Source organism: Providencia sp. PROV116 (genome assembly GCF_028482485.1).
GTDB lineage: Bacteria > Pseudomonadota > Gammaproteobacteria > Enterobacterales > Enterobacteriaceae > Providencia > Providencia rettgeri.
Genome location: NZ_JAMPQO010000015.1, coordinates 57,672 through 115,342 on the forward strand (window position 1 = coordinate 57,672; position 57,671 = coordinate 115,342).

The 57,671-nt window shown below is 40.4% G+C and carries 49 protein-coding genes and 1 tRNA gene (1 of these 50 only partly in view); 26 read left to right on the forward strand and 24 right to left on the reverse strand.

Annotated elements, in window-relative coordinates:
* The 5 genes from dppA to glyQ all read right to left on the reverse strand — a co-directional run.
* Positions 1–15, reverse strand: partial view of a dipeptide ABC transporter periplasmic-binding protein DppA gene (gene dppA / locus PSE72_RS11250; RefSeq protein ID WP_109912888.1) — the 5' portion only. 1,593 nt of this gene lie to the left of the window's left edge; the window shows 15 of its 1,608 coding nt (coding positions 1–15); it begins with the start codon at positions 13–15; the stop codon falls past the left edge of the window.
* Positions 16–636: 621 nt separating this feature from the next.
* Positions 637–2,160 carry a ShlB/FhaC/HecB family hemolysin secretion/activation protein gene (locus tag PSE72_RS11255; protein WP_217007865.1) on the reverse strand — a complete coding sequence of 508 codons (1,524 nt, stop codon included), beginning with the start codon at positions 2,158–2,160 and terminating at the stop codon, positions 637–639.
* Between the two features lie 292 nt (positions 2,161–2,452).
* A tRNA-Pro gene (locus tag PSE72_RS11260) sits at positions 2,453–2,529 on the reverse strand.
* A gap of 220 nt (positions 2,530–2,749) precedes the next feature.
* A complete protein-coding gene (gene glyS, locus PSE72_RS11265) occupies positions 2,750–4,819 on the reverse strand; it encodes a glycine--tRNA ligase subunit beta (protein ID WP_198641917.1) in 2,070 nt (689 codons plus the stop codon).
* Positions 4,820–4,828: 9 nt separating this feature from the next.
* Complete coding sequence (gene glyQ / locus PSE72_RS11270) at positions 4,829–5,737, reverse strand: glycine--tRNA ligase subunit alpha (RefSeq protein WP_004262647.1); 909 nt, start codon at positions 5,735–5,737, stop codon at positions 4,829–4,831.
* 202 nt (positions 5,738–5,939) lie between these two features.
* On the opposite strand from glyQ, the gene PSE72_RS11275 reads away from it, so the two are divergent.
* Positions 5,940–6,503 carry a DNA-3-methyladenine glycosylase I gene (locus tag PSE72_RS11275; RefSeq protein ID WP_115166401.1) on the forward strand — a complete coding sequence of 188 codons (564 nt, stop codon included), beginning with the start codon at positions 5,940–5,942 and terminating at the stop codon, positions 6,501–6,503.
* Positions 6,504–6,708: 205 nt separating this feature from the next.
* Positions 6,709–7,965 carry a valine--pyruvate transaminase gene (locus PSE72_RS11280; RefSeq protein ID WP_115166400.1) on the forward strand — a complete coding sequence of 419 codons (1,257 nt, stop codon included), beginning with the start codon at positions 6,709–6,711 and terminating at the stop codon, positions 7,963–7,965.
* A 318-nt stretch (positions 7,966–8,283) separates the two neighbouring features.
* On the opposite strand, the gene PSE72_RS11285 is transcribed toward PSE72_RS11280, so the two are convergent.
* Positions 8,284–9,942, reverse strand: coding sequence for a putative transporter (locus PSE72_RS11285; protein ID WP_115166399.1), 1,659 nt, complete (start codon positions 9,940–9,942; stop codon positions 8,284–8,286).
* A 390-nt stretch (positions 9,943–10,332) separates the two neighbouring features.
* Here PSE72_RS11285 and PSE72_RS11290 point away from each other — a divergent pair, with 390 nt between their 5' ends.
* Positions 10,333–10,641, forward strand: coding sequence for a YceK/YidQ family lipoprotein (locus PSE72_RS11290; protein WP_115166398.1), 309 nt, complete (start codon positions 10,333–10,335; stop codon positions 10,639–10,641).
* Between the two features lie 307 nt (positions 10,642–10,948).
* Here PSE72_RS11290 and PSE72_RS11295 read toward each other — a convergent pair whose 3' ends face one another.
* The gene (locus PSE72_RS11295; RefSeq protein ID WP_115166397.1) at positions 10,949–12,277 is read right to left on the reverse strand and encodes a DUF3748 domain-containing protein; all 1,329 of its coding nucleotides are present in this window, start codon (positions 12,275–12,277) and stop codon (positions 10,949–10,951) included.
* Between the two features lie 122 nt (positions 12,278–12,399).
* Between PSE72_RS11295 and PSE72_RS11300 the strand changes: the two genes are divergently transcribed.
* Positions 12,400–13,014 (forward strand): trimeric intracellular cation channel family protein, encoded by a 615-nt coding sequence (locus tag PSE72_RS11300; protein WP_004266070.1) that lies wholly within the window; start codon positions 12,400–12,402, stop codon positions 13,012–13,014.
* Between the two features lie 17 nt (positions 13,015–13,031).
* Here the strand turns inward: PSE72_RS11300 and ligB are convergent, their stop codons facing one another.
* Positions 13,032–14,756 carry an NAD-dependent DNA ligase LigB gene (gene ligB / locus PSE72_RS11305; RefSeq protein WP_272690965.1) on the reverse strand — a complete coding sequence of 575 codons (1,725 nt, stop codon included), beginning with the start codon at positions 14,754–14,756 and terminating at the stop codon, positions 13,032–13,034.
* Positions 14,757–15,092: 336 nt separating this feature from the next.
* Between ligB and gmk the strand changes: the two genes are divergently transcribed.
* The 5 genes from gmk to recG are packed head-to-tail and all read left to right on the forward strand — an operon-like array spanning position 15,093 to position 21,018.
* On the forward strand, positions 15,093–15,716 hold the full coding sequence (gene gmk / locus PSE72_RS11310) for a guanylate kinase (protein WP_004266082.1): 624 nt from the start codon (positions 15,093–15,095) through the stop codon (positions 15,714–15,716).
* Positions 15,717–15,772: 56 nt separating this feature from the next.
* Complete coding sequence (rpoZ, locus tag PSE72_RS11315; RefSeq protein ID WP_004262665.1) at positions 15,773–16,048, forward strand: DNA-directed RNA polymerase subunit omega; 276 nt, start codon at positions 15,773–15,775, stop codon at positions 16,046–16,048.
* A gap of 19 nt (positions 16,049–16,067) precedes the next feature.
* Positions 16,068–18,185 (forward strand): bifunctional GTP diphosphokinase/guanosine-3',5'-bis pyrophosphate 3'-pyrophosphohydrolase, encoded by a 2,118-nt coding sequence (spoT, locus tag PSE72_RS11320; protein ID WP_115166395.1) that lies wholly within the window; start codon positions 16,068–16,070, stop codon positions 18,183–18,185.
* A gap of 22 nt (positions 18,186–18,207) precedes the next feature.
* Positions 18,208–18,921, forward strand: coding sequence for a tRNA (guanosine(18)-2'-O)-methyltransferase TrmH (gene trmH / locus PSE72_RS11325; RefSeq protein ID WP_115166394.1), 714 nt, complete (start codon positions 18,208–18,210; stop codon positions 18,919–18,921).
* A gap of 15 nt (positions 18,922–18,936) precedes the next feature.
* On the forward strand, positions 18,937–21,018 hold the full coding sequence (gene recG / locus PSE72_RS11330; protein ID WP_115166393.1) for an ATP-dependent DNA helicase RecG: 2,082 nt from the start codon (positions 18,937–18,939) through the stop codon (positions 21,016–21,018).
* Positions 21,019–21,115: 97 nt separating this feature from the next.
* On the opposite strand, the gene gltS is transcribed toward recG, so the two are convergent.
* Entirely contained in the window at positions 21,116–22,330 is a 1,215-nt protein-coding gene (gltS, locus tag PSE72_RS11335) for a sodium/glutamate symporter (protein ID WP_004266088.1), read from the reverse strand.
* Positions 22,331–22,565: 235 nt separating this feature from the next.
* Between gltS and PSE72_RS11340 the strand changes: the two genes are divergently transcribed.
* Together PSE72_RS11340 and PSE72_RS11345 are read left to right on the forward strand one after the other, a co-directional pair.
* The gene (locus PSE72_RS11340; protein WP_115168237.1) at positions 22,566–23,954 is read left to right on the forward strand and encodes a uracil-xanthine permease family protein; all 1,389 of its coding nucleotides are present in this window, start codon (positions 22,566–22,568) and stop codon (positions 23,952–23,954) included.
* A 126-nt stretch (positions 23,955–24,080) separates the two neighbouring features.
* Positions 24,081–25,835 (forward strand): AsmA family protein, encoded by a 1,755-nt coding sequence (locus PSE72_RS11345; RefSeq protein ID WP_198641920.1) that lies wholly within the window; start codon positions 24,081–24,083, stop codon positions 25,833–25,835.
* 79 nt (positions 25,836–25,914) lie between these two features.
* On the opposite strand, the gene fabY is transcribed toward PSE72_RS11345, so the two are convergent.
* The 3 genes from fabY to yihX all read right to left on the reverse strand — a co-directional run bounded on the left by fabY (position 25,915) and on the right by yihX (position 27,966).
* Positions 25,915–26,829 (reverse strand): fatty acid biosynthesis protein FabY, encoded by a 915-nt coding sequence (gene fabY, locus PSE72_RS11350; RefSeq protein WP_004266091.1) that lies wholly within the window; start codon positions 26,827–26,829, stop codon positions 25,915–25,917.
* Positions 26,830–26,852: 23 nt separating this feature from the next.
* Entirely contained in the window at positions 26,853–27,290 is a 438-nt protein-coding gene (gene dtd / locus PSE72_RS11355; protein WP_004266092.1) for a D-aminoacyl-tRNA deacylase, read from the reverse strand.
* Between the two features lie 61 nt (positions 27,291–27,351).
* Complete coding sequence (yihX, locus tag PSE72_RS11360; RefSeq protein ID WP_115166392.1) at positions 27,352–27,966, reverse strand: glucose-1-phosphatase; 615 nt, start codon at positions 27,964–27,966, stop codon at positions 27,352–27,354.
* Between the two features lie 350 nt (positions 27,967–28,316).
* Between yihX and PSE72_RS11365 the strand changes: the two genes are divergently transcribed.
* A complete protein-coding gene (locus tag PSE72_RS11365; RefSeq protein WP_115166391.1) occupies positions 28,317–28,919 on the forward strand; it encodes a hypothetical protein in 603 nt (200 codons plus the stop codon).
* Between the two features lie 76 nt (positions 28,920–28,995).
* Here the strand turns inward: PSE72_RS11365 and typA are convergent, their stop codons facing one another.
* Complete coding sequence (gene typA / locus PSE72_RS11370; RefSeq protein WP_004262702.1) at positions 28,996–30,819, reverse strand: ribosome-dependent GTPase TypA; 1,824 nt, start codon at positions 30,817–30,819, stop codon at positions 28,996–28,998.
* A gap of 433 nt (positions 30,820–31,252) precedes the next feature.
* Between typA and PSE72_RS11375 the strand changes: the two genes are divergently transcribed.
* From PSE72_RS11375 to PSE72_RS11435, 13 genes are all read left to right on the forward strand, one after another.
* Positions 31,253–32,107 carry a PadR family transcriptional regulator gene (locus PSE72_RS11375; protein ID WP_238562985.1) on the forward strand — a complete coding sequence of 285 codons (855 nt, stop codon included), beginning with the start codon at positions 31,253–31,255 and terminating at the stop codon, positions 32,105–32,107.
* A gap of 359 nt (positions 32,108–32,466) precedes the next feature.
* On the forward strand, positions 32,467–33,876 hold the full coding sequence (gene glnA / locus PSE72_RS11380; RefSeq protein ID WP_004266097.1) for a glutamate--ammonia ligase: 1,410 nt from the start codon (positions 32,467–32,469) through the stop codon (positions 33,874–33,876).
* Positions 33,877–34,032: 156 nt separating this feature from the next.
* Positions 34,033–35,082: a nitrogen regulation protein NR(II) gene (glnL, locus tag PSE72_RS11385; protein ID WP_115166389.1), complete on the forward strand. Its 1,050-nt coding sequence runs from the start codon at positions 34,033–34,035 to the stop codon at positions 35,080–35,082.
* A 9-nt stretch (positions 35,083–35,091) separates the two neighbouring features.
* Positions 35,092–36,564, forward strand: coding sequence for a nitrogen regulation protein NR(I) (gene glnG, locus PSE72_RS11390; protein ID WP_217007863.1), 1,473 nt, complete (start codon positions 35,092–35,094; stop codon positions 36,562–36,564).
* Positions 36,565–37,466: 902 nt separating this feature from the next.
* Positions 37,467–37,991 carry a fimbrial protein gene (locus PSE72_RS11395; RefSeq protein ID WP_094960816.1) on the forward strand — a complete coding sequence of 175 codons (525 nt, stop codon included), beginning with the start codon at positions 37,467–37,469 and terminating at the stop codon, positions 37,989–37,991.
* A 59-nt stretch (positions 37,992–38,050) separates the two neighbouring features.
* Complete coding sequence (locus PSE72_RS11400) at positions 38,051–38,719, forward strand: fimbrial biogenesis chaperone (RefSeq protein WP_115166388.1); 669 nt, start codon at positions 38,051–38,053, stop codon at positions 38,717–38,719.
* A gap of 26 nt (positions 38,720–38,745) precedes the next feature.
* Positions 38,746–41,256, forward strand: coding sequence for a fimbria/pilus outer membrane usher protein (locus PSE72_RS11405; protein ID WP_217007862.1), 2,511 nt, complete (start codon positions 38,746–38,748; stop codon positions 41,254–41,256).
* 64 nt (positions 41,257–41,320) lie between these two features.
* Positions 41,321–41,836 (forward strand): fimbrial protein, encoded by a 516-nt coding sequence (locus PSE72_RS11410; protein ID WP_115166387.1) that lies wholly within the window; start codon positions 41,321–41,323, stop codon positions 41,834–41,836.
* 13 nt (positions 41,837–41,849) lie between these two features.
* Positions 41,850–42,347, forward strand: a complete 498-nt coding sequence (locus tag PSE72_RS11415; protein WP_254178895.1) for a fimbrial protein — start codon at positions 41,850–41,852, stop codon at positions 42,345–42,347.
* Positions 42,348–42,399: 52 nt separating this feature from the next.
* Positions 42,400–42,696: a helix-turn-helix domain-containing protein gene (locus tag PSE72_RS11420; RefSeq protein ID WP_115166386.1), complete on the forward strand. Its 297-nt coding sequence runs from the start codon at positions 42,400–42,402 to the stop codon at positions 42,694–42,696.
* Entirely contained in the window at positions 42,693–43,679 is a 987-nt protein-coding gene (locus PSE72_RS11425; RefSeq protein WP_217007861.1) for a fimbrial protein, read from the forward strand. The genes PSE72_RS11420 and PSE72_RS11425 overlap by 4 nt, the downstream gene beginning before the upstream one ends.
* A 190-nt stretch (positions 43,680–43,869) precedes the next feature.
* On the forward strand, positions 43,870–44,091 hold the full coding sequence (locus PSE72_RS11430; protein ID WP_004266109.1) for a helix-turn-helix domain-containing protein: 222 nt from the start codon (positions 43,870–43,872) through the stop codon (positions 44,089–44,091).
* Positions 44,092–44,189: 98 nt separating this feature from the next.
* Complete coding sequence (locus PSE72_RS11435) at positions 44,190–44,477, forward strand: helix-turn-helix domain-containing protein (protein ID WP_115166385.1); 288 nt, start codon at positions 44,190–44,192, stop codon at positions 44,475–44,477.
* A gap of 75 nt (positions 44,478–44,552) precedes the next feature.
* On the opposite strand, the gene PSE72_RS11440 is transcribed toward PSE72_RS11435, so the two are convergent.
* The gene (locus tag PSE72_RS11440; RefSeq protein WP_217007860.1) at positions 44,553–45,437 is read right to left on the reverse strand and encodes a LysR family transcriptional regulator; all 885 of its coding nucleotides are present in this window, start codon (positions 45,435–45,437) and stop codon (positions 44,553–44,555) included.
* 183 nt (positions 45,438–45,620) lie between these two features.
* On the opposite strand from PSE72_RS11440, the gene ampC reads away from it, so the two are divergent.
* The gene (gene ampC, locus PSE72_RS11445; RefSeq protein WP_232801047.1) at positions 45,621–46,763 is read left to right on the forward strand and encodes a class C beta-lactamase; all 1,143 of its coding nucleotides are present in this window, start codon (positions 45,621–45,623) and stop codon (positions 46,761–46,763) included.
* Positions 46,764–46,908: 145 nt separating this feature from the next.
* On the opposite strand, the gene hemN is transcribed toward ampC, so the two are convergent.
* From hemN to pstC, 10 genes are all read right to left on the reverse strand, one after another.
* Positions 46,909–48,282, reverse strand: coding sequence for an oxygen-independent coproporphyrinogen III oxidase (hemN, locus tag PSE72_RS11450; protein WP_115166384.1), 1,374 nt, complete (start codon positions 48,280–48,282; stop codon positions 46,909–46,911).
* Between the two features lie 333 nt (positions 48,283–48,615).
* The gene (gene yihI, locus PSE72_RS11455; protein WP_115166383.1) at positions 48,616–49,131 is read right to left on the reverse strand and encodes a Der GTPase-activating protein YihI; all 516 of its coding nucleotides are present in this window, start codon (positions 49,129–49,131) and stop codon (positions 48,616–48,618) included.
* 560 nt (positions 49,132–49,691) lie between these two features.
* Positions 49,692–51,026, reverse strand: a complete 1,335-nt coding sequence (locus PSE72_RS11460; protein ID WP_115166382.1) for an NCS2 family permease — start codon at positions 51,024–51,026, stop codon at positions 49,692–49,694.
* Positions 51,027–51,212: 186 nt separating this feature from the next.
* Positions 51,213–51,965, reverse strand: coding sequence for an amino acid ABC transporter permease (locus PSE72_RS11465; protein ID WP_004266115.1), 753 nt, complete (start codon positions 51,963–51,965; stop codon positions 51,213–51,215).
* Between the two features lies 1 nt (position 51,966).
* Positions 51,967–52,719, reverse strand: a complete 753-nt coding sequence (locus tag PSE72_RS11470; protein ID WP_115166381.1) for an amino acid ABC transporter permease — start codon at positions 52,717–52,719, stop codon at positions 51,967–51,969.
* Positions 52,720–52,829: 110 nt separating this feature from the next.
* Positions 52,830–53,669, reverse strand: coding sequence for an ABC transporter substrate-binding protein (locus tag PSE72_RS11475; protein WP_004266117.1), 840 nt, complete (start codon positions 53,667–53,669; stop codon positions 52,830–52,832).
* Between the two features lie 520 nt (positions 53,670–54,189).
* A complete protein-coding gene (gene phoU / locus PSE72_RS11480; RefSeq protein WP_036958602.1) occupies positions 54,190–54,903 on the reverse strand; it encodes a phosphate signaling complex protein PhoU in 714 nt (237 codons plus the stop codon).
* 13 nt (positions 54,904–54,916) lie between these two features.
* Entirely contained in the window at positions 54,917–55,693 is a 777-nt protein-coding gene (pstB, locus tag PSE72_RS11485; RefSeq protein ID WP_004262838.1) for a phosphate ABC transporter ATP-binding protein PstB, read from the reverse strand.
* Positions 55,694–55,731: 38 nt separating this feature from the next.
* Positions 55,732–56,613: a phosphate ABC transporter permease PstA gene (pstA, locus tag PSE72_RS11490; RefSeq protein ID WP_115166380.1), complete on the reverse strand. Its 882-nt coding sequence runs from the start codon at positions 56,611–56,613 to the stop codon at positions 55,732–55,734.
* 1 nt (position 56,614) lies between these two features.
* Positions 56,615–57,571 carry a phosphate ABC transporter permease PstC gene (gene pstC, locus PSE72_RS11495; RefSeq protein WP_004262847.1) on the reverse strand — a complete coding sequence of 319 codons (957 nt, stop codon included), beginning with the start codon at positions 57,569–57,571 and terminating at the stop codon, positions 56,615–56,617.
* Between the last annotated feature and the right edge of the window lie 100 nt (positions 57,572–57,671).

The following is a 57,671-nucleotide window of genomic DNA, read 5'->3' on the forward strand; positions in this document are numbered from 1 at the left end:
TTTAATAGAGCGCATCTGTATGCTCCTATGGTGTTCATGTTGTTTTGCTTGATGTCTAAATCCGTCATTAAAAGCGACAGATGTAGTATCTGTATTTTTTGTTATTCATTGTGCAATTAATCAACTGTCACTCGCTTCGTCAATAGCCACATTTACGACCCACCTTCAATTCCTGTAACATATTAGAAACAATTAACACTGCAATTTAGCTTAAAATTTCACAGTAGAGGACAAGATGCAGGCGTTATAACCATATAATTAGTAATGAATAGAGTTTTATATCGAGGTTATTTATTTTTATATTTGTGATTAAGTGCTGAATTACTGAACGAATATAGTGCTTTTATTGGTGTGATACGAAATAAAACACTAAAGAGAATCGATGTGGGAATTATTTTAGTATGTAACTATTTAGTTTGTTTTTTATGCAAATAAAAAACATTCAACTGCCTACGCTAAACATAATTTTAACTATTTGATAACTTAAAGAATAAAATAATACTCGCCGTATTATTTCAGCCTATTTATTGGCGTACAGAAAATGCTCTAATACATACGATAAAAACTACAATTAGCTAATTTGTATAAAAAACACCACTTAGATGACGCGAAAAACAATACAATCTACTGATTTTATTAATAATAATATGCAACATGAAGGCCCGAACTGACATCATGCATAACAGGTTGGTTTCCTTGCCAAAAAGGCATTTCCGCAAATAAGTGATATGACAAACGCCCTAATTGGCCTTTTGCTCCTATCCTTCCACCTAGTAATACGTTTTCCTTCCAAAATGTTGCTTTATCATTTGCCGTTGCTCCTATACCCAATGAAGTATATAGAGCCACTTGCTGCCAAGGAGTATTCCATAACAGTTCATTTTCCAACCTTAAGCTATTATCCCCCATATCAGTATATTGCGGTCCGCCAGTAAAACCGCTAATACCACCAGCTCCAACTAATGATTCTTGGTCTAGTAACACATCTAACTTGTCACGGCTCAGCTGCACCTCAAATTGGCCTTGATATTGAAAAGGAAGCACTTCTCTATACGTTGAAAGTGATATTTTCAAAATTTGAGGCTTACGCAATCCCGTTATTTGCTGTGCATTAGCACCAAACCAGTCAGTTCCTTGCTTATATTTTAATTTTAGTAAGGTATTGCCTTGTAAAAAATTAGTTTGATGAGAAAATTCACCAATAATGTAATTAGCATAGCGCTGTTGTGTTTGTAAGTATAAATCAGACAAAAAAGTGTCACTTTTTTGGGTTTGAGACCCTATACTTATTGAAGTAACCGAATGTTCAGTTCGCTTTAATAAGTATTCTGCATTTAGTAAGAGGAACCAGTGGTACTGTTGTAGTGGTAAAGCCATATCATAGCCGGTAAGAACGGATTTATTTTCCTGATACCCACCAGATACAGAAAAAAGCCAATAATGATATGGAAGGGAATAGAACAATGCTGCTGATGTTATTTCAGTGTCTTCCGAACCGCTTAGCTGACGACTGACTTCCGAATATAAAAAATCACTGCGTAGCAAAGGATTAGCGGCCATAAAAGTATGGCTAACTGTATTACCTACCTGCCGAGCAATTGAGCGTGACTCAAAAGATAGAATCCGTTGAAATTCACGTCGGTGTTGACCAATCACCAATATTTGCGTGCCGTTTTCATTGGTTTCATCTGGAATTAATTTAATTTGAAAGGGAAGCAAAGAAGTGTTTTGTAAATTGTATAAGCCTTGCTCAAGATGCCAAAAGTTAAGCGCTTCCCCTAGCTTAAAAGGAAATACATGTGGCAGTAAGTTGTCTTCTCTCGGTTCATTTTGATAAACCACCGAAGAAACGGTTCCTACTATTATTTTTGCTTGCAGGATACCAAACAGAAAAGTTTGCTCTGGATAATATAAATAAGAGGTCAGGTAGCCAGCTTTAATAAGCTCAGCCCTAATATAGTCTGCATAGTCGAGCAAACCTTGCTCACTAATACACTTACCTTCTAGCTTTTTTCGCCATCCATCAATATGCCTAGATGAAATTTCAGTTAGCTGCTGAGCATCGATTAAATAAACTTGGTTAATTATGATACATGTAGGTAATGTTTGAGTAATGGCAGTAACAGGCGTTATAGCATGGCTATAAGCTTTATTGGGCATGAACGCCCAAAAAAAGAAATAAAGGTATATTGATAAAACGTTGTTGGCTTTCATTAACGAGTCCTTGTAATGAAAAAGCTTTTTTACTGGAAACAACATAAAAATGAATAACAATATGAATGAATAATATGGTTATCTGCGAACAATAAATAACTCATCAGCTCAACTAAGAACGGGTTATATATCAACAGAAATAGGCGATGGAGAGCAAGGCAAGTTAGTCTGAAATTATAGATAGAAAAAGGAAGATAAAAACGAAAAAACCCACCTCAATGAGGTGGGTCTTAGAATTTGGTCGGCGAGAGAGGATTCGAACCTCCGACCCACTGGTCCCAAACCAGTTGCGCTACCAAGCTGCGCTACTCGCCGAAAACGGTGTGAATAATACTGCCAAGAACGAAGATCGTCAACCCATTTCTCGCCAATTCTGTTCGTTTGCTGATAAAACCACCAAAACGGTAAGGTTTATAAGCCAATCACCTTATTTTAAGTAAAAAATAAGCACTAGAGTATTTTAGTGCTTATTTATCAAACAGGTTAGCATTTATAAAAATAGCGTTAACAATAAGCTAAAAACCTAATTTAAAGCCTATTGCAGCAAAGAAATATCTGCTACTTTCAAGAACAACTCACGTAACTGGCTTAATAGCGTCAAGCGGTTAATACGCACCGCTTGGTCTTCATCCATTACCATAACATTTGCAAAGAATTCATCCACGATATCGCGTAAAGAAGCTAATTCAACTAAAGCCTCTTGATAATTTCTTTCTGCAAACATTGGTGCAAGCTTATCTTGTAGCACCACAACATGAGTCGCTAACTTGACTTCTTCAGGCGTTTTTAAAACAGATGCTAAAACGTTGTCAGCCAGTTTTTCTTCTGATTTACTCAGAATATTGGAAACACGTTTATTTGCCGCTGCAAGTGCCTGTGCTTCTTCTAATGAACGGAAGTGAGTAACTGCTTTCACTCGTGCATCAAAGTCAGCAGGTTGTGTTGGATGACGAGCTAATACCGCTTGAATGGTATCAATGCTATAGCCTAATTCTTGATACCAAGAACGGAAACGACCAAGCATAAACTCTACAACGTCATTAACTACATTTTCATTGGTTAATTTATCGCCATATAAACGAGCCGCTTCTTCTGTCATTTCAACGAGATCAAGCTGGTAGCCTTTTTCAACGATAATGCGTAGGACGCCTAGTGCAGCACGGCGCAGAGCGAATGGATCTTTATCACCTTTAGGATGTTGGCCGATACCAAAAATACCAGCAAGCGTATCCATTTTTTCAGCCAATGCTAATGCAGCTGACACATCTGTCGATGGAAGTGCATCTCCTGAAAAACGTGGCTGATACTGCTCTTTTAAAGCTAATGCAACGTCTTCTGACTCACCGTCATGGCGTGCGTAGTGCATTCCCATAACGCCTTGAGTGTCTGTGAACTCAAACACCATGTTAGTCATTAAGTCACATTTGGCTAATAAGCCAGCTCGTGTTGCATGGTTGACATCTGCACCAATTTTACTCGCAATCCAGCCTGCTAACGCTTCTAAACGATCTGTTTTATCACGCAGCGTACCTAATTGTTTTTGGAACAATACAGTTTCTAAACGTGGTAAGTTATCTTCCAAACGTTGTTTACGGTCAGTTTTAAAGAAAAATTCGGCATCAGCCAAACGCGGACGTACAACTTTTTCGTTACCTGAAATGATTTGCTGAGGATCAGAAGACTCAATATTTGCCACAAAGATAAAGTTAGGCATTAACTTGCCAGCCTTATCATAAACTGGGAAATATTTTTGGTCCCCTTTCATGGTGTAAACTAGCGCTTCGGAAGGAACATCTAAGAATTTCTCTTCAAATTTAGCCATTAAAACGACCGGCCATTCAACCAATGAAGTCACCTCTTCAAGTAAGCTATCCGTTAAGTCAGCTTGGCCACCAAGAGCCTGAGCCGCTTTTTCCGCATCCGCTTTAATAACCGCTTTACGTTCTGCGTAATCCGCCATGACTTTACCGCGTTCACGTAAAATGGCTGGATATTGTTCAGCGTTATCAATAGTAAATTCAGCTTCACCCATAAAGCGGTGGCCACGAATTGTGCGCCCGCTCTTAATACCTAAAATTTCACCCTCGATAACATCACTACCTAACAGTAATGTGACTGTATGAACAGGGCGAACGAATTGAGTGTCTTTATCTGCCCAGCGCATTAATTTAGGGATTGGTAATTTTGCTAGCGCACGGCTAGTCATATCAACCAATAATTCGCTGACAGCCTGCCCTTTCATTTGGGCACGGTATAGTAACCATTCACCTTTATCTGTGGTCAAACGCTCAGCTTGGTCAACGGTAATACCACAACCACGAGCCCAGCCTTCAGCAGCTTTAGTTGGTTGGCCATCCGGACCAAATGCCTGAGAGATAGCAGGACCGCGTTTTTCAACTTCACGGTCTGGCTGTGAAGCCGCTAAATCAGCTACTTTAAGTGCTAAACGACGAGGGGCAGCAAACCACGTTACTGCACCATGGGCAATATCTGCACCATCAAGTTCAGCCGTAAAATTTGCAGCAAATGATTCAGCTAATGAACGAAGAGCCTTCGGCGGTAACTCTTCGGTGCCGATTTCCACAAGGAAAGTCTGTTGAGTCATGACAGCCTCTTAGTTCTTATGACACATAGGGAATCCAAGCGCTTCACGAGAAGCATAATACGCTTCTGCAACCCCTTTAGTTAGGGTACGAATACGTAAAATATAGCGTTGGCGTTCAGTAACAGAAATGGCTTTACGTGCATCTAGTAGGTTGAAAGTGTGAGCCGCTTTCAAGATACGTTCGTATGCAGGTAGTGGAAGTGGTGTTTCCAAAGCCAGCAAGTGTTGAGCTTCTTTTTCATACTCTTCAAAACATTTGAAAAGAAAATCAACATTTGCGTATTCGAAGTTATAGGTTGACTGCTCTACTTCGTTTTGATGATAAATATCACCATAAGTGGTTTTACCCAATGGGCCATCACACCAGACAAGGTCATACACGCTGTCTACGCCTTGAATATACATCGCTAAGCGTTCTAGGCCGTATGTAATTTCACCTGTTACGGGTTTACATTCAAGACCACCGACCTGCTGGAAGTAAGTAAACTGAGTCACTTCCATCCCGTTAAGCCACACTTCCCAGCCTAATCCCCAAGCACCCAATGTTGGGTTTTCCCAGTTATCTTCAACAAAACGAATGTCGTGAACTGTTGGGTCAACACCTAATTCTTTTAAAGAACCCAGGTATAATTCTTGGATGTTGTCTGGTGATGGTTTGATGATCACCTGAAACTGATAATAATGTTGTAGACGGTTTGGGTTCTCGCCATAGCGACCATCAGTTGGTCGGCGAGATGGTTGAACATAAGCCGCAGCAATAGGCTCAGGGCCTAATGCACGCAAACACGTCATTGGGTGAGAGGTTCCTGCGCCGACTTCCATGTCCAATGGTTGAACAATGGTACAGCCTTGACGCGCCCAGTAGTCCTGTAATGTCAGGATAAGACCTTGGAAGGTTTTGGTATCAAACTTTTGCATGTTAGATCCGCACGCGATACGTAAAATTTAATGAAAGTACGCCAGTATACCCTTTGACCGCAAGATATACAGCATTGAATATGTCTGTATTTATTCTAAAAATAAAAAAAAATACTTTCCCCCCTTTCAAGCTGGTTATTTATACAGTATAAATAGTTTGTTTTTTGAAACAAGGTTATCGAGACTGTAAAAAGGATGAAAAATGGATACTCCCCTGACACGCTGCCATTGGGTCAATCAAGATCCTGAATATATCGCTTATCACGACCATGAATGGGGCAAACCCACTTATGACAACTTAACACTCTTTGAAATGATCTGCCTTGAAGGCCAACAAGCCGGGCTATCTTGGTACACTATTTTAAAAAAGCGCCAAGGATATCGTGATTTATTTCATCATTTCGATCCTGAAAAAATTGCATTAATGGATGAAGACGATATTGAGCAACTTATGCAAGATACTCGCATCATCCGTAACCGGTTAAAAATCAATGCGATTATTGCGAATGCAAAAGCCTACTTAAGCATGAAAGAAAATGGTGAAGATTTTTCCATTTTTATTTGGCAATTTGTAAATGGTCAACCCATTGTCAATGGTTGGGAAAAACCATCGCAAGTTCCCGCGGAAACTGAAATTTCTAAGCTTCTTTCCAAGGCGCTCAAAAAACGTGGGTTTAAATTTGTCGGTTCGATCACTTGTTATGCATTTATGCAGGCAACTGGCATGATAAATGACCATTTAGTGAATTGTTGCCAATTTAAATAAATTAGTTTTTATCGATGTAACTCATCGAGTAAAAAGAAAAATAAACCACCAAAGCATTAACATTGCAGTGTTTTAGCCTGTTAAATATAATTTTATTGATATTTTACCCCAAAAAAAGATAGAAATGGGTGGTTGAACTCTGAGATGCAGCGGAGTATGTTTTAAATTCCATTAACAATCTAATAAATATATGTGAATAAATGCGATGATATTTTCTAAATTTGGTAATAAATTTGCTCAAAACTCAGGTATTTCATTATTAATGAAAGACTTGAATGAAGGCATAAGAACCCCTGGCTCCATTATGTTAGGTGGAGGAAATCCTGCTCATATCCCTGAAATGGATAAGTATTTTCAAGATCTATTAGCTGAGATGTGTGCTAATGGCCAATTGACGGACACTTTATGTAATTATGATGGTCCTCAAGGTAAAGATGCCATGTTGAAAGCGCTTGCAGCAACGCTAAAAGCAAAACTAGGTTGGAATATTAGCGCGAAAAATATTGCCCTATCTAACGGCAGTCAAAGTGCTTTTTTCTATCTATTTAACTTGCTAGCCGGTCGCTTTGAAGATGGTATCACCCGTAAAGTGCTATTTCCTCTTGCCCCTGAATATGTCGGTTATGCAGACTCAGGTCTTGATGATGGCTTATTCGTTGCTAATAAGCCACAAATTGAATTTTTACCTAATGGTCAATTTAAATACCGAGTAGACTTCAACACATTAGAGGTTACTGATGATATTGGTGTGATTTGTGTGTCTCGCCCAACAAACCCGACCGGTAATGTCATTACTGATGAAGAAGTTGAGCATTTAGACCAACTAGCTAAACAACATAATATCCCACTATTAATAGATAATGCTTATGGTGTTCCTTTCCCTGGCATTATCTTCAGCGAAGCTACGCCATTTTGGAACGAAAATGTCATTCTTTGTATGAGTTTATCTAAACTTGGTTTACCTGGAACTCGATGCGGCATTATCATCGCTAACGAAGAAATCATTGAAGCTGTTAGTAACATGAATGGTATCATCAGCCTTGCCCCAGGTGGCATAGGCCCTGCGCTTGCCTTAGAAATGCTTAAAAAAGATGACCTTATCTCGTTATCTAAGAATGTAATTGGTCCTTTTTATAAGCAGCGTGTAGAAGAAGCCATCGAAATTATTCGCCGCTATATCCCAGAAGATAAGTGTTTAATTCATAAGCCAGAAGGTGCCATTTTCCTCTGGTTATGGTTTAAAGACCTACCAATTAATTGCTTAGAATTATACCAACGCTTAAAAAAACGTGGTGTATTGATGGTTCCCGGACATTACTTCTTCCCTGGTATTGAACAGGATTGGCCACATGCGCATCAATGTATGCGTATGAACTATGTCCCTGAGCCAGAAAAAATCGAACAGGGGATCAAAATATTAGCTGAAGAGCTTGAAAAAGCTTATCAAGAAGTAACCTGTTAGATTATGAAATAACAAGGGTTTTAACCCTGTTATTACAATAGTTAGGTAAAAAAAAGCCCTTTCATGTAGAAAGGGCTAAAAATTAGCGAGAACTCCGTAATTGAAATCAAATTAACTTTTCAACACGAATATCATTCAAAACTATTAGAACATCTTTTCTATTTGGTTATTGCTTGAACAAAAGCACTTTTTGCCCCTATATATCGTGATACCTTTCATTACTCGCTTATACTCCAATTATCGAAACTCACTTATCACATTGAAAAAATTATAATTTTTAAAATTTCAATAAAATTTTGGTTGATCATCATATGGGTACTAAACAGCCCAAAATAAAATAGCCAGCAATTGAGGTGAAATAATTCTTAAAAACATCGCTAATGGATAAACCGTTGCATAAGATAATGCCGGAGCGCCGCTGGTCGTATGTATATTATTTGCGAATGCTAATGCGGGAGGGTCTGTCATGGAACCCGCTAGCACACCACAAAGACTTAAATAGTTCATTTTTCCAAAAATTCGAGCTACTACACCTGTAATAAACAACGGTACAAACGTAATCAATAACCCATAGCCAATCCACGTCAACCCATCACCTTTAATTAAAGTATCAATGAAGCCACCACCAGAATTGAGCCCTACCACTGCAAGGAACATGACAATCCCTAGCTCCCTTAACGCAAGGTTAGCACTCGGAGGCATAAACCAATATAAGCGCCCAATAGTCCCTATACGACCAAGAATTAATGCAACAACTAGTGGGCCTCCTGCTAGTCCAAGTTTCAACGCTGCTGGGAAACCAGGAACAAAAACGGGTATTGAGCCCAGCACAACCCCTAGCCCGATTCCAAGGAACACAGGTAACATTTGAACTTGCTGTAGTTTTTGTTTTGCATTACCTAATAAAGCGGTGACTGCTTCAATTGATTCAGGCCGACCAACGATATTTAAAATATCACCAAATTGTAAAACTGAATTGTTATTAGCAACTAAATCAATACCCGTACGGTTTAATCGTGTCACAACAACGTCATATTTTTGTTTTAAATTTAAGTCCTTAAGCCTTTTACTTAGTACAGCATCATTCGTCACAACCACACGAACGGAATGTAAAATAGAGCTTGATGTAGACAGAGATGCATCAACTTCTTCGCCTAATATTAAGCGAACTTTATTTAAATCATCTTTTAAACCAACAACGTGCAATAAGTCACCTAAATGTATTTCTGTTGTGGGTTGGGGAACAACGAGCATATCTCCGCGTTTTAATCTTGAACAAACAATCGCTTCGCTACCAAGTAGTGGGATGTCTTGCATCATTAAGCCATCAAGATTGGCGTTACGAATGGCAATATTCATAGTCTGCAGAGAGTCGCGCTGTTGAAAAGAGGAATTATTAAATGCAGAAGCTTCTTTTTCTACTGAAATTCTAAAGATGATGCGTACTAACCACATCACCAGTAAGATGCCACAAATTCCCATAGGGTAAGCCATGGCGTAGCCCATTCCCATTTGGCCAATTAGATTAGGGTCAGAGCCTAAGTCAGTTAAAATTTGCTGACCAGCACCTAAAGATGGCGTATTCGTTACTGCCCCTGAAAAAATACCTAAGATAATCGGCAATGGAATATTTGCGACTTTATATATGATTGCTGTTACCACCGCACCTAAGACAACAACCATCAACGCGAAGCCATTTAGTTTGAGACCAGAAACACGTAGAGAAGAGAAAAATCCAGGTCCAACCTGAATACCAATCGTGTATACAAACAGTATCAAGCCAAATTCTTGAATAAAATGCAGCATGTCTTTATTCAGTTGTAAGCCGTAACTTTGAGCAAAATGCCCAACGATGATCCCCCCAAATAGGACACCACCAATCCCCAGCCCAACACTACGGATCTTCCAATTACCAATCCATAGCCCTAAAGCAGCGGCTAACGCCAACAAACTTACAGTAAGAGCTAATTCACTCATAGACCGCATCCTTTTGACGACAAGTTACCCGTTAAACACACCCAAATAGGTGATAAAACATACTACTGAATCGATTATGCCAAATAGTATAAGGGTAATATGTGCCATAGAGCACAGTTCAGAAGGAATAAATGATCTATTTTTTTAGAGTTTTCAAACTGATAACAAATATAAAATAGTATGTCTTTATTTCTTAACGTTATTTATTATTCATCGAATAGATACTGAAGACAAACATTTTTAGTTAATAGCTACAAGTAAACTATTAACTAAAAAAATACATACGGTTAAATAAAATAATAATATGATACTATTATTGTGAATTTCTTGTTTTTCGTTATTATAAGTCAATATTAGGAATAACAAGCTAAATACAGGTTAACAACGTCTATGCCGAGTTTAATTTCAATACGATTATGTTTCCTTATCGCACCGCTTATTTTGAGTGGTTGCTCGAGTATTATGACTCATGCAGGCCCTTCAGAAGGTTATTATCCTGGTTCGAAAAATAGCATTAAAATGATTAAAGATGATGAAACCGGCTGGGTTGTTAAGCCTTTACTTGCTATTGATTTACCTTTTTCTGTTGTTATGGATACTCTTTTAATTCCTTTAGATTACGCGAAATCGGGTAATGATGATAAAGCTGATTCACCAAAGAGACGCATAGAAGAACTTGAAAAGAAAGATAAAGACTAAAAATAATTTGGGTTAAATCAAACGTTTGTAATTAAAATTTCACTGTTTAATAAATGTATTTACTAATACATTATTTTTAATCTAAGATCTGACTAATCATTTATATAATATATTTTCAATTATTATCTTATTTAGATAGGACCATTTTTAACTAAATATTTTATTTATAAGTGTCTTTGTACTCAACATATGAATAATTAGCAATTAAGTGTTCTAAATACCAATTAGAGTCAAATAAAAACAATTACGAATAGAAAAGTTAACCAGAATTTTTGTACCCGTAATTGTAATAATCTAATTATTACATTTACCAATTTAAACCGGTTTCTACTGTATAAATTTGCCTAAATCCATCAATATCACGCATAAATGCGATCAACTCATTATTAGGTGAAAATACAACTGCATCAACAACAGGGGCAAGCTCAGTTCGTTGCGTTAATTTTTGTATGGCTCCGGTCACGACATGGCAATACATGACACTATTGTCACGAATAAAGCAGATGTGCTCACCTTTACTATCCCAGCTAAAAGCTGATTGAACAGGTGAAGAACCATGCGTTATTTGCCTTTGTATTCCAGTTAGCGTATCAACTAACCATAACTGAACATTACCGTCATCATCCTTCATTAAACAAGCGATCGATTTACCATCTGGCGAAGTTCTAAGCCAATGTCGTGGTTGTTTTGCTAAACCAGGAAATTTTCTATTGTGCGTATAGGTTAAGCGCCTTTGCTGTATACCTTTTGGAGGGGATGGCATACTCGATTCTGTTCCTTGGATAGGAAATTCCCCCGCAACCATGTAATCCTCCGGCTGTGAAGGCAGATCGACAATGTATATCTCAGGAATAATTTCTCCATCTGTAGAATGAGTATCGCCAATAAACACCAGCGCTCTTTCCTGCCACTTTCCATTCTCTTTTTGATAGCCTTTTCGACCTACCCAGCCCTCTTCATATGCACGGCTAATTTCATCGCTGCTTGGTTTAGGTTGTTGCGTTGTTCTCGTCACAACACAACAAAAGTAATCGCCATTATATTCTCGAAAATGTTTTTGAGGGCTTATATTAACAGGCCCAATAGGTACTGCAATTGCAACATTTCGTTGGTCTAATCGCACATCTAATTCATGCATTACATGGTCGTTATAGGTAAAGCTCAGCCACTTTCCGTCTGGACTAAAAACATGAACATGAGTGCCTCCGCGTAATGCTCCTACTATATAAGGAGGCGTAATACACATTGCATCAATTGGATGAGCTACGTTTAATTGGTCTTCTTTGACATACACCCCTCTTCGATGGTGAAAGTCATATTGCCACTGTTCATCTGGATGCTCAGGACCATGGATAAAAGCATATTGAATTGGTGGTTGAGGACTTACCGTTACCACCCCAACGTGAGCCCCATGGCTTGCGTGATAAATTTCAACGGTCTGTAATGTTTTTACATGAATTTTTTCTATAGATAAACCGGTAAAAGAACTACCGTTTGGTCGTATATCATAAGCTAACCATTCGCTATCTGGAGTCCAAACATTAATGTTCGTTAGTTGATGGCTTCGCTCATCGTATGTTAAACGTGTTTCTTTATAGGGCAATTTATTATTCAATCTGTTATCCTTTGACATCATTTAATATCGCTATCGGATTACTTTAACTAATCTAGTTTAGTCAATACTAGAAAATCTCAGTCGAGAAGTTTCACAAGTAATATTACCCTTTAGCAATAACCTTAGTCTTGAACAAAACTACCATGTTATTAAGTGTACTTTATATTATTGGTATCACCGCAGAAGCCATGACTGGAGCACTTGCAGCTGGCAGGCGAAAAATGGATGTCTTTGGCGTCATCATTATTGCGTCTGCAACGGCAATTGGTGGTGGTTCCGTCCGTGATATTTTACTTGGCCATTACCCCTTAGGCTGGGTGGAACACCCTGAGTATATCCTGACTGTTGCAGGCGCTGCTATTGTAACGATTTGGATAGCCCCTATGATGAAACATTTACGCCGATTATTTCTCATATTAGATGCTATCGGGCTCATTGTATTTTCTATACTCGGTGCCCAAATTGCCCTTGATATGAACTACAGCCCAATCATCGCTGCCATCGCAGCAGTGATTACAGGTGTTTTTGGTGGCGTGCTAAGAGACATGCTGTGCAACACAATCCCTTTAGTTTTCCAAAAAGAGGTCTATGCTGGTGTCTCTTTCGCCGCAGCTTGGATCTATATCGGACTATTACAAACCCCTCTACCTAAAGATATTGTGGTAATTATCACACTCGTTGTTGGCTTAAGTGCAAGGCTAATAGCCATTCGTTATCGTCTTGGTTTACCTATCTTTAATTACGAAAATCAAGATTAGCCTCGCTGCTTCAGCCATTAATCGTTTGCTATTGATGGCTGAGTAGCTTGCATATCTGACAAGATACGTAAAATAGATTGAATTTCCGGTTCCGCTAACCATTTAGCTAATTTTTTCTTTTGCAACTCAGTCAAATTTATACTGTTAACCCATGAAGAGTCATACAGCATACCTATATCATTCACCCTTTCTATTTGTAATTTAGGTAGTGGAATCGCTAGGCCTTTTAACCACAGCGAAATAGGTTGGGCCTTTGCCATTTTCAGTTGCTTTACTAACATTTGGTGCTTTTTACCTTTAGGTAAATCGTTTTGCCATTGTTCTGACAACCAAGTTGTTAGTTGAGTAAGATTATGCCTCTCAGCCCACTGGTGCCATGTAGCTTCATTTATGCCTCGAATACTGAGTTGTTTACCTAGCCATGTTAACCTTGCGACAAATTGCTGTGAGCAAGACTCCGTATAAGCCAGGCAACTGAGTGCATGAAATTGCTTGAATGTTGATACATTTGGATATTCGCGCTTCTCTCGCCGCCAAACAACTTCTTCAATCTTTGGGCTTCCAAGCCCTGAAAGAGAGACAAGTATTTTATCTCCAACAATTAAATCTCGTTTTTTCCATGATGATAACGGGCCAGCATTTACCTTTGAAATAGTTTTCGAGTCAATATTGATGGGAATTATCTCGGTAACGACACTAACCCTTCCTGTTCTACCTATATTGAATTTGAGTTTAGTGACCTCTGATAACACACTACGTAATGGATATTTCCAGGCAATTGCCCAACTATTTTGTTTTGATTGCCAAGCTGATGCCGCTGGTGCTGGAAAATTTTTAAGTACTACACCATCAGTAGCAAATGGTAGTTGACTTTGATAATAGTATTGCCTCAGTTGCTTAGCTTGAGTTTTATTCTCAACTTTATGGCTATATTGCTCAGCTAGTGGAAAACCTATTTCAGAAAGTAATGTTAATTGTGTTTTTGGATTGGCATCTCCCGCAGGCCATGCCCAAATAAAAATGCCAATATTTTCTTCGGGGTCGGTTGGGGTATTTTTTCGCATTAACCACCCCGCAATCTTATTACGAGCGTTGACTCCCCCACTTTTAGCTTGAATATGCCCATTCATACGCCAAAATAGTTCCCCTTGAAGGACTAACATGCCTAAATATTTAATTTGTTTAGGTATCGTAGGAATAAAGTCTGCTTTTGCTCGCCATTCTATTCCTTCAATGCTATTTCCTCGGCTAATCATAGAAACAAGCTTTCCATTCTTATAAACCAACGTTACCGCTACACCATCAACTTTAGGTTGCAACCAAATATTTTTACGTGTTTTTATCCAGTTATAAACCTCTAATTCATTGAGTTTCTTCAACCCTGTATGAGGAATAGGATGTGTAGCTAACTGTGATTTTTCCGGTAGTTGTACATCTGGTAATACTTCAGGGAGTTGCTGGCATCGCTGTAAAGAACGCCACAAATTAAAGAGCTGATCATAAGCTTCGTCACTAATGGAACTACTACCAACCAAACGGTAAGTTTGGTTCCACTGCTGTAATTGTTTACCTAGCCGATAACTCTCCTGCCTTATTATTTTACTATTTTGTTTTGCACACTGTTCATTAATGGCACCTTGCTGCGATGCTTGGGCAATATTAATACATACTATTACCCCAACGATTAACCCACCTAACCTATAAGCTGACGCTAACCAATAACCATACAAAATATAAATCATAACTATTCCTTGTTATAACTATTCCCAGTTATTACTAATCCATTGGGATGCCATTCCTTTAAAGTATTTTGCCCTCATTCGCTAAGCATGAAACAACTTCCCTCACTCTGCCTCCGTAAAATGAATTATTTGTAAAAAGCTTCGCAAAACGAATGTTGCTTTCATGAGTAATAAGTTAATTTCTCGAGCCTGTTCACAATTTAGTTACTAATCAAATTCATTTAATTAAAATTCATGATTTATTGATATCGCTGCATGTTAATGCAAGTCCGTGTATACTATGTCGGGTTTATCGCCATCTTTTATGTTTAATCCTCGACTATTCAAGAAATCATCATGATACAAGGCACGTTATATATTGTTTCTGCCCCTAGTGGTGCAGGGAAATCAAGTCTGATTCAGGCTTTATTAAAAACACAACCACTGTATGACACTCAGGTTTCCGTTTCTCATACAACTCGAGCTGCACGTCCAGGGGAAGTTCACGGCGAGCACTATTTTTTTGTATCTGAAACTGATTTTTTACAAATGGTCGACAAAGGTGAGTTCCTAGAGCATGCATGCGTTTTTGGGAATTATTATGGGACGTCTAAACCCATCATTGAAGATGTATTAAACAGCGGTGTTGATGTTTTTCTTGATATCGATTGGCAGGGAGCGCAGCAAATTAGGGCTACAATGCCTGAAGCACGCAGCATTTTTATTCTCCCACCATCAAAAGATGAACTTTATCGTCGCCTAAGAGGGCGCGGACAAGACAGCGATGACGTTATTGAAAAACGTATGTCACAAGCAGTAGGTGAAATTGAACATTTCAACGAGTATGATTACCTTATTGTTAATGATGATTTCAATACCGCGCTGAGCGATTTACAATCTATCATCCGTACTGAGCGTTTAAAGTTAGAGCGTCAAGTTCAGCGACATGATGCTTTAATCAGCAAATTACTAGCAGACTGAGCATAGTTTCAGTATCATATCAGGTCATTTTTTTATTTCTTTGGAGTAGCACACTTATGGCACGCGTAACTGTTCAAGACGCAGTAGAGAAAATTGGTAACCGTTTTGACCTCGTATTGGTTGCGGCACGTAGAGCTCGTCAGTTACAAACGGGTGGAAAAGACCCTTTAGTTCCTGAAGAAAATGATAAATATACTGTTATCGCATTACGTGAAGTAGAAGAAGGTTTAATCAACGGTCACATTTTAGATGTGCGTGAACGCCAAGAACAGCAAGAGCAAGAAGCGGCTGAAATGCAAGCAGTTTCTGCAATCGCTGAAGGTCGTCGCTAATCACTAAGGTGGGTCTGCCTTGTATCTGTTTGAAAGCCTTAATTTAGTCATTCAAAAGTATCTTCCTAAAGAACAAGTTGAATTACTAAGAAAAGCCTATGTTGTTGCACGGGATGCCCATGAAGGGCAGACCCGATCGAGCGGTGAGCCCTATATTACTCACCCAGTTGCTGTTGCTTGTATTCTTGCTGAGATGCGCTTGGACCATGAAACACTTATGGCAGCGCTACTTCATGATGTGATTGAAGATACTCCAGCGACATTTCAAGACATAGAAGAATTGTTTGGCACCACCGTCGCCGGTCTCGTTGAAGGTGTATCCAAACTAGACAAGCTCAACTTTCGCGACAAAAAAGAAGCTCAAGCAGAAAACTTCCGCAAAATGATCATGGCGATGGTTAAAGATATCCGTGTCATTTTGATAAAACTGGCAGACCGCACTCACAACATGCGCACGTTAGGGTCACTTAGGCCCGATAAGCGTCGACGCATTGCACGTGAAACCCTTGAAATATATAGCCCGTTAGCCCACAGGCTAGGTATACACCACATTAAAACAGAGCTTGAAGAGCTTGGTTTTGAAGCGTTATATCCCAACCGTTATCGTGTTATTAAGGAAGTCGTCAAGGCTGCTCGCGGTAACCGAAAAGAGATGATCCAAAAAATTCTCTCAGAAATTGACGGTAGGCTAACTGAGGCAGGTGTTCCTTGTCGCGTGAGTGGCAGAGAAAAACATCTTTATTCCATCTATCGTAAAATGCACCAAAAAGAGCAACGCTTCCATTCCATTATGGATATCTATGCTTTTAGGGTAATTGTGAAAGATGTGGATACTTGCTACCGCGTTTTAGGTCAGATGCATAGTTTGTATAAACCACGACCGGGGCGTATCAAAGACTATATTGCCATCCCTAAAGCCAACGGCTATCAATCGCTACATACCTCTCTGATAGGGCCACATGGTGTTCCTGTCGAAGTGCAAATTCGCACAGAAGACATGGATCAAATGGCTGAAATGGGCGTTGCTGCACATTGGGCCTATAAAGAGCAAGGTGAACAAGGTACTACTGCACAAGTTAGAGCTCAACGTTGGATGCAGAGCCTACTTGAGTTGCAACAAAGTGCAGGTAGCTCATTTGAATTTATTGAAAGCGTTAAATCAGATCTATTTCCGGATGAAATCTACGTTTTCACCCCTGAAGGCCGCATTGTTGAGTTACCTACTGGTGCCACACCTGTTGACTTTGCCTATGCGGTGCATACAGATATTGGTCATGCTTGCGTGGGCGCGCGCGTTGATCGCCAACCTTATCCACTTTCGCAATCCCTTACGAGTGGTCAAACTGTCGAAATTATTACCGCACCAGGTGCACGTCCAAATGCGGCTTGGCTCAATTTTGTTGTCAGCTCAAAAGCGCGAGCTAAAATTCGCCAGTTATTAAAAAACTTAAAACGTGAAGATTCTATTAATTTAGGTCGTCGTTTACTCAACCATGCGCTAGGGGCAGGAAATAAACTCACTGATATCCCTCAAGCCAATATTGATGCAGAATTAGCCCGTATGAAGCTGCATTCTATCGATGATTTGCTTGCTGAAATTGGGTTGGGTAATGCCATGAGTGTGGTTGTCGCACGTAATTTACAAAATAACCCACAAAATACACCGGGAGAACAGGCCGTTGTCGAAAGCCGCAATAAGCTATCCATTAAAGGAGCTGATGGCGTTCTTATTACTTTCGCAAAATGTTGCCGTCCAATTCCCGGTGACCCAATTGTTGCGCATATTAGTCCTGGAAAAGGACTGGTTATCCATCATGAGTCTTGCCGCAACATCCGTGGTTACCAAAAAGAACCCGATAAATTTATGGCTGTTGAATGGGATAACGACACCGATGCCGACTTTATCGCGGAAATTAAAGTCGATATGATTAACCATCAAGGCGCTTTAGCGAATTTAACTGCCGCTATTAATGACGCTAATTCAAGTATTCAAAGTATGAATACAGAAGAGAAAGATGGCCGAGTATATTGTGCCTTTATCCGCCTTACGACTAAAAACCGGGTTCAACTGGCAAACGTAATGCGGAAAATCCGTATTATGCCTGACGTTCTACGTGTCAGCCGAAACCGTAATTAATGACCATACCTAATTAATAACTATGAATGAACGCCGCTATCGCCGCATTTGCCAAATGATGGCGATGCGGCAGCCCGACCTAACTCTCTGCCTCGAAGAAATTCATAAACCGCATAATGTTTCTGCCATTGTACGCAGTGCCGATGCCGTAGGGATCCATCAAATTCATGCTATTTGGCCTGACCAACAGGTCAAACTGTCCGTTTCTTCTGCTGCTGGGAGTAATAGCTGGGTTAAAATTATTTCACACACATCCACCGAAGAAGCAATTTCCCAAATAAAATCACAAAACATGCAGGTTTTGGCAACTAACTTGTCGGAACATGCCGTTGATTTTCGTGAAATTGATTATACTTTGCCAACTTGTATTATGATGGGACAAGAGAAAACAGGGATTTCACAACAAGCCCTCGCATTGGCTGATAAACACATTATCATTCCAATGGCTGGCATGGTGCAATCTTTGAATGTTTCCGTCGCTTCTGCGTTGATTTTATATGAAGCCCAAAGGCAACGGCAGCAAGCAGGTATGTACGAGCGTGAACATTGTCTACTCTCACCTGATGAGCAACAAACCTGGTTATTTGAGGGCGGTTATCCTGTACTGGCTGAAGTTGCTAAACGTAAGGGACTTCCTCGCCCATTTATCAATAACCAAGGGCAAATTGAAGCTGATGACACGTGGTGGACGCAAATGCAATTAACCGAAAAAATGAAAAGACGGCAGTTTGGTTAAATAAAAGGAAAAAACATGAATAATGGGCTACTTGATACCATTTCACTGACTTCATTGCACGGAATTGGAGCAAGCCAGTCAGAAAAAATGCGTAAAATCGGTTTGAACACCGTTCAAGACCTTCTTCTGCATTTTCCTTTGCGCTATGAAGACCACACCCGTCTATATCAAATAAAAGATCTCCTACCCGGTACGACAGCAACGATTACGGGTGAAATACTGCAAACTAAAGTCGTATTTGGCCGCAAAAGAATGATGACCAGCTTAATTTCCGATGGCACAGGCAACCTCACTTTACGTTTTTTTAATTTTTCAGCGGCAATGAAAAATAACTTAGCGGAAGGAAAACAGGTCACTGCCTATGGGGAGGTTCGCAGAGGAAATACAGGGCCAGAAATCATTCACCCTGAATATAAAGTTTCGCAAGATACTAGCAATATCAGCTTACAAGAGAACTTAACACCCGTTTATCCAACCACTGAAGGTGTTCGCCAAGCGACTTTACGTAAAGTCATGGAACAAGCACTAGGATTACTCGATAGCGGAAATATCAAGGAGCTATTACCGGAGGAACTTAGCCGGGGTATGATAAGCTTACCAGATGCCATTCGCTTATTACACAACCCTCCCCCGAATGTTGCCTTGAGTGAACTTGAAAAAGGACACCACCCAGCTCAAAAACGGCTAATCCTCGAAGAGTTACTCGCTCACCATCTCAGCATGTTAGCCATCCGTGCAGGCAACGAACGCCTATATGCCGAGCCTTTAGTGGCAAGTGGCCAGTTAAAATCTCAGTTACTCGCACAATTACCGTTTTCACCAACAAATGCACAAAACCGTGTTGTTGGCGAAATTGAAGCGGACCTCGCTAAAGACGCCCCTATGATGCGATTGATTCAAGGGGATGTAGGGTCAGGAAAAACTCTCGTTGCAGCCTTAGCAGCCGTTTGTGCTATCGAGAATGGCAAACAAGTGGCTTTGATGGCCCCTACCGAAATTCTTGCAGAGCAGCATGCCAATACGTTCAAACAATGGTTAGAACCTTTAGGCATTAAAGTCGGTTGGCTCGCAGGCAAACAAAAGGGCAAGGCTCGTCAGGCACAGCAAGATGCTATTGCAAATGGAGAAGTTGCGATGATAGTGGGAACGCACGCTATTTTCCAAGAGCAAGTGAGCTTTAAAGCTCTGGGGCTTGTTATCATTGATGAGCAACATCGCTTTGGCGTTCATCAGCGGCTCGCTCTGCGTGAAAAAGGTGAACAACAAGGGTATCACCCTCATCAATTGATCATGACCGCTACGCCAATCCCACGTACATTGGCGATGACAGCTTATGCAGACTTAGATACCTCTGTCATCGATGAACTTCCTCCAGGTCGAACGCCTGTCTCCACTGTCGCCATTCCGGACACTCGCCGTAACGATATTATTGAACGCGTTCGCCAAGCTTGTATTGAAGAAGGCCGCCAAGCCTATTGGGTCTGCACACTCATTGAAGACTCTGAATTATTAGAAGCACAAGCGGCTCAAGTGACTTGCGAAGAGCTCGCACTAGCATTACCTGAATTGAAAGTAGGGTTAGTTCATGGTCGAATGAAACCCGCTGAAAAACAAAGTATTATGGCAGCTTTTAAAAGAAATGAAATTCAGCTGCTTGTGGCAACAACGGTCATTGAAGTCGGCGTTGATGTCCCTAATGCAAGTTTAATGATTATAGATAACCCTGAGCGCCTTGGCTTAGCTCAATTGCACCAACTAAGAGGACGAGTCGGCCGTGGAGCTATCGCATCTCACTGCGTATTACTGTACAAAACCCCGCTAACCCATACCGCGAAACAAAGACTACAAGTGTTGCGAGACAGCAATGACGGCTTTGTTATTGCACAAAAAGATCTCGAAATTCGTGGGCCTGGAGAATTATTAGGCACTAGACAAACAGGGAATGCAGAATTTAAAGTCGCTGATTTATTACGTGACCAATATATGTTGCCAGAAGTGCAACGCCTTGCACGCCATATTCAACAAAATTACCCCGAGAATGCGCAACAGCTTATTGAGCGTTGGTTACCTGAGCGAGAACAATACAGTCACGCTTAAATCTTATATCTTCTTTTTATCCGTTCCTTAAAATGAAAATTGCCGTGAATATTTTCACGGCAATACCTGCTTTACTTGATTTATTATTAAATAAAAACTACCCAGCAATCGTTGGGAATATTGGCAACATTAAATACAATTTAATAACTATCGCATTAACAATATCAATAAAGAATGCCCCAACCATTGGTACCACAAGGAACGCAAGATGGGATGGACCCAACCTATCCGTTACTGCTTGCATATTCGCAATCGCTGTTGGTGTAGCTCCAAGACCAAAGCCACAGTGACCTGCGGCTAAAATAGCAGCATCATAGTTTTTGCCCATCACACGGAAAGTGACAAAAATAGCATATCCCGCCATCACACAGGCTTGTACTGCAAGAATGACAATCATTGGAATTGCTAATGACGCCAATTCCCATAACTTCAAGCTCATCAAAGCCATCGCTAAGAATAACGATAGGCTGACGTTCCCCATAACAGAAACGGCGCGGTCAAACACGCGATAGAAGCCAAGGATAGAAAGGCTGTTACTTAAAATCACCCCAACAAATAATACACACACAAATTTAGGTAACGCGAACACCGTGTCAGCGAGCTGACCTGCAATAAAGCTCCCCACCAATAGGCAAATAGCGATCAATGCAATAGTTTCAATTAAAACCATTGAAGTGATCATGCGGCCAGATTGTGGCTTTTCAAATGCAGTTGGAACGTCTTTATCATCTTCAGCCGTTCCAGGCGTTGGGATATTACGCGTTAGAAAACGTGCAACAGGTCCACCGATTAAACCACCAAGAACTAGCCCAAATGTAGCACAAGCCATTGCAACTTCTGTTGCACTTTGGAAACCATAATTTTCAGTGAAAATTTTCCCCCATGCCGCACCAGTTCCATGACCACCGGATAAGGTAATTGAGCCAGCTAACAGCCCCATGAGAGGGTCTAATCCCAATAATTCAGCAAGAGCAATCCCTACTGTATTTTGGACAAGTAATAAACCGACAACCACAAAAATGAAGATAAACAATGCCTTACCACCAGCCTTCAAACTAGCAAGGTTGGCATTAAGACCAATTGTGGCAAAAAATGCCAGCATCATAGGTTCTTGCAGTGATAAGTCAAAAGAAAGGCTCCAGTCAAATAATTGTTTAAGCAATAAAAGACTAAAAGCAACTAACAGCCCACCCGCAACAGGTTCAGGGATTGTATATTTTTCAAGAAAAGGGACTGATTTGACCAGTTTACGCCCAAGCAATAATACTAAGGTAGCTGCTACCAGTGTACCGTAGACATCGAGATGATACATTCACGTACCTCGTCTGTTGTTAAAATTATCAAAAACTAGTAAGACGTTAATTTCTTCCTTAAAACGCCAAAAGCAGGTTATAGGATTAGAAAAAAAAACTGTTATAAATACAAGTTAAAAGATATAAAAATGTGACAACCTTATTTAACATTGATCAATATTTTTTACGCGCAAACGATTGCTTTTTAAAATCCTCGCATTACAATGCGTTTTTTGTTGGCGAGAAATGAAAGCAATGAATACTGCGACGTCTGAAAAGCAAACTACTGAAGCGACCATACAAACGCAAAGCGAACTCATCTACAAATTAGAAGACCGCCCACCGCTACCGCAAGCCTTGTTTGCTGCCGGGCAACATCTTCTAGCGATGTTTGTCGCAGTTATTACCCCTGCAATGCTGATTTGCCAAGCTTTGGGGCTACCAGCCCACGACACTCAGCGCATCATCAGTATGTCTTTATTTGCCTCCGGTATTGCTTCTTTAATTCAAATTCGCGCGTGGGGCCCTATTGGCTCAGGCCTGCTTTCGATTCAAGGAACCAGTTTTAACTTTGTTGCACCTTTAATTATGGGAGGTGTTGCACTCAAGCAAGGTGGTGCTGATATCCCATCCATGATGGCAGCTTTGTTTGGTACTTTACTCGTCGCCGCACTCACTGAAGTCATTCTTTCGCGCTTCTTGCATTTAGCACGTCGCGTTATCACACCATTGGTCTCTGGCGTGGTCGTGATGATTATTGGATTGTCCTTAATTCAAGTGGGATTAACGTCCATTGGTGGTGGCTATGGTGCTATTAGTGACAATACTTTTGGTTCCCCTGATTACTTGATTTTAGCGGGGATTGTATTAGCCGTTATTATCCTCTTGAATCGCCAGAAAAACCCTTACTTGCGCGTTGCTTCTCTCGTCATCGCGATGGCGGTTGGCTATATTGCCGCTTGGTGGATGGATATGTTGCCAAATGCGCAACCCGTGGAAGCCAATCAGCCAATTATTACTGTCCCTGAGCCTTTTTATTATGGCTTATCATTCGACTGGAACCTGTTGATCCCATTAATTCTTATTTTTATGGTGACTTCTTTAGAAACGATAGGTGATATTACCGCCACTTCTGACGTATCAGAACAACCTGTTCGTGGCCCTTTATACATGAAACGAATTAAAGGTGGCGTACTCGCCAATGGTTTGAATTCAATGGTTTCTGCGGTATTTAATACTTTCCCTAACTCTTGCTTTGGGCAGAACAACGGTGTTATCCAATTAACTGGGGTGGCAAGCCGCTATGTCGGCTACATTGTCGCTTTAATGTTGGTGTTATTAGGGTTGTTCCCTGCCGTTGCGGGCTTCGTGCAACAAATTCCCGAACCTGTGCTGGGCGGAGCAACCATTGTGATGTTTGGTACCATCGCCGCTTCAGGTGTAAGGATAGTCTCTCGCGAGCCACTCAATCGCCGTGCAATTATGATTATCGCCCTTTCTCTCGCAGTGGGTATGGGCGTTTCACAACAACCTTTGATTTTACAATTCGCACCTGACTGGCTAAAAACATTATTTTCTTCGGGGATTGCTGCGGGTGGTTTAACTGCAATTGTTCTGAATTTAGTCTTCCCTCTCGAAAAATAATCTTTCATTCTAGCCGCCAGTGTTGAACATTCTGGCGGTTTTTCTGTATGCTATCCTTAAATTGTCGCTATATTAGACGGTTTCTTTTTGTGTCTATTCGTCCACAAACCAAAGGAGCAGTAAACTGTGAAATGGTTAATCAAATTTACTACCTATGCACTTTTGTTACTGCTGCTATTGTTTATTTTTACTTATATCGGGCTACAAACCCGTTGGGGTGCATCCTACTCCAGTCAATTTTTAAGTAAATTTACCGACTACGATATTGATGTAGGAATTATGGGACATGAGTTTTCTAACCCCGGTGAATTCATTTTCCAAGATGTTAAATTAACGTCTAAAAACAGTGATCTCTCTTTAGATTCACGACAAGTCGTAATTGATGTTAATTGGCGAAATCTATTTAGCGGTACGGCTATCAAACGTTTGGTTATCACTCAAGGAACATTATCGACAACCGTCTTACCAAATACGGTGCTGTTCCCTATTTCTGCAAATATTTTGCAATTTGAAAATAGCCAAATTACGCTTAAAAAAGACAACGATACTGTGCAATTCACTGGCTTCACGGGAGGAATTACCCCTTGGAAACCAGCCGAAAAATCCCCTTTTGGTTACGGTGATTTTCGATTTACCTCTAACCAATTAAAATTCAATGGCCTTTCCTTCAAGAATGTTGCCATTACCGGTAAATTGCAGCAGCAAGGAACAGAAATAAGCCAAGCAAGTGCCTACTTAAATAATGGCTATATTGCGGGTGCTGGGAAGGTACTTAGCGATGGCTCTATCATGGTTGACTCCCTCACCATGAATAAAGTCGGCTGGGAAAATAATGTTGATTTCGATTCACTATTTGATGCAATAACGAGTGAAAAATCGCTGCAGGTCAAACAAGTAGAATTAACCAACGTTGATATCCAAGGAAGGGATTGGGCACTTTCTGGCTTAAGTACCGAAATTGACCAACTCAGCTTCTTAAGAGGAAGCTGGACTAATCCCAAAGGCAATATTAGCTTTAATGTCGACCAATTCGTCGTAAAAGACCAGCAACTGAGTACCTTAATTGGTGAGCTAAGTATCAATGGCGACAGCCTTAATATCAATAAGTTATCGGGTTACTATAATAAAGGTGTCTTTAATCTCAGTGGGTCTTGGCAACGTAATGATCAAATACTAACCATTGACGAAGGTAAACTCGCGGGTATCTTATATACCTTACCTGAAAATTGGTTGTCCTTCTTCGCAGAACCAACCCCAACGTGGTTATCTGGTTTAAACATCAAAAAGTTCACCCTTTCTCAATCACTTTTGATGAATATCCAGGCACAATTTCCTTTCGAATTGACCGCTCTAAGCGGCAATATCGAAAATGTCGATTTGATTAAACAAAAACAGTGGGGAATTTGGAACGGTAAAGCGACATTTACTGCAGATAGCGGCACAATCAACCAAGTTCTCGTACGCCGGCCATTTATTGAAGTACGTCAAAGTGGTAAATCCTCAGCGGCGGTGAGCTTAACGGTCAGTACCGATAAAGGCATCAGTAAAATTGGCTTGCTGGTAAAGCAAGAACCGAAAAAAGTTCCCTTTTTACTGAGAGCATCAGGTTCTAATATTGACCTCGTTGATTTAAATCAATGGGGTTGGGCAGGCTTCCCCGCTCAAGTCATCGGTGACTTTGATGCAACATTACAAGGTGATTTGCTCGCCCCATCAGTGGAAAAAAGTTTGAATGGGGAATTGATGGCCATACCATTGCAAGGTAAACGTCTATTCCGTACTGTTGTGAACGGGGTTGTCACCTCTTCAGTAGAGTCCGAAACCGATTTGCAGCCTACTGAGCCTTCTTTGGCAGAACCGCTCCCCGCACTTAGCAATTAATAAAAACTGTCAATTCATAGAAATACAAAAGGCAGGTCAATCGAACCTGCCTTTCTTTTTTAATATTCAATGGGTAACTTTACTTGGCTGTTTCTACAGGTAACACCATATAAACACCGCTGAATACAGCGCCTACTTTACCATCAGGGTTACTAACCTCAACGTTCAGTTTTACTCGCGCCTTGCTACCTCGCGCTAAGCGGTCAAGGTCACCGCTCATATTGGCTAAGTCCGCAGTTGCTGTCGGCCTACCGCTTACTGGCTTACCATAACGAATACTGGCATCGACCAACACAATATCACCACCAAGCTGGTGTTCTTGCATTAATAGCCAAATCAGCCCCCACCCTGTTAGGGTAGCTAATGAAAATTGGCTCCCTGCAAATATGGTTTCATGAGGGTTTTGGTTGCCCGCTTCTGGCATGGTGGTAATAAAACGAGTTCCTGTGTATTGGTCGATTCGGACACCCATTTTTTCACTCAATGGAATATACTTATACCAGGCTTGTTGTAACTCGCCACACCAGTCTGGGCGATGCAGAATTTGGTCTAATGTCTCAATGGGTTTGATCATCAAGTAATGGCGCACTGGCGTTTTTAGCTGCCCTGCTACTTGCCCTCGATTTTCAAACCCCATTTTATTGAAAAATGGAACTGCTTCTTCACGAACGCTTGATACAATGCGTTTTACCCCTTCTTGCCGAGCAACAGATTCCAGTGCCATGATAATCAACTTACCAAGCCCTTTTCCCTGCATTGCCGGGTTAACGGCTAAGAAACGAATAGCGCCTTCGTTGTCAGCATTAATATACAAACGACCAATGGCAAGAATACGGTTTTTATCATCGACGACCATTTGATGGTGTGCCGTTAAGTCATAGCCATCTTTTTCAGAACCTAGGGGTTGATTAAACGGTTTTCGCAACATTTCCCAGCGAAAATGGTAATAAGTTGCAAATTCAATATCGTCTTTCGGTGTACGTAAATGGTACATCGCTTCCCCCTTTAAAAATGGACTCACACTTGTAGCCAGAAGGTGACAGGGCCATCATTGGTTAAATTCACTTGCATGTCAGCGGCAAATTCACCCGTTTGTGTTTCAACCCCTTGTTGGCGACTTTGTTCAACAAAGTATTGATACAAAGTATCTGCCCTTTCAGGTTCTGCCCCCCCTGAAAAACTAGGCCGCATACCTTTTTTGGTATCAGCTGCTAAAGTAAATTGAGAAACCACCAGCAAGCTACCACCTGCTTGTTGAACATTGAGATTCATTTTCCCTTGTTCATCACTAAAAATACGGTAGCCTAATACTTTTTCACACAAACGTTTGGCTTTCTGTTCATCATCATCTTTTTCAACACCAAGCAAAACCAGCAGCCCAGCATTTATTTGCCCTACTATTTTCTGATCAACAACCACACTCGCATGAGTGACTCTCTGGATTAATGCAATCATGATGACTCTTTACAAAAAGATGGAGCAACGTTAGCCGTTGCCCCACTATAAAATCAGGATATTATTCAACTTCTGCACTAAAATCGTAAGTGCGGAAATATTCAGGAATGGTGTCTTTATTCACAACATGAATACTGCGAATACCAAGGGCTTCTGCGGCTTTTATATTTTCTTCGACATCATCAAAGAAAATAGCATCTGCAGCATCAAACTCTTCGGATTGCAGTACATATTTATAAATTTCAGGGTCAGGCTTACGCATGCCTAAATCTTGGGATAAATATAAGAAATCGGAGGAAGCTGCAATTTCTGGGTAGTGTGCTGGCCAGTAGTCGAGATGTAGACGATTAGTATTCGATAAAACGACCACTCGGTGCCCTTGTTCACGTAGGCGTTCCATAATGTCAATAACTTCAGGTCGTAACGAAATAAAAATAGCGTGCCAGCCTTCAGCAAAGTCTTCAAAGCTTAGTGTAATGTCCATTTCTTCACAAAGCAGCTCAGCAAACTCGATGTCTGAAATTTTTCCACACTCATGTAATTGAAAGATATTACCAAAAGTAAAACGTGATTTGATTTCTTCACTTGATGTGCCGCTGAGTTCAGACCATTTATCAAATACACGATTAAAGTCGATATCAATAATCACATTACCCATATCGAAGATATACAGCATAAATTTTCCTCATTGTTATTCACTAAATTTACTTTAATCATTATTCGGGCAACTGAACAGCCCTAATTAGTGATAATTCACGTTATTTTGTCAATTTATCGATTAAGCAATCCACACTTAGCGCAATTAATGAGCAGAAAACCAGCCGATTTATTCTGTTACCGAGAAAACGCTTTTTATCCCAAAGGTGCTATTTCACACCACACTCTCGGTTTTTGATACTAAATGTTAAGTCCCACTATCGGCTTTTTGCATAATGGCTTGTACGTAGCAAGTTACACATAAGCAATGTGAGCTGATATCCATGCATTATCAGTAATAAATAAATCTTAAAATATAAAAGCCAGACTATGAAAATAGATAAAACAATCTCTTGGCCGATTGCTATTCTATGGGGAAGTTTATTTTTAATTCCATTAATTAATTATTTCCCTCTGAATTTCAATATCGACCTTACAACAAAAGTTATTGAACATTTTCAATCCGCCACTCTAATTTTTTGTGTCTTTTTCACTTGGTTTTATATGAGATCATTACAGCAAAAAAGTCAGGGAATGAAATTATTTTGGTTATGGGCAACTATCTGGTGGGTAACATTATTTGGCAGAGGAACAAATTGGGGACGAGAATTTTTCCCTAATCTGGATCAAACTTATTTCAGGCTAATTTCTATTACCTTGATTAGCAGTTTAGTTTTGATGCTATGTGCTTCACCATTAAGAAAAAGTATTGTTTTTCACCTAAAAAACACAGCTATTCCACTTTGGAGCCTACTACTAACCCTGTGTGCTTTTTTAATTTCAGACAGTGTTGAACACCATAGGTTTCTCAGTTCAGTTTTTCTATATCATTCTGAACTTCAAAGCCTTATCGAAGAATTGTACGAAATCCCTTTAATTTTCGGACTATTTATTTCATCACTGTATTTTATGAAAAAAGATAAGCCTTTATAAATAAGTAAGGCGCCGAAAGGCGCCTTACTACACTCATAACTACAATAAAGTAATAAACAACATTACATCATGGTAATTAGTCTTCTTTAGAACGGTTTGCACGGCGGCGATCGTTCTCAGTCAAATGACGTTTACGCAGACGAATAGACTGCGGAGTCACTTCAACTAATTCGTCATCATCAATGAACTCAAGAGCCTGTTCCAGAGTCATTTTAATTGGTGGTGACAGTGTCGTTGCTTCATCAGTACCTGACGCACGCATGTTAGTCAGTTTTTTACCAGTTAAGCAGTTAACAGTTAAGTCGTTAGAACGTGAGTGAATACCAATGATTTGGCCTTCATACACTTCAGCACCGTGACCCAAGAACAGCTTACCACGGTCTTGCAGGCTGTACAGTGCATAAGCAACCGCTTTACCTTGTCCGTTAGAGATCAGAACACCGTTTTGACGGCCACCGATTTCGCCTGGACGAACATCATCGTAATGGCTGAACGTTGAGTACAGTAAACCAGTACCTGATGTCATTGTCATGAACTCAGTACGGAAGCCAATCAGACCACGGCTTGGAATGACGTAATCAAGACGTACACGGCCTTTACCGTCTGGCATCATGTCACGCAGGTCGCCTTTACGCTCACCTAATGCTTTCATGATGTCGCCTTGATGCTGTTCTTCAACGTCTAACGTCACTTGTTCGAACGGCTCTTGTTTACGACCATCGATTTCACGAATGATAACTTTTGGACGAGATACGGCTAATTCGAAACCTTCACGACGCATGTTTTCAATCAGAACAGATAAGTGAAGCTCACCACGACCAGAAACGCGGAATGCATCTGGGTCTTGAGTTTCTTCAACGCGTAGTGCAACGTTGTGAACCAATTCTTTATTCAAACGGTCAAGGATCTGACGTGAAGTCACGAATTTACCTTCTTTACCACAGAATGGTGAGGTGTTAACACAGTAGAACATGCTAACTGTTGGCTCATCAACCGCTAATGCAGGCAGTGCTTCAACGCTACCGACTTGGCAAATGGTGTCAGAGATATTCAGTTCACCCAAACCGGTCAGAGCAACAATGTCACCCGCTTCCGCTTGTTGTGAGTCAATACGCTCTAAACCTAAGTGAGTCAGAACTTTACCAATTTTACCGTTACGAGTTTTACCTTCGCTATCGATAACCGTTACTTGTTGGTTAGGCTTAACAACACCGCGTTTGATACGACCAATACCGATAACACCTAAATAGCTGTTGTAATCCAATTGCGAAACTTGCATTTGGAATGGACCATCGATATCTACCGCTGGTGGCGCAACGTGTTCCACGATAGCTTCGTACAGTGGAGTCATGTCTTCAGCCATGTTTTCGTGGTCAAGACCAGCAATACCGTTTAATGCAGATGCATAAACGATAGGGAAATCGAGTTGCTCATCCGTTGCACCTAAGTTCACGAATAAGTCGAATACTTGGTCAACAACCCAATCAGGACGTGCGCCTGGGCGGTCAACTTTATTGATAACAACAATAGGACGTAAACCGTGGTCGAACGCTTTTTGCGTTACGAAGCGAGTTTGTGGCATTGGGCCATCCATCGCATCAACAACCAGCAGTACGCAGTCAACCATAGACATAACGCGCTCAACCTCACCACCGAAATCGGCGTGACCTGGGGTGTCTACGATATTGATATGATAACCATTCCATTGGATAGCGGTATTTTTAGCAAGGATAGTAATACCACGCTCTTTCTCCAAGTCATTGGAGTCCATAACACGCTCATCAACAGTTTCACGTTCACCGAACGTGCCTGATTGCTGCAATAATTTACCAACCAGTGTGGTCTTGCCATGGTCAACGTGAGCGATGATGGCGATGTTTCTTAAATTTTGAATTGACAAGGATTTTTACCGTTTAATTGACAGGAAAGGAATATGCTTACTGAGCCGTTATTCACACCCAAAACATACTTTCTACGTTAATTTGCTGTTATTTTACACGTTTTTCCGCACAAGTGGAATAAATGTGAAACCCATCACTGTATAAAAAGTTTTTAACGAAAAAACATTCAGTTGCGTAACAGTGCCAGATTCCCTCACAAAATAATGAGCATCATCTCTGCGAAACCACGAAGTGACAGAATAATACGCTAAAAACTTAATATTAGCAGCCCAAAAAAAGAACAAAAAATAGACTTTCTTTCTTAACTACCAGTTTAAATATCTTTTTGCATTATTTAGATATATCTAAATTGACTAATTAGATATATCTAAATATAGTAAAACCAGAAAACAAATTCGATATATCTAAAGTTACAAACTAAGGAGTAACTATATGCTAATTAAATCTTGTCGTCATGTATATTATGCACGCCATGATGAAAATCAACATGGCCATCGCGGTGGATGTTGCCACAATGAAGGCCGTCATAGTCACGAACATTGCAACCACGGAGATGACTATTATGGTGATGACCGCCATGGGCACGGTGAACACTGCCACGGTGAAGGCCGTCATGGTCGTGGACACGGTGAACGCTGCCACGGCGAAGGCCGTCATGGACATGGACATGGTGAACGCTGCCACGGCGAAGACCGTCATGGTCGTGGACATGGTGAACGCTGCCACGGCGAAGGCCGTCATGGACATGGACATGGTGATGACCGCCAAAGAGGTCGTGGAAGAGGTAAAGGCCTACGTCGTTTATTCGACCATGGCGACCTTCATATTATGGTACTTTCGTTAGTCGCTAAAAAACCAAGCTATGGCTACGAAATTATCAAGGATATTCAAGAAGCCTCAAATGGCTTGTATGTGCCAAGCCCGGGTGTTATTTATCCCACTCTAACCCTGTTAGAAGAACAAGGCTTCTTGGAGTCTCAGATTGTTGAACGTAATCGAAAAAGTTTTACGATTACGCCGGAAGGCTCTGATCATTTAGCTCAAAATAAAGAAATTGAAGCGGTTATTGCTCGCAAACTGGCTAAAGCACGTGATATGCAACAAGGCAGTAATTTAGCAGAAGATATTGAAATGGCAGTCAGTCGTTTTAAAGCTTTATTACGTCACAAAATGGTTTTAAAACAACTAAACGAAGAGCAGACACGCCAAATTGCCTCCATCATCAATGATGCAGTAAAACAAATTGAAGAAGTGAATACATTATTAACTAATAGCGATGAAGATTAATGTAGCTGTCTGGCATTAAACCACCTCATTTCTTTTTTATCCGGCCAACCTTATGCTTTAACAGAGCGCAATGTTGGCTTTTTTATTTGAGCTCCACTCGCAAATGCACTAGATCAGTGCAAAATAGTCATTTCATGCACCAATATAGTGCAACACGTCCAATACAACATGATGAAAATCCCTCGTCCTCACGTAACAATCAGTATTTGCTATAATTAAAAAGTTGGCACGCTTTTCGCTTATCTATTTATAGAGCGCGTACTAACCACTTTTATATGACTAGCACGCCAGACAAACAACAAACACACCCTCAAAAATAGCTTGTGATTTGTTGATTAGACCCGACCAGGAGAGCCGAGATGTCCGCTGAACATGTTTTATCGTTAATTAAAGAGCACAATGTTAGATTTATTGATCTGCGTTTTACCGACACTAAAGGTAAAGAGCAACACATCACTATCCCTGCTCACCAAGTTGACGAAGACTTCTTTGAAGAAGGCCAGATGTTTGATGGTTCATCTATTGGTGGCTGGAAAGGCATCAATGAGTCAGACATGGTATTAATGCCTGACGCGTCTACCGCGATGTTAGACCCGTTCTTTGCCGATATCACATTGATTATACGCTGCGATATTTTAGAGCCGGGCACAATGCAAGGTTATGACAGAGACCCACGTTCAATTTCAAAACGCGCAGAAGATTTCCTGCGCTCTAGCGGGATTGCTGATATCGTTCTCTTTGGACCAGAGCCTGAATTTTTCGTGTTTGATGACATTCGTTTTGGCAACAACATGCACGGTAGCTACTACCATATCGATGATATCGAAGCGGCATGGAATACAGGAACCAAATACGAAGGTGGCAATAAAGGCCATCGCCCTGCAGTAAAAGGCGGTTACTTCCCCGTTCCACCGGTTGATTCATCACAAGACTTGCGTTCAGCCATGTGTACCACAATGGAAGAGATGGGCTTAGTTGTTGAAGCTCACCACCATGAAGTAGCGACCGCAGGCCAAAACGAAGTGGCTACCCGCTTTAATACCATGACCAAAAAAGCGGATGAAACTCAGATTTATAAATATGTCGTTCACAATGTTGCCCATGCATACGGCAAAACAGCGACCTTTATGCCAAAACCTTTAGTGGGTGATAATGGTTCTGGTATGCACTGCCATATGTCTTTATCTAAAGGTGGTGTGAACCTGTTCGCAGGTGACAAATACGGCGGTTTATCAGAAATGGCGCTGTACTACATCGGCGGTATTATTAAGCATGCACGTGCGCTGAACGCATTTACTAACCCAACCACTAACTCATACAAACGTTTAGTTCCGGGCTTTGAAGCGCCAGTCATGTTGGCATACTCTGCACGTAACCGCTCTGCTTCGATTCGTATTCCTGTGGTTGCGAGTACGAAAGCACGCCGTATTGAAGTTCGCTTCCCAGACCCTGCAGCTAACCCATATTTAGCGTTTGCAGCCCAGTTAATGGCGGGTCTTGATGGCATCATCAATAAAATCCACCCTGGCGATGCGATGGACAAAAACTTATACGACTTACCACCGGAAGAAGCCAAAGAAATCCCAACAGTTTCAGGTTCTTTAGATGAAGCGTTAGCCGAATTAGATAAAGACCGTGAATTCTTAACCCGTGGTGGTGTATTCACTAATGATGCTATCGATGCGTATATCGAATTAACCCGTGCCGACATCCAACGTGTTCGTATGGCACCACACCCTCTCGAATTTGAAATGTACTACAGTGTGTAACACGCCGTTCCACTGTTAGTCTTTGTTGCCGTGAAGCACTTGCCCCATCTTTCGATGGGGCCTTTTATCTCTAAGGTACTTACGCAACAAAAATCAAATATCGGTTGTTTGGTCTATCAGGTATAATGCACCAAAATAGTGCAGGAGCAACATTACATGAAAACCGAACACTTGCCAGCACCGGAACATATTCTCGACTCTCTCATTAATAGCGTGCTAATTTTGGATTACGACTTGGTTATCCATTACGCCAACCATGCTGCACTCCAGATCTTAACCCAAAGCCAGCGCAAGCTATATGGTACGCCTCTCCCCCTGTTATTCAGCTATTGTTCACTCAATGATGAACTGATGCTCAATAGCTTAAAAGAAGGCCATAGCTTTACCGAAAATGAAGTCACTTTAGTGTTTAACAACCATTCTCATGTGATGTCGTGCAGCGCCCAGCCTTTTTCAGAACAATTTATTTTAGTTGAGCTTTCACAATTAGATAGCCAGCGACGTTTGAGCCAAGAACTCGCACAAAATGCCCAGCAATTGGCTGCCCGCGAACTGATCCGTGGACTTGCTCACGAAATCAAAAACCCTCTCGGAGGTTTGCGAGGCGCTGCGCAATTGCTATCTAAAGCGTTGCCTGACCCACAATTAAATGAATATACTCAAGTGATTATCGAACAGGCCGACCGCTTGCGAGCATTGGTTGATCGGCTACTTGGCCCTCAATATCCGGGGCCGAAAACACAGCAAAGTATTCATCATATTATGGAAAATGTAACGCGGTTGGTGTCATTAGAAAAGCCCGATAATGTAACACTAATTCGTGACTATGACCCAAGCCTGCCCGAATTAGAGTATTACCCAGACCAAATCGAGCAAGTGCTGCTAAATATCACCCGAAATGCATTGCAAGCCCTCGCCGAAACGGGAGGCTATATCACTTTGCGTACACGAACGGCTTTTCAAGTCACATTGCAAGGTGAACGTTATAGATTAGCTGCACGTATTGATATTGAAGATAACGGCCCCGGTATTCCATTGGCAATTCAGGATACGTTGTTCTATCCCATGGTCAGCGGACGACCTGATGGCACAGGGCTTGGCCTGTCGATTGCTCGCAGTTTAGTTGACCAACACGCAGGAAAAATCGAATTTACCAGTTGGCCGGGCCACACTGAGTTTTCCATTTATCTGCCAATTAAGAAATAGGAGATAACCATGACGCAGGGAAAAATTTGGGTGGTTGATGATGATAGCTCCATCCGTTGGGTACTTGAGCGCGCATTAAATAACGCTAACTTTGCTTGTACCTGCTTTGATAGTGCGAATGCAGTGCTCAGCGCATTAGAAAACTCACTCCCTGATGTGTTGTTATCAGATATCCGTATGCCAGGAAAAAATGGTATTGAGCTACTAAATACCATTAAACAATCGCACCCCCTTTTACCGATTATTATCATGACCGCACACTCTGACCTTGATGCTGCCGTGAATGCCTACCAATCAGGTGCTTTTGATTACTTGCCAAAACCTTTCGATATTGATGAAACCGTTGCCTTGGTCGAACGTGCACTGAATCATAGCCGTGAACAAAACCATGCAGGCCGTGAAGCTAAGCAGCCTGCCCCTACAGTCTCTTCGACCATGATCGGGGAAGCACCAGCGATGCAAGAGGTTTATCGCATTATTGGCCGTTTATCACGCTCATCAATTAGTGTGCTTATTAATGGCGAATCAGGAACGGGAAAAGAGCTGGTTGCCCACGCGTTACATCAACACAGCCCTCGTGCCGACGCCCCTTTTATTGCATTAAATATGGCGGCTATTCCCAAAGACTTAATTGAATCTGAGCTATTTGGCCACGAAAAAGGCGCATTTACTGGGGCGACCCAAGTACGTCAGGGCCGATTTGAACAAGCTAACCATGGGTCATTGTTTTTAGATGAAATCGGCGATATGCCCCTTGATGTACAAACTCGCTTGTTACGTGTTCTGGCTGAAGGCCAATTCTATCGTATTGGGGGTTATACCCCAGTCAATGTGGATGTACGGATTATTGCAGCGACCCACCAAGATCTTGAAAAACGAGTTAAAGAAGGCTTATTTCGCGAAGACTTATTTCACCGATTAAATGTCATTCGAGTACAATTACCACCGCTACGTGAGCGCACTGAAGATATCCCACGTCTCGCCGATTATTTTCTACAAAATACGGCAAAAGAACTCGGTGTCGAGGCTAAGGTTCTTCACCCCGACAGCGAAAAAATTCTTCAGCGCTATTATTGGTCAGGTAACGTTCGCCAATTGGAAAATGTTTGCCGTTGGTTAACCGTGATGGCAGCAAGCCAAGAAATTTTACCGCAAGATTTGCCCGATGATTTACTTGAAGAGCACCCACAACAAAATGCAGTGGTAAAATCATCGCAAGCTGATTCCATGCCAACACAATCATTGTCATCACAAAATCCTATTTCTGCAGCTCAGTGGTTTGAATTACTTGAAGAGTGGACTGATAACGCATTAATGGACGGTAAAGAAGACCTTTTTTCTCAAACCATCCCCCTACTTGAACGTACCATGCTAAATTGCGCGTTAAAATACACCAATGGCCATAAGCAAGAAGCTGCCCGTTTATTAGGCTGGGGAAGAAATACCCTAACCCGTAAATTAAAAGAGCTAGGAATTGAATAACTTCAAATGTTCACTATCATATTAAGATAATGTACGAAGTAATTTATTACTTCATACTTATCTTAATATTAAATAATTCGACCTTGATATTCAGGAATTAATTATTGATTTTACTATTCCAACACCAATTAACACAAGGAATAATAAACAAAATAAAAAAAAGATATTGCAAGCAGAAAGCTTATTATCACCTGAACAGAATTTCAATTTATACAAGTAGCATTAATACAAAAATAACGTCGTTTATAGGAAATTTATAACAATGAACACTGTAGCTTAAACGTATCTATAAATAAGAAACTTCTTATGTAGCCTTAGCATAATTAATTAAAATTAAGGCTACTCAATTGAATTTAATCGAAGATATTCAAAGGGTAATTTAATGTTTTCTGAAAACCGAGATTAATCACCCTGCAATTTTCATTCATATCCTGAATGGTAATACCCTTTATTTATTCAAAAAATGAAATAAATAGCACTTTTAGACCTACGAAATTCGATAGTTATACTATTATTTCGTTTTACAATAGTACAAATAAAACATTCTTCAAATGTGGTCTGATGTGCCAGGGCCTTATAAACCCAAATAATCACCATATGAGAGAAAAATTAAATTTATCTCCCACGTTATAATTATTCTTAGTTTTATATCGTTATTTCACTTTAGTAAAAAACTCACCTAAAAATATATTTACCTTAAGATAAAATAGCACTTCAATTATTCTCCCATACGGTGTTAACTTAATTAAAAAAATTAAATACTTCAAAATTTAATTATATTTTACCAAATTTTACAAAACTTGTTTATTTTAAAAAATAGTTTCAAAATACTCTCCAATTGAGTAATTGGTAATTCCACCTACTCAATGAAAAATAAATAATTATCTTTTGGAGAAAAACAAATGAAAAAAAACTTACTTGCATCATTAATTGCTGCAACCTCAATCTTTGCTGTTAATAATGCATTAGCTGCAGATGGTACTATCGACTTTACCGGTGAAATCATCGACCAAGCATGCGAATTAGCAGCTGGCTCTGATGCACTAAAAGTAAACTTAGGACAAGTATCTAAAAAAGCATTACCAAACGCAGGAAGTACAGCGGCAGCAACTAAATTTACCATTAAATTAATTAATTGCCCTGCTACAGTAACAACGGCTTCAGTAAAATTTGATGCTGATTCTTATATTGGTGATGATGAAGTTATTAAATTAAAAGAAGAAACTGGCGTTGCAACTGGCGTTGGAATTCAAATTACTGATGATACGAATAAAATTGTTCCATTATTTACTGCCTCTAAAGCATATCCATTACAGCAAAATGTGGAAAATAATTTAGATTTCAGAGCGCGTTATATTGCTAAGTCTGACACAGTGACTCCTGGTCCTGCAAATGCGACAGCAACTTTCACAATCAATTATAACTAAGTAATAAATAAGGTTTAAAAGGACTTAAGCCTTATCTAATAATAATCAATGGTGGTATTATGAAATCTATTATCTATATTTTCATTTCCTTACTTGCACTAATAAATACTGCGAATGCTGGTGTTATTATTGGTGGAACCCGTGTTATTTATAATGAGGGAAACAAAGATGTCAGCATCAGCGTAGAAAATCCAGATAAAATCCCTTATTTGATTCAATCTTGGATAGATAATATCGATGAAAAAAAACAGTCTGATTTTTCTATCACACCACCATTATTTAGGCTAAATGCAGATAGAACTAATGCGCTTAGAATATTTTTAACCGAAAATAAATTACCTAATGATAGAGAGTCATTGTTCTGGTTAAATATAAAAACTATTCCAGCAACAGAAAGAACAGAAAACTCATTACAAATTGCCTTTAAAACGCAAATGAAATTAATTTATCGCCCTAAAGCATTAAAAGATGTTAATTTTATTGAAGAGCAAAAAAAATTAGTGTGGTCTAAATCTGGAAATAAAATTACGGTTAAAAACCCAACACCTTATTTTATGAATTTCCAGAGCATCAGCTTTAATGGAACAAAGGCTAATGATGTTTCTTATGCGGCACCTTTCTCAAGTGCGACTTTCGAGGTTAATAACTCAAATACTAATGGAACAATTAAATGGGAAGTTATTAATGATTATGGTGCAGCACCAGAAGCACTCGAAAAGAAAATATAAAACTATAAAATAAGTTGGGCTTTATCATGAAAATAAATAAAATATCTCTAGGCCTACTATTATATTTAGGCTATACCGCATCGCTATATGCTGAAGAAAAAACAGAAAATAATGTCTACTTTGATCCTGACTTTTTAGAGCTACCGAATAAAGATTCGGTTGATTTGTCACAGTTCGAGAATAATGAGCAATTAGCCGGTGACTACTATGTTGATATTTATGTCAACACCAACTTAATTGGTGCTAAAAATCTTAAATTTGAAAAAAATAGCCGTAACCAATTAGTTCCATGTTTATCACTTGCTGATATTAAAGAGTTTGGTATCAAAACAGCGGAATACCCTGAATTACAAACCGCAGGAAGTCACTGTGTAAACCTTGCAGCGATCCCTGATGCCACAAGTAATTTTGAGTTTGATTCTCAACGTTTATATTTAAGCATCCCCCAAATCGCATTGGATAGAAACCCAAGGGGTTACGTTGATCTAGCTAATATTGATAATGGGATCAATGCACTGTTATTAAATTATAGCTATAACGGGTCGAAAAATTATGATCGTAAAAAAAATGGCTCAGATAATACATCCCATTATGTGAATTTAAGACCCGGTTTAAATATTGGAGCTTGGCGGTTACGGAATTACACCACATGGTCAAGCAATACTGACCAATCTGGTAAATGGGACACCATTTATACCTATGCATCACGTGGCATAAATAGTATCAAAAGTCAGTTAACCTTGGGGGATAGTGTCTCACCTTCGATGGTTTTTGATAGCGTGCCATTTCGCGGAGCTCAGCTTGCGACAGATGATGATATGTCCCCTGAAAGTTTGCGCGGCTATGCACCCGTTGTACGCGGGATAGCGCGTAGCAACGCACAGGTGACGATCCGCCAAAATGGTTACATTATCTACCAAACCGAGGTGGCTGCGGGCCCTTTTGAAATCAATGACTTATATCCAACAGGGGGAAGCGGTGATTTGCATGTCACCATCAAAGAATCCAACGGTAGCGAGCAATATCAAATCGTTCCTTTTGCCTCATTACCTGTATTGCAACGTGAAGGATATTTTTCTTATAGCGTAACGGGCGGGGAATACCGCGCTTATGACAGTAGCATTGATAAAACAAAATTTGGCCAATTTACCTTAATCTATGGTCTACCGTATGGTATTACCGCTTATGGTGGTAGCCAAGTGAGTGAGCATTACCAATCTTACTCCATCGGCGCAGGCCAAAACCTTGGGCGATTTGGTGCGTTATCCATTGACGTTACCCATGCAAATTCAACGCTAAGTAATGACGTTAAGGAAAAAGGCCAATCATACCGTTTCCGCTATAACAAAAATATCAACGATATTGGTACTAATATCGCATTGGCTGGTTATCGTTATTCCACTAAAGGTTTTTACAGTTTAGCGGAAGTCTTTGACGGCTATAGAAATACAAACTATATCCCTGAAATTGAACGCCGCCGTAATCGCGGTGAGATCACCCTCAGCCAAAACTTAGGGGATAACTTTGGTTCAATCTCTGTAGGCTATATCAATGAAGACTACTGGAATAGTGACCGTAAAACTCAGTCTGCCACCGTGGGTTATAACAATAGTTGGCAAGGCATCAGTTATAGTTTGAATTATACCTATAATAAAAATACTAATAGCTACTCATATACTTCCGGTAGCCGTACGAAAAGTGAAGATGATCATCAGCTTGCCTTCTCTGTCAGTGTGCCATTTACCGTGTTTGATAACACCTTCTATTACAACTTTAACAGTAATAGTAGCAGCAACGGCCCAAGCACAGGCAGTATTGGGCTTTCCGCTTCACAACTTAATAACCGCTTAAATTGGAGCATGCAGCAGGGTTTCACCACTCAAGAACAAGGTACGAGCGGTAATATGAACGCTTCTTATAAAGGCCAATATGGTGAAATTTCAGGTGGAACAGGCTATAGCAAAGACAACTATAACCTCTATTACGGTGTTAATGGTAGCTTAGTGGCTCACTCTGGCGGTCTTGTGCTCGGTCAACAATTAGGCGAAACCGCGGCTATTGTTGAAATCCCAGATGCAGGTGATGTACCAGTATTAAACCAAGCAGGAGTTGTCACTAATAACCAAGGTTATGCACTCGTGCCTTATGTCACGGCTTATCGTAAAAATGTGATTGATATTGACACTTCTGAACTACCTGAAAATACGGAAATGGAGTTAACCAGTCAAAGTGTTGCACCAAGCCGTGGCGCTCTGGTGAAAGCTAGCTTTGCGGCGAATGTCGGGTACCGAGCCATCATGATATTAACCTTTGCTGATGGTAATCCCGTACCTTTTGGTGCTCAGGCGATATTTAAAGATAACCCACAGCTAAATAATATAGTGGGCAATGATGGCGAAATTTATTTATCTGGTTTAGCTGAAAATGGTAATTTTATTATTCAATATAACGATAAACAACAATGCCAAGTAAAATATAACTTAGCAGGTATATCGAATTATATGGGGTTATATAAAACAGCAGCGGTTTGCCAATAATAAAGAGGTCAACGATGAATCATCTTACTTATAAATCAATATTAGCTGTGAGTAGGAATAAAAAATGAAAAAAACATCTAAAAATTTACTTTTACTTGGCTGCTTAATATTCAGTGGGGATTTATTTGCTGCTAGCACAGTGGCATTGAATTTTACCGGAAATATTAAAGCCGCAACTTGCAATATTACTGGTGGGAATAATATTGATATTGACCTAAAAAATATTTCTGCTGATGTCTTTAAAAATACCAATTCAGGTTCTCCATGGAAAAACTTTAATATTAGTCTCAATAATTGTTCTCGCTATATTAACCAAGTAAAACTGACATTTAAAGGAACGGCGGATACCGCGGATGTAGCAAGTTTATACAAAAATCAAGGCACAGCTAAAAACCTAGCCGTACAACTACAAAACGGTAATGGAACAACTGCATTAGGTAACCAAAAAGTATTACAAGTTCCGACAAATGGGCAAGCGAATATTAATATTCCATTACGTACACGTGCCTTTAGCTCATTAGGTAATGCCACACCAGGAACCATTTCCGCCAATATTACGGCAACAATTACCTATTTATAAAAGAGAGAATAATATGAGACAGTTAATCCTATTACTATCAATAATGAGCTGTTCTTTAACTGCATTTGGGCTAACAGCAAATATTAAAGTACATGGTGTCGTTATTGCTGCTCCTTGTGAAGTCGAAAAAAATAATTATTTAATTGATTTGAAAAAAATTAATATTTGGAATATCAAAGATACTCAGAAATCTCCGTGGGTTAATTTTTCCGTGAAGCTAAAAAATTGCCCTGTCGGTACCACTATAGCTGTAATGAAAATATCTGGCACTCCGGATGCAACAGTCACGGAACATTTTATTAATAATGGTACGGCGAAAAATGTGGCATTAAATTTAGCCAATACTACCAATAAAACAACAATAAAAAATGGTGATACGATTACTGCGAATGTTAATACACAAACACGAAATGTTGAAATTCCTCTGTCTGCAAGAGTTTCAGGATATGGAAATGGTATGGTTGCAGGCTCATTTAAAAGCCATTTAGAATTTACATTTACTTATCAATAATCAAATATAATTTCTTATTATAATCACACACACCTTAATAGGAGATAATGATATGCCTAGCCACTACCCTATCTCAAAAATAATTGGCAATAAAATCACTTATTATCGAAAAATGAAAGGAATGACATTAGAGAATTTATCTAAAGTAGTAGGAGTGAGTGAACAACAGCAATCACGATATGAGCGTGGTATTAATCGAATTAATATTGATAGGCTTTATCATTACTCTAAGATATTTGAAATTGATATTATAGATTTTTTTATTTTCAATTCTAGGGAGATCAATGAGATTGAGTATACAGAAGAAAAACATTTAATAAAAAAAGTAAATGTTAAGGATATTTTATGACTAAAAAGAAAATTTTACTGGTAATAATAGGCTCGGTTTTTGCTTATTCTGCATATACACAAGCAGCCTGTATTCAAAACCCGAATTTACGGAATGTTGTAGTTAATGTACCTACGAAAACCTATTCACTGCAATATGATGATACTGGAGCACGAGACCTCGATACTATTCGAGTCAATTTTAAAGGCTCACAAGTCAATACATTTTCAGGCCCAAAAAGTAATGGCCAATGCGGTGATGCCTATTTACATGCTGACTATGTGAATGGGTGGGTACCAAACGGTAATAAAATTGCAGCCAGTAATATACCAGGCATCAGCATTCAAGTAAAAGCTATGGAAATTGGTTTCTTGAACACACGTTATGGGCCACCAACATTAGCTAACCCTGCTGCTTGGGGTATTCCTAACCCATATTGGACTATTACTATCAAAAAAACAGGGCAGGTCACACAGGGGGGAAATTTAAAGGCTGGCCTTGTGGGAAAATTAACACAGCACAATCCAGCGCCACATAACAGTACTTGGAATTTAACATCATTGAATATTCCAGCGGGTGCTATCAAGATTAATGTATTAAAGTGCTCAACAAAAGCGACAAGTTACAATGTTAACTTAGGGACTTGGTATGATACTCAGTTTAAAGCTATTGGCTCTACTAGCAATAGTGTCAATATACCCATTACATTAAGCTGCGCTGCAGGCACTAATCTAAAAGTGACAGTGACAAGCAGTGCTGGGTATGTTGATACTAATACAGGGAAAATTAAATTGTCTGGACAAGGGCAAGCGACCGGAGTCGCCATTCAATTATTAGATAGAAACAGCACCCCAATAAAGCTTAATTCAAAGTTTACTTTGCAAAATAACGTTGCAGGTGGCGACTATATTTTTAATTGGAAAGCTCGATATATTAAAACTGCTAATAATATAACCGCAGGAACTGCAAACTCGACCGCGTCGGTTAACATAAGATATGAATAAATAGCATTCAACATTAATCATAAAAAGAGGTTAATTTATTTATAATTTGATTTTTATTGCTAATATTAAAGAATATGAAAGAATAATTGATAAATAGCAAATTTACTATTTAATAAAAGTGGTTAATATAGGTATATAATCTTTACATAGTGTCTAGTTAGCAATAAAAAATATAATTTTAGGAGTCTATATGTCTTATTCAACATCTCACCTAATTGGTAAAAAAATACTTTTTTATCGAAAAACGAATGGGCTTTCAATTAATGAACTATCAGAGGTTATTGGCATCAGCCCACAACAGCAATCACGATATGAAAGGGGTATAAATAGAATAACGTTAGATAGACTGTTCCAGTATGCAACATATTTTGAGATTGATATTCAATCATTTTTTCAATCCATTGATATTTAATAAATTAAGTAATAATACATAACACTAGAAAAACAAATTACATTAATAATATTTAATTATATTCACATTGCAATATTAAATAAGTTAGAGAGAACATTATGAAACGAAAAATATCTAAATCTGTCGGTTTAAAAATAAGGTCATTAAGAGAAAGTCACGGAATGAGTGGTAAAGAATTAAGCATACTATTAGGTATTAGCCAACAACATCAATCACGCTATGAAAATGGTGAGGTTAATATTCATGTCGATACCATTTACCAATTGGCACAAATATTTAATGTTTCGCCGACCTATTTCTTTACTGAAACCATTACGGATATTAATAGTACAGAGCTCTCTGTTAATAAAAAGAATTATTTCTCGGCTGAAGCTCTGGTATTTTAACTTCTAAATATGAGCATTATATTATGCTAGTAAATTAAATATCGGTGCTATTTCTATTAATAGTATAGCACCGACTTATTGTTCTTTTTTAGACTCATCCACCAACCAATTATGAAATATCGCCATCGCCGGTGTCATGGCTCTCGATTTTAAACGACTTAACCAATATCCACCTAAAGTCACAGAGATATTAAAAGGTTGAATTAATGTTCCAGCACTTAATTCATGGTTGAACATACAACTTGGCACCAAGGCTACACCGTCGGTTAATAGCGCGGCTTCAACCATCAAACGCGATGAATCAAATACAGGCCCTTTGACGCGCCATGGTTCCACTTCTGCGGCTAAAAACCATTTCTCCCATTCATCTTTACGATATGAACGCATTAACTGATGAGATTTTAAATCTAATGGATGTTGTAGCTGATTCGCAACTTTCTCTGAACAAAGCACAGTATGCGCAGTAGAAAATAGTGGTGTATTTTCTACTAGTGGCCATAATCCTTCACCAAAACGAATAGCAAAATCAACGCCTTCAGCAGCTAAATTTACTACATTGTTATGGGTCATAATGCGTAAATCAATATAGGGATATCGTTCAGAGAATTGCGTTAACCTTGGTAATAACCAACCCACCGCAAATGTACCGACCACTGAAATACTTAAAGCTTCTCGATAATGGCCATCCTCAAATTGCAGTAATAGTGACTCTATTTGGTCAAAAGAGCGGCTCAATACAGGTAGCAACGCGAAGCCTTCTTCGGTCAATGCTAGTCCTCGAGGTAAGCGAATAAACAGTTCTAGCCCCAATTGCTCCTCTAACAGCCTAACTTGTTGACTGACAGCGGCCTGAGTGACATTCAATTCTATTCCGGCTCGTGTAAAGCTTAAATGCCGTGCGGAAGCTTCAAATGCCCTAAGTGCATTGAGGGGTAGCCGATGACGATAATTTTCTGCCATAAGATTTTCTTTTACCTCATCGAATTTTATATCGTTTTAAATGATGCTTGAAAGCATGCATACTATTTTTCAACCACGGACTACCCGCTGAAAATCGTATATTAAAGCACTTTTAATTCACAATGAAGTGCTTTCCAGTTCCTGTTAGCAATAACTTAAACTTGTACTTATTGGAATAACTCTATGAAAATTTTTTTTCGTCAGGGGCGAATTTTTGTTGCCCTTAGTTTGGCTTTAACCACCCTATCCGCTAATGCATTCACACAAAAGGACGTGGATAATATTATTAAACCGCTAATGGAAGAGAAGCAGATCCCAGGCATGTCTGTAGCAATCTCTGTTGATGGAAAACACTATATTTATCATTATGGTGTGCAGTCTAAGCAAAGTTCAGTCCCTGTCAGTGATGAGACTTTATTTGAGATAGGTTCTTTATCTAAAACGTTTACTGCTACACTCGCAGCCTATGCACAAAACCAAGGAAAACTCGATTTTTCGCAAAAGGTAAGCCACTATCTTCCTGAATTAAAAGGGTCTGCTTTCGACCAAGTGACAGTAATGAACTTGGCTACACACACTTCCGGTTTATCGTTATTTGTGCCTGATAGTATTACGAATTCAGCGGAATTAATCCGTTATTACCAGCAGTGGAAACCGACCAAAGCCATTGGGCAATATCGCTCTTATTCAAATCTTGGTGTGGGATTACTCGGTATCGTTACAGCAAAACAACTCAAAATGCCCTTTGAACAAGCGATGGAAAAATTGATGTTGCCTGCACTTGGATTAAAACATACTTATATTCATGTGCCTAAAAACCAACAGAAAAATTATGCCCAAGGTTATAATAAGAACGATCAACCCGTTCGTGTGACACCACAAATTTTAGATGCTGAATCTTATGGTTTAAAATCTAATGCTAAAGATCTAATTCGCTTCTTAGATATTAATATACAAACGAAGAAAGTCGCTAAACCGTGGCAGGAAGCCGTAGAGAACACACATACGGGGTTCTACATGACCGATTCATTTATGCAAGATATGATGTGGGAAAGCTATTCATGGCCAGTATCTCTTGCTCAATTACAGCAAGGTAACCGAGATGAAATGGCGCTCACACCGCAAAAAATTGAAGCTATCCATCCTGTAATGCCACCTGAAACTCAGGCTTTTTACAATAAAACAGGTTCAACCAATGGTTTTGCAGCCTATGCGGCATTTATTCCTGAAGACCGAATCGCGGTGGTGATTTTGTCCAACAAATGGTATCCAATCCCTGACCGCATTACCGCGACTTATCAATTAATTGAAAAAATTAATGAATAGATTTCTGACTAAGATTAGATGCTCTAAATAGTTCGTTCTGTCGCTAGGCGTCGAAATGAAGACAGCGCGGGGAGCATACACGAAGTATGTGACCCGTGTGGCTGAATGAAGACAACAACGCGACAGGACGAAATATGAAGAGCATTTAGATGACGCGGGAAAACTGCCGCTGCCTCATCTGATTACGCAAATACACATCAAAACACATGCAAATATTACGAATAAGTAAACGTCCTTGTGGTGTCACTTTAATACCTTTATCTGTTATTTCAACCAGCCCATCTTCAGCCATTGGTTTCAGCAGTTCTAAATCTTCCTTAAAGTAAGATTTAAAATCTATCGGATATAACTCTTCGATTTGCGCGAAACTCAATTGGAAGTTACAGATTAAGGTTTTGATGACATCGCGGCGTAGACAATCATCATCAGTTAAAGCTAGTCCACGCCACAGCGCGTGACCTTGCTCTTCAACTTGCGCATAATAGGTTTTCAAATCTTTCTGATTTTGTGCGTAGTTATCACCTAACATACTGATCGCAGAAACTCCTAACCCCAGTAAATCACAATCTCCTTGGGTGGTGTAACCTTGAAAATTACGGTGCAGAATGCCTTCCCGTTGTGCCACGGCAAGTTCATCCTCAGGGCGTGCAAAGTGATCCATACCAATAAATTGATAACCATCTCTGGTGAGAGTCACAATTGTGTCTTGCAGAATATCGAGTTTTTGCTCCGCACTTGGTAAATCAGCGTCTTTAATTTTACGCTGCGCCGCAAATAAATTAGGTAAGTGCGCATAATTGAACACACTTAAACGATCTGGTGATAATTCAGCCACTTTCTTTAGGGTAAATGCAAAGCTTTCAGGTGTTTGTTTAGGTAAACCATAAATCAAATCAATACTTGTCGAGGTAAACCCCATCTCTTTGGCCCGTTTAATTAGGGCAAAAATAAAATCTTCGTCCTGTTCTCGGTTAACCAGTACCTGAACTTCTTTATTAAAATCTTGCACGCCCATGCTTAGGCGATTAAACCCTTCATGGCGTAAGTGGTCTATCATATCCAGTTCAATTTCACGCGGGTCGACTTCAATCGACATTTCCACATCATCCGCAAAATTAAAGTGTTTTTTCAATAAACCAACCAAATGGCTGACTTGAACTTTATCGAGATAAGTTGGAGTACCACCGCCCCAATGCATTTGCGTCACGATACGGTTTTTTAATAACGCTGCGCGCTGAATAATTTCTTTTTCAATTACTTGAAGATATTCATCGGCTTTATGTTTTTGGCGTGTCACTAATTTATTACAGCCACAGAAATAACAAAGTTTATGGCAAAAAGGAATATGAACATAGAGCGATAAGGGGCGATCAGGATAACGCTGCGTTGCTTGAACAAACGCATTCTCATCGTACTCTTGATTAAATTCCAAGGCGGTGGGGTACGAAGTATAACGTGGCCCTGAATAATTGTATTTTTGAATGAGAGAAAGATCCCAAACAATATTTTGCTCTGACATAACATTCCTCAATTGACCAAAAGCTCAAACTATAACGATGACTTCACTCTATTTAATTTGTTATTCGATGAGAGTGAAAATTTTATAACCTGCATAAGCATTATAGACTCTAAATATTTCGAGTTGCAGCTAGGCGACAAGTGAATGAGTCGCTAGGAGTATACATAAGTATATGACTAGTGCGAATGAACATAGTCAACAACGCTGCAGCTTTAAAATATGACGAGTATAAATATGTTAGAGAAAAGAGACTTGATGCAACATCAAAGAAAAGTGAGTTAGCAGAAAAAATAGCCAAATCCCCCGCTAGCGCGAGGGATCTTTTAAACGAAATTATTTACTTTTTAAGATGCGCATAATGTCATCAAGTTTTTCTTCGTCTTCTTCCTCTTCTTCTTCGCTATATTCAATACCGAGAATATTCATCAGCTCATCGATACGGTCTAAACAAGTATCAACATATTCTTGTTCTTGCGCCGTGATGGTTTCGCCATCTTCTAGGCGTGCCAAAATGCTATCTAAACGGTCATCGCTTTCCAGCATTTCCAGCTCTTTTTCTGGTGTCAGTTTTTCTTTAACAGCTGGCTGTTTTTTCTCAACCGCAGGTTTCGTGACCTGTTTTTCATCCACAATTAAAGGCACTGGCTTTTTGCTACCTAAACGTGGGTCGGTTGAAGTATTTTGCCCACCATTTTGCCTATTAGAAGCCTGTTCTACATAACGGCTGCCAGACTTATGACCGCGATGTTTTTTCTCACGCTTACGCTCACGGCCTTCCGCATTTATCTCTTCTTTAGTTTTACGGTATTTTTTCTTTGGCTTAGCAGCCGCTTTTTTTGGTGCATTCATGGTCTGATACCTTGATAAAGTCAGTTTCTGCTGCGAAATCTAGCAGGATCCCATAAAGGGGGAAAGCACTAGTTTGCAATTTCAGCGGATTTTTTACTCCACCCTGCCTTCGCAATAGTACTTTAATGATTATACCTTAAATAATTTTTGTTGCATGCAAGCAACAAAAAGGAAGAGCCATATGAGGGGGTATTAATCTTCTAAATAGCTTTACCTACAGAAAATGATCACTTAGTTGCCTAAACGTTCCAATGCTCTAAATAGCTGTATCGTCTGAGGACAGAAAATAGAGAGTCATCTTGAGCAATATTCTAAATAATTCAAGTTGTGGCTAGGCGCCAAACGAGGTTATCTCGGGGAGCATACACAAGTATGTGACCCGAGTAACCAAGTGTAGGCAACAACGCCACAGCTTGAAGTATGACGAAGATTAATGCGCTAAATAGTTTGAGCTGTAGCAAGGCGGCAAGAATTGCTAATCCCTAGGAGCATACAAAAGTATGTGACTAGGGTTAGCAAACGCAGCCAACACCGCTACAGTTCAAAATATGAAGCACATTTTAGGCATCGACTAGAATCATTTTGAGTAGGAACATCGCCGCGACTAAAATCACACACAAACCCAGATCACGCCAGCGTCCGGTACCAATTTTCATTGCACAGTAAGCAATAAAGCCCAACGCAATACCTTCAGTAATCGAGAAACTAAATGGCATCATCACTGCGGTAATAAATGCGGGTACAGACTCAGTTAAGTCATCCCATTTCACGCGAGTTAGGCTTGAAGTCATCAGCACGCCCACGTAAATCAAGGCTCCCGCAGTTGCATAAGCTGGCACCATGCCTGCAAGAGGTGAGATAAACATAGTCAATAGGAATAAAATACCAACGACAATCGCGGTTAAACCTGTACGCCCACCAACAGAAACACCTGAAGAACTTTCAATATATGCGGTGACTGAAGATGTTCCCATCGCTGAACCTGCGACAGAACTCAAGCTGTCTACATATAGCGCTTGTTTCATACGAGGGAAAGTACCGCGTTCATTGGTGATACCCGCCTTGTCAGTCACCCCAATCATGGTACCTGATGAATCAAACAAGTTGACTAGCATAAAGGCAAAAATCACACCGGATAACGCTAAATCTAAAGAACCAGAGAAATCAACCTGCCCCACGACACTCGTGATACTTGGCGGCATTGAGAATATCCCAGAATATTTCACATCTCCCAGAGCCAGACCAATCAAAGTGGTCACTGCAATAGAAACTAATACTGCGGCATGAATATTACGAGCTGCTAAGATGGCAATAATAAAGAACCCGAGAGCTCCCAGCCAAACATTATGGTGAGTCAAATTACCGATAGAAACTAGTGTATCTGGGTTAGCGACAATAATACCGGAGTTTTTCAGCCCCATCATCGCAATAAATAGGCCGATACCACTGGTGATCCCGACGCGAAGACTCAAAGGAATGTTGGCGATAATCCAATAACGTATGCGGAATAATGTCAGAATAAATAAGCCGACAGCCCCCCAAAATACGGCGCCCATAGCAACTTCCCATGAATACCCCATCGCCCCTACAACAACAAAAGCAAAAAAGGCATTCAAGCCCATCGCGGGTGCAACAGCAATCGGTAAATTTGCCAGTAGCCCCATTAAAATGCTACCAATTGCCGCAATTAAACAGGTGGTCACAAACACGGCTTTGATGTCCATGCCTGCAACTGAGAGTATTTGAGGGTTAACAAAGACGATATATACCATCGTCAGGAAGGTGGTGAAGCCTGCAACAACTTCTGTCCGTGCTGTCGTGCCGTGCTCTTGCAATTTAAAAACACGCTGAAACAAGCCCTGCGGTTGTGCCGAGCTAGAAGATTGATTACTCATTAGATATTGCGCCCAAAAAAAGTTTTTTTCGCCCTATACTACAATTAAAAACCACAAAAGAAAACGATTGCGTAAACTGCAAGGAGCCAAAATGTCCTAACTAACTGATACGCCAAGATGAAATAATAAAAATAACCCAAAATAGTGGAGTGAAAAAATGGTGGGTATTTCACCACCACTTTTGATTTAGGAAAGTGCTAACAATTTTTGTCGACGCCAAAACAATAAACGATGTTTCGCAGCCAGTTTTTGGGGTTGATGCTGTGCACTGAGCTTTTTCGCCACTCTATTCGCAATAATTTCTACCGCAAAGCACATCACAAAATAAATAAATGCAACGAATAAGAAAACTTCGAGAGGATAAACCATTTCACGGTTGTTCACTTGGGTTGCTAAGAAAGAAAGCTCCGCAACACCAACAACATAGGCTAATGAGGTGTCTTTAATCAATGCTACCCACTGGTTAATAAATGACGGTACCATCATGCGTAAGGCTTGTGGTAACACGATATTCCATAATACCTGCCAGCGGCTAAACCCCAAGGATAAACCTGCCTGCCACTGCCCTGCCCCTATTGCTAAAATGCCCGCTTTCACAGCATGAGCCAAATATGCGGAGGTAATCAATGCCAATGCGCATACTACCGTTGCAATACCCGGAATTTCCATACCCAATAAGATTGGCAACAGGAAATAGGTCCAAAAAATCAACATAATGACGGGAATTGCACGAAAAAATCCTAAAACTGCGGCGAACAAGTTAACCCAGAAGCCTCGTAGCATGGCTAAGGCTATTCCGCCCAATGTCCCTAGTACAATGGAAGCCGCACCAGCAAGTAAGCTAATGACTAGCGTCAGCGCTGCGCCTTCAAGTGGTCCATCAGGGAAAGTACCGAATAATAAATATTGCCAGTTCTGCTCAATAACTGAAAAATCCATTTTATACCCCCTGAGCCAAATTACGCTGCTGGCGCCACTGGCCCCACCCCTCCATTACTGCAATAATAGCAATGTACAATATTGTCGCCACCCCAAAGGCAGTAAAGGTTTGCAGTGTCTGGCTATCAACTTGGCGGGAGACATAAGACAGTTCTGCGACACCGATGGCCATCGTTAACGATGAGTTTTTCACCACATTCATATATTGGCCCAGTAGCGGAGGCATGGCGATTTTAACGGCTTGCGGTAATACCACTAATTTCATGGCCTGCCATGACGTTAATCCTAAAGCAAACGCGGCATATTTTTGCCCTTGGCGAACACCACGGATCCCAGCGCGAATTTCTTCGGCAATAAAAGGGACGGTATACAAGGTCAAACCAATAAAACCCGCTAAGAATTCAAACGACGGCCAACCCACGGTTATTCCAAATAAATGGATTTCATGGGGAGTATTTAGCCATTCCATTGCAGCAGAGGGTAAAATTTCACCGGAAGCAAAGTACCAAAAGAATAACTGCACCAACAAAGGCGTATTTCTAAAAATAGAGATGTAGATACTCACGGCCCAACGCACAGGAGCAATTTGACTATCCTTTGCTGATGCAACTATAAAACCCAATGCAGTGGCTGCAACAATGGTACAAATCGAGATCCAAACGGTGATCAAAAAACCGTAGCCAAACCATTCTAGATACTCGGGGGCCAATAAATGGGCAGACCAAAAATCACCACTCAAAAATTTTTCAAACATTGTTCACGACCTATTGCCTTCACAGCCTGTGATTAAAAACGCATCCCTTATAACCAAGAACCCCGCACAGAGTGCAGGGCTTCATATCACTGAATATTTACCGCTACCCGTTAAGACTGAGGCTGTTGCTCACTCAGTGGTGCAAATTTAAAGTCCCCACGTGGCTGTGCAGCTTTAGTATCTGGCCCAAACCAACGGTTATAAATTACCTCGGCTTTACCGTCTTTCTCCAGTTTCAACAATGTTTCGTTGACGTTTTCAACCAAACGGGTTTCACCTTTGCTTGCTGCCAATGCTTGGTATTCTTTCGTCAGGCTAAATGGGGAAATCTCAAAATCTGCTTTCACTTTTTCAGGTAAATTACCTAATAAACCAACCAGTTTCGCATCATCTTGTGTGATAGCTTGGACGTTGCCATTACGCAGTGCAGCGAATGCTTGCGGCGTATCATCGTACGAAATCACCTTTGTATCAGGGAAGCGTTCACGTAAAGTCACTTCCTGCACAGTGCCTTTATCTGCACCAATACGTAATGGTTTGATATCGTCAGGCGTTTTTAATACGCCTTTACGGGCAATAAATTTTTGGCCTGTCGCAAAATCAGGGATAGAAAAATCAACTTGTTTTGCGCGTTCATCTGTAATGGTGAAATTAGCGCCAATCAGATCAACTTTGCCCGAAGTCAGAAGTGGGATACGGTTTGCTGGGTTAGTGGGACGAAGCTCAAGTTTTACCCCTAAGCTATCTGCAATTTCTTGTGCGATATCCACATCATAGCCCGCTAATTTTTTAGTTTGTGGGTCAATAAAGCCAAATGGTGGATTGCTATCAAACACAGAAATGCGGATCACACCCGCTTGTTTGATATCATCTAATTTATCTGCGCTAGCGACATTCGCTGTCAGCGCTAAACCTGTAAGTAAAACAGTCGTTAGAATACGAGCTTTCATTGAACACCCCTGACGGTAAATTTTTGTAAATCGACCATCACACGCTATCAACTATTACTTAGCACTTGAAATAATATTAAATAATATATTTATAACCAAATGGAATATTAACGGAGACAAAAAAAAGCCACCTTGATAACAAGGTGCCCCAGACATGGTTAAACCATCAATAGACTCTTATCGAGCAAGAAGAAAGTCGGTAGAAGAGATTGAGACAAATGATTGGAGTTGTAGCTTAATACTCTAAATAGTTCGTATTGTGGCTAGGCGGCAAGCAAGGATATCTCGGGGAGCATACATCAGTATGTGACCCAAGTAGCCGAGTTCAAATATTAGAACCACAGCTTGAAGTATGACGAGTATTTAATACATTAACCTCATACATTAATACTCTAAATAGTTCGTGTTGTGGCTAGGCGGCAAGCAAGGATATATCGGGGAGCATACATCAGTATGTGACCCGAGTAGCCGAGCGAAGCCAACACCGCCACAGCACGAAATATGACAAGTATTCGAGTAATTATTTATTCGTTAGCATCTTTTCAAGACTATCCCCACCCACATGACGGAAATCCTGCCCCTTCACATAGTAGAAAATAAACTCACAGATGTTTTGGCAACGGTCACCGATGCGCTCAATTGAACGAGCACAGAATAGTGCTGTTAATACACTTGGGATCGTTCGTGGGTCTTCCATCATGTAGGTCATCAATTGACGTACGATGCCCTCATACTCTTGGTCAACTTTCTCATCTTCACGGTAGATACGAATCGCTTCTTCAAGATCCATTCGAGCGAACGCATCTAATACATCATGTAGCATTTGTACTGTATGACGGCCTAATGATTCCAAACTCACTAACAAGGGCTGGTGTTGATGAGAAAATTTTTCCAATGCGGTTTGACAGATTTTGTCCGCAACATCACCGATTCTTTCCAGCTCAGCAATCGTTTTTGAAATCGCCATAATCAGGCGCAAATCACTCGCCGTTGGTTGGCGTTTCGCGATGATTTTAACGCATTCTTCATCAATGGCCACTTCCATCATATTGACTTTATGGTCATTTTCGATAACTTCACGTGCTAGGGCTTCATCCTGATTATGCATGGCCGTAATGGCTTTGGTAAGCTGCTCTTCGACCAGTCCTCCCATCGTCATTAATTCAGTATGGATATGTTCCAGTTCAGCATTGAACTGCCCCGATATATGTTTGTTGTGATTCAGCGTATCCATCGTCGGCTCCATATCAACCGTAGCGGCCAGTAATATAATCTTCAGTTTGCTTCATTTCTGGGGTAGTAAACATTTTGTCAGTATGGTTAAACTCGACTAACTCCCCTAAATACATGAAAGCCGTATAGTCAGAACAGCGTGCTGCTTGTTGCATATTGTGGGTAACAATCACCACGGTGTATTCTGATTTTAATTCACTAATCAGTTCTTCAATTCGACCAGTTGAAATAGGGTCTAGAGCGGAACAGGGTTCATCTAGCAATAAAACCTCAGGGCGAATAGCAATACCACGAGCAATACAGAGACGCTGTTGCTGGCCACCCGACAAGCTATAACCACTTTGGTGTAACTTATCTTTGGTTTCATTCCATAATGCCGCCTTTGTTAACGCCCACTGCACGCGCTCATCCATTTCCACACGGGATAACTTCTCAAATAAACGCACACCAAATGCAATGTTGTCATAAATAGACATCGGGAATGGTGTTGGTTTTTGGAAAACCATTCCGACTTTTGCGCGCAATAACGCAATATCTTGTTTATCAGTCAGGATGTTTTGGCCATCCAGTAAAATTTCACCTTCTGCTCGCTGCTCGCCATACAATTCATACATTTTATTGAAGGTGCGTAATAACGTCGATTTACCACAGCCTGATGGGCCGATAAATGCAGTCACTTTATTTTTTTCAATGTCTAAAGAGATATTTTTCAGTGCGTGAAACTTGCCATAATAGAAGTTGAGGTCACGTACTTTAATTTTACTATTTGCAATATCGTTTGCATTAATCATGGTTTGCTTTTCTCTCTAAATCTTTATTTATCTGGCGCTTAGTGTTTTTTCTGTGCGAACACAACACGTGCAATGATGTTAATCAGCAGGACACATAGGGTAATTAACAGAACCCCAGCCCATGCAAGCTCTTGCCATTCAGAGAATGGGCTCATTGCAAATTTGAAGATTGTCACTGGTAAGTTGGCAATTGGCTCGCTCATATCTGTACTCCAGAACTGATTTGACAGTGAAGTAAACAGAAGCGGTGCGGTTTCCCCAGCAATACGCGCAATTGCAAGCAAGATCCCAGTGATAATCCCTGACACAGACGCTTTTAGCGTAATAGATAAAATCATTTTCCATTTTGGTGTACCAAGTGCATAAGCGGCTTCACGCAAGCTATCCGGAACTAATTTCAACATATTTTCAGTAGTTCGGATAACAATTGGAATTTGCAGCAATGCAAGCGCCACGACCCCAGCCCAACCCGAGAAGTGCTGCATTTGAGCAACCACAATGGTGTACACAAACAACCCTACAACGATAGACGGAGCTGATAATAAAATGTCATTAATAAAGCGGGTGACTGAAGCTAACCATGACTTACGGCCATATTCTGCTAAATAAATTCCCGCTAAAATCCCTAAAGGCGTACCGATAACTGTCGCCCATAAGATTAATAAACCACTGCCTACGATGGCATTTGCCAACCCACCACCTTCCGTATTAGGTGGTGGAGTCATTTCAGTAAACAGATTGAGGGACATGCCATCAATCCCTTTAGTGACTGTAGAAAACAAAATCCACACTAACCAGAACAAACCGAAAGCCATCGTTAACATTGAGATAAATAGAGCCATTCTGTTAACTTGGCGACGCCACGCTTGACGACGAGCTCGCTCTTTTTCATTCACTGCGATAGGTTGAGATATCGACATTTTAACGGCCCTCATTTTTCGCAAGACGCATGACCATTAACTTGGAAATCGCTAACACAATAAAAGTGATAACAAACAGGATCAGTCCAAGTTCCATCAAGGCCGAGGTATGTAAGCCGCTCTCAGCTTCCGCAAATTCATTTGCCAGTGCTGAGGTAATACTGTTTCCAGGCATAAACAGTGATGCGCTATCAAGTTGGTAAGTATTACCAATCACGAAAGTAACCGCCATGGTTTCACCCAGTGCACGGCCAAGACCTAACATCACTCCACCGATTACCCCATTGCGGGTATACGGCAGCACGATATTCCAAATCACTTCCCATGTTGTACAGCCAATCCCGTAGGCTGACTCTTTCATCATCACAGGAGTTTGTTCAAATACATCGCGCATCACTGACGCAATATAGGGAATAATCATAATCGCGAGGATAATCCCCGCTGCTAAAATACCGATTCCGAATGCAGGCCCTGAAAATAGTTCACCGACAATCGGCACACTCGACATCACATTACCAACTGGTTCTTGGAAATACTCTGCAAACAAAGGTGCAAAGACAAATAACCCCCACATCCCATAAACGATACTAGGGATAGCAGCAAGGAGTTCAATCGCGATACCAAGCGGACGTTTTAGCCAATTGGGAGCCAGCTCTGTGAGGAATAGTGCTATACCAAAACTAACAGGAACTGCGATAATCAGAGCAATTAACGATGTAACGATAGTGCCATAAATAGGCACAAGAGCACCGAATTCTTCCGCCGGAGCATCCCACTCTTTGGTCCACAAAAACGAAAACCCAAACTTCTGCATACTTGGCCAAGATGCAAAAATAAGGGAAATAATAATGCCTCCGAGCATTAACAAAGTGATGAGCGCGGCAATCTTTACCAGTGCACTAAAAATCACATCACCTGATTTGCTGGGAGCTCTAAATGCCGTTGTTTTCTCGGCCATGCGCTTTGTTCTCATTTCATTCCTGCTCTTTTCTACAGGATTGCGTTACAACGATGAGCGGGTAAGCTCTGTTCCTCAGCACTTACCCGCCATTTCCAAC

What these genes read in the sequence shown, in the direction of transcription:
- gmk (WP_004266082.1), top strand. Translation starts at nt 15,093, where the DNA reads ATGATACAAGGCACGTTATATATTGTTTCTGCCCCTAGTGGTGCAGGG.
- PSE72_RS11465 (WP_004266115.1), bottom strand. Translation starts at nt 51,965, where the DNA reads ATGGATTTTTCAGTTATTGAGCAGAACTGGCAATATTTATTATTCGGT.
- fabY (WP_004266091.1), bottom strand. Translation starts at nt 26,829, where the DNA reads ATGTACCATTTACGTACACCGAAAGACGATATTGAATTTGCAACTTAT.
- glnG (WP_217007863.1), top strand. Translation starts at nt 35,092, where the DNA reads ATGACGCAGGGAAAAATTTGGGTGGTTGATGATGATAGCTCCATCCGT.
- PSE72_RS11275 (WP_115166401.1), top strand. Translation starts at nt 5,940, where the DNA reads ATGGATACTCCCCTGACACGCTGCCATTGGGTCAATCAAGATCCTGAA.
- PSE72_RS11415 (WP_254178895.1), top strand. Translation starts at nt 41,850, where the DNA reads ATGAGACAGTTAATCCTATTACTATCAATAATGAGCTGTTCTTTAACT.
- PSE72_RS11430 (WP_004266109.1), top strand. Translation starts at nt 43,870, where the DNA reads ATGTCTTATTCAACATCTCACCTAATTGGTAAAAAAATACTTTTTTAT.
- PSE72_RS11280 (WP_115166400.1), top strand. Translation starts at nt 6,709, where the DNA reads ATGATATTTTCTAAATTTGGTAATAAATTTGCTCAAAACTCAGGTATT.
- phoU (WP_036958602.1), bottom strand. Translation starts at nt 54,903, where the DNA reads ATGGATACGCTGAATCACAACAAACATATATCGGGGCAGTTCAATGCT.
- gltS (WP_004266088.1), bottom strand. Translation starts at nt 22,330, where the DNA reads ATGTATCATCTCGATGTCTACGGTACACTGGTAGCAGCTACCTTAGTA.
- PSE72_RS11425 (WP_217007861.1), top strand. Translation starts at nt 42,693, where the DNA reads ATGACTAAAAAGAAAATTTTACTGGTAATAATAGGCTCGGTTTTTGCT.
- PSE72_RS11470 (WP_115166381.1), bottom strand. Translation starts at nt 52,719, where the DNA reads ATGTTTGAAAAATTTTTGAGTGGTGATTTTTGGTCTGCCCATTTATTG.
- glyS (WP_198641917.1), bottom strand. Translation starts at nt 4,819, where the DNA reads ATGACTCAACAGACTTTCCTTGTGGAAATCGGCACCGAAGAGTTACCG.
- PSE72_RS11420 (WP_115166386.1), top strand. Translation starts at nt 42,400, where the DNA reads ATGCCTAGCCACTACCCTATCTCAAAAATAATTGGCAATAAAATCACT.
- trmH (WP_115166394.1), top strand. Translation starts at nt 18,208, where the DNA reads ATGAATGAACGCCGCTATCGCCGCATTTGCCAAATGATGGCGATGCGG.
- glnA (WP_004266097.1), top strand. Translation starts at nt 32,467, where the DNA reads ATGTCCGCTGAACATGTTTTATCGTTAATTAAAGAGCACAATGTTAGA.
- dtd (WP_004266092.1), bottom strand. Translation starts at nt 27,290, where the DNA reads ATGATTGCATTAATCCAGAGAGTCACTCATGCGAGTGTGGTTGTTGAT.
- PSE72_RS11435 (WP_115166385.1), top strand. Translation starts at nt 44,190, where the DNA reads ATGAAACGAAAAATATCTAAATCTGTCGGTTTAAAAATAAGGTCATTA.
- glnL (WP_115166389.1), top strand. Translation starts at nt 34,033, where the DNA reads ATGAAAACCGAACACTTGCCAGCACCGGAACATATTCTCGACTCTCTC.
- ligB (WP_272690965.1), bottom strand. Translation starts at nt 14,756, where the DNA reads ATGATTTATATTTTGTATGGTTATTGGTTAGCGTCAGCTTATAGGTTA.
- recG (WP_115166393.1), top strand. Translation starts at nt 18,937, where the DNA reads ATGAATAATGGGCTACTTGATACCATTTCACTGACTTCATTGCACGGA.
- PSE72_RS11365 (WP_115166391.1), top strand. Translation starts at nt 28,317, where the DNA reads ATGAAAATAGATAAAACAATCTCTTGGCCGATTGCTATTCTATGGGGA.
- PSE72_RS11295 (WP_115166397.1), bottom strand. Translation starts at nt 12,277, where the DNA reads ATGATGTCAAAGGATAACAGATTGAATAATAAATTGCCCTATAAAGAA.
- PSE72_RS11395 (WP_094960816.1), top strand. Translation starts at nt 37,467, where the DNA reads ATGAAAAAAAACTTACTTGCATCATTAATTGCTGCAACCTCAATCTTT.
- PSE72_RS11440 (WP_217007860.1), bottom strand. Translation starts at nt 45,437, where the DNA reads ATGGCAGAAAATTATCGTCATCGGCTACCCCTCAATGCACTTAGGGCA.
- PSE72_RS11375 (WP_238562985.1), top strand. Translation starts at nt 31,253, where the DNA reads ATGCTAATTAAATCTTGTCGTCATGTATATTATGCACGCCATGATGAA.
- pstA (WP_115166380.1), bottom strand. Translation starts at nt 56,613, where the DNA reads ATGTCGATATCTCAACCTATCGCAGTGAATGAAAAAGAGCGAGCTCGT.
- pstC (WP_004262847.1), bottom strand. Translation starts at nt 57,571, where the DNA reads ATGGCCGAGAAAACAACGGCATTTAGAGCTCCCAGCAAATCAGGTGAT.
- PSE72_RS11285 (WP_115166399.1), bottom strand. Translation starts at nt 9,942, where the DNA reads ATGAGTGAATTAGCTCTTACTGTAAGTTTGTTGGCGTTAGCCGCTGCT.
- hemN (WP_115166384.1), bottom strand. Translation starts at nt 48,282, where the DNA reads ATGTCAGAGCAAAATATTGTTTGGGATCTTTCTCTCATTCAAAAATAC.
- pstB (WP_004262838.1), bottom strand. Translation starts at nt 55,693, where the DNA reads ATGATTAATGCAAACGATATTGCAAATAGTAAAATTAAAGTACGTGAC.
- PSE72_RS11460 (WP_115166382.1), bottom strand. Translation starts at nt 51,026, where the DNA reads ATGAGTAATCAATCTTCTAGCTCGGCACAACCGCAGGGCTTGTTTCAG.
- ampC (WP_232801047.1), top strand. Translation starts at nt 45,621, where the DNA reads ATGAAAATTTTTTTTCGTCAGGGGCGAATTTTTGTTGCCCTTAGTTTG.
- rpoZ (WP_004262665.1), top strand. Translation starts at nt 15,773, where the DNA reads ATGGCACGCGTAACTGTTCAAGACGCAGTAGAGAAAATTGGTAACCGT.
- PSE72_RS11410 (WP_115166387.1), top strand. Translation starts at nt 41,321, where the DNA reads ATGAAAAAAACATCTAAAAATTTACTTTTACTTGGCTGCTTAATATTC.
- yihX (WP_115166392.1), bottom strand. Translation starts at nt 27,966, where the DNA reads ATGCTGTATATCTTCGATATGGGTAATGTGATTATTGATATCGACTTT.
- PSE72_RS11475 (WP_004266117.1), bottom strand. Translation starts at nt 53,669, where the DNA reads ATGAAAGCTCGTATTCTAACGACTGTTTTACTTACAGGTTTAGCGCTG.
- glyQ (WP_004262647.1), bottom strand. Translation starts at nt 5,737, where the DNA reads ATGCAAAAGTTTGATACCAAAACCTTCCAAGGTCTTATCCTGACATTA.
- PSE72_RS11340 (WP_115168237.1), top strand. Translation starts at nt 22,566, where the DNA reads ATGAATACTGCGACGTCTGAAAAGCAAACTACTGAAGCGACCATACAA.
- PSE72_RS11405 (WP_217007862.1), top strand. Translation starts at nt 38,746, where the DNA reads ATGAAAATAAATAAAATATCTCTAGGCCTACTATTATATTTAGGCTAT.
- PSE72_RS11290 (WP_115166398.1), top strand. Translation starts at nt 10,333, where the DNA reads ATGCCGAGTTTAATTTCAATACGATTATGTTTCCTTATCGCACCGCTT.
- PSE72_RS11300 (WP_004266070.1), top strand. Translation starts at nt 12,400, where the DNA reads ATGTTATTAAGTGTACTTTATATTATTGGTATCACCGCAGAAGCCATG.
- yihI (WP_115166383.1), bottom strand. Translation starts at nt 49,131, where the DNA reads ATGAATGCACCAAAAAAAGCGGCTGCTAAGCCAAAGAAAAAATACCGT.
- PSE72_RS11400 (WP_115166388.1), top strand. Translation starts at nt 38,051, where the DNA reads ATGAAATCTATTATCTATATTTTCATTTCCTTACTTGCACTAATAAAT.
- PSE72_RS11255 (WP_217007865.1), bottom strand. Translation starts at nt 2,160, where the DNA reads ATGCCCAATAAAGCTTATAGCCATGCTATAACGCCTGTTACTGCCATT.